This is a genomic window from Paenibacillus sp. CF384, from assembly GCF_900106745.1.
Classification (GTDB): Bacteria; Bacillota; Bacilli; order Paenibacillales; family Paenibacillaceae; genus Paenibacillus_Z.
The window spans coordinates 115,343-173,013 of record NZ_FNNV01000011.1; the positions used below are offsets into that span (position 1 = coordinate 115,343).

A 57,671-nucleotide genomic window follows, 5' to 3' on the forward strand; every position below is an offset into this window, starting at 1 on the left:
GAGTGGAACGTTAAGAAAGGGAGGAATGAATTTGAGCTCCACTTCTTCGCCCAAACGACGAAGCAGCGGCTCCCTTATTTGCTGACCTCCTCCTTTGAGATTGCACCGGATAGCTACGAAATGAACGATAAGCAGTATCAAGCCTTTACGCTGAAGCCGCAGTCCCAGAAGGTGACGGGGAATTTTCATCAGACAGGTGATCGCGACTGGTACGCGATTCATTTTGAGACGGGGGGCACGCTCAAGCTCTCGCTTTCTACCGACTCCGCACGAATTGATCCCGCACTTGCCTTCGGGCGGCAAGGGGCAACGCTGCAGGAAATCGACGAGAACAGTGAAGGCGAGACGGAAACCTCGGAGCTGATCAATGTTACACCGGGTATCTACTACATACGCGTTCATAACGGAATGTCGGCACAGGCCGGTCCGTCTGCTGCGGCGTATACACTGAATATAGAGCTTGTTTCCAAATATACCGATCCCAACGAGCCCAACAACAAATCGTATGAAGCAACAGGGGTTGCCAAAGGTTCTGATTACTGGGGTGTCATAGGAGCAGCGGATGCCGATTGGTATCAATTGCGCCTTGGAAGTGAAAGTGTGTTATCCGTGCAGGTTAACGGCATTCCGAGTGGAATCCGAATGAAGGCGGAGGTGTTCGATAAACGGCAGCAGCTGTTATTTACCTTGCAATCCGCAAAGAATGATACCCGCATGGTCAAAGAGCAGCGCGTACAGGCAGGCCTGTATTACGTCAAGGTGACGGCGAGCAGCAGCTTTGACAGACAGTACTATGGCTTTCGCATGGATGCTGAACCGGTCGTTGCAGGGTTTCGCGATATCACCGGTCACTGGGCAGCGGATACGATTGTAGCGCTGAGCAAGGACCGCATCGTGGAAGGGAGCGGCAACTATCGCTTTTACCCGAATCGGAGCATCACGAGAGCAGAAGCGATCTCTATGTTGGTAAGAGCATTGAATCCGACTGCAAGCACGGGACCGAGCTTTACGGATGTCACCTCGAAGCACTGGGCATACGGCTCTATTACAAAAGCTTCAGGAACCGGATGGGTCGGCGGTTATCCAGGCGGGGCCTTTGGTCCTGGTAAGCCAATAACCCGGGAAGAAATGGCGGTCATTTTGCTTCGGGCCCTCCAGCTGAATAGCTCACTTCCATATGCAGCGACTTTCGTGGATGTGAAGCTGACGCGGTGGTCCGCACCGGCCATTCAGACGATGAAGCAACAAGAGCTGCTCGGGGGATACCCGGACGGCAGCTTTAGGCCAGAGCAGACGGCAACGCGAGCGGAGTTCGCGGCACTGCTGCTTCGAGCCATGAACATGAAGAATTTGTAGCAGGGAGCCAATCGAATGGATCAATTAGCCGCTAATGCCGGCGTACATGCACTTATTTCCATTGTTGTTGAGCTATTTAGCATTGCAATGGCTTGGATTGTGTTGCAAGAGCTGAAGTTTGACACCATCTTGAAGCGTCCGCGCAGCTCGCAGGCACGTATTTTGCAAATTATGCTCGCCATCGTGCTTGGGCATGGTTTTGCCGGCTTCGTACTCGATTACTGGAACTGGTCGGGCTTGCTGAGGGGAATTGTCGAATAACAAGGTGGCAATATGTAAACAATGGGTAGTATATGACGGTACGAAACGAAAAATAGGCTGCGAATACTATAAAAAATGCCATTTTGGGTACGGGTTCGACAGGCAGAAAATAACGCTTGTCGTTTCTTGTAGACGGGTGGTAAGATGTAGGTTGGGTACGGAGTACCGTACCATTAATTGTGCATAAGACAAGAATCTACTGCACGCGGAGGGAAACCTAAAGATGAGCAAAATAATCGTCCGCGGCGGCCAGCGACTATCCGGAAACGTTCGTGTAAGCGGAGCAAAGAATGCCGTATTACCGATTCTCGCTGCCACGTTACTTGCAAAGGAAGGCGAGAGCGTCATTTATGACGTGCCTAATCTAGACGATGTAATTACGATTCAACAAGTACTTTCTGCCTTAGGCGGGAAACTGACATATGACAATGAAACGATGCGGATATCCGCAGCCAATTTGACTTCGTTCGAAGCTCCTTATGAGTGGGTGCGCAAGATGCGTGCATCCTTCCTTGTAATGGGACCGCTTCTGGCGCGTCTTGGCCGAGCAAGAATTTCCCTCCCGGGTGGATGTGCAATCGGCACACGTGCGATTGACCAGCATTTGAAGGGCTTCGAGGCGATGGGCGTCGAGATCGTCCTGGGCCAAGGCTTTATCGAAGCACGCAAGGAAGGCAAGCTTAAAGGCGCTAAGATCTATCTCGATGTAGCCAGCGTAGGCGCAACGGAGAACATCATGATGGCGGCTGTACTTGCAGAAGGCACCACATCCATCGAGAATGCGGCGAAGGAGCCGGAGATCGTGGATCTTGCCAATTACTTAAATGCCATGGGTGCGAAGGTTCGCGGAGCAGGCACAGGCATTATCCGTATTGAAGGTGTGGAGGAGCTGAAAGGCGCTCATCATACTGTCATTCCGGACCGCGTGGAAGCGGGTACTTTTATGATCGCAGCTGCCATGACAGGCGGCGATGTTCATATTGACGGCGCAATCGGCGAGCATTTGGCACCGGTAATCTCGAAGCTTGAAGAGATGGGCGTTGCCATTACGGAGACAGACAACGGTCTGCGCGTAGTAGGTCCGCAGAAATTGAAATCAGTAGACGTCAAGACGTTACCATACCCCGGATTCCCGACTGATATGCAGTCGCAGATGATGGCGATTCTGTTGATTGCCGAAGGCACCAGCATCGTGACGGAGACGATCTTCGAGAACCGTTTCATGCATGTCGAGGAATTCCAGAAGATGAGCGCTCAAATTAAGATCGACGGCCGCATGGCCATCGTAAGCGGCAACACAGCACTTACTGGTGCAAAAGTAACCGCTACCGATCTTCGCGCAGGTGCAGCACTGATCTGTGCAGCGCTATGTGCGGATGGTGAGAGCGAAATTACCGGCCTTCACCACGTCGATCGCGGCTATGTCGACATCACGGGTAAGCTTGCGGCGCTTGGCGCTAACATCCACCGTGTTGATCCGATACCGGCTGAGCCTGTGTATTCGAAAGTGCTCGAAGGCGTTGCTGCCGTACTGGAGGAACCGGTCGTTGTAGCTGCAATGTCTGCAGAGCCAGTGAAGCGTGAGAAAGAAACGCCTCGCCTGAAAGTTCAACCTACCTGGGCATAAGATTCATTCCTAACACATAATCGTAATAAGCTGCCTCTTGTGTTCACTTGTGAACGTAAGAGGCAGCTTTTGTTTTGTGCAGAATTGGCACGATAGCTCCCCTCCCCCGAGAAGGAAGCTGAACTCTCAGCAAACAAACTAACCAATTCCCCTGGGCAAAGGAAGCTGAGCGTGCAAAACTCGAACTCTCAACGCCAAAACCACACCAAAATGAAGCCGAGAATTCCCAAACTGAACTCTCAGCAGACAAACTAACCCAATCCCCCGGACAAAGGATGCTGAGCGTGCAAAAGTCGAACTCTCAACGACAAAACCACACCGAAATTCTGCTGAGAGTTCCAATAATGAACGCTCAGCAAACAAACTAACCAATTCCCCTGGGCAAAGGAAGCTGAGCATGCAAAACTCGAACTCTCAACGCCAAAACCACCCTGAAATGAAGCCGAGAGTTCCAAAAGTGAACGCTCGGCCAACAAACTAACCCAATCCCTCAGCAAAGAAAGATGTGAGTGGTGGTGGGCGACATTTGACCGCTGAGAAGCGGATTTCCCGACTGTCAGCATCTATTTTCAGTGATATTACAGTTGAGAGTCGGGTTTTCCTGCTCTCGAGGTGTGGCAGTGGTGTGTTAGGCGACTTTTGACCGCTGAGAAGCGGATTTCCCGACTCTCAGCATCTATTTTCAGTGATATTACAATTGAGAGTCGGGTTTTCCTACTCTCGAGGTGTGGCAGCAGTGGTGTTAGGCGAATTAAAGCGGAGAGTACGGCCCCACACCCCATGCCCCCACCGTCCTCCCACTCGCCTCCCACTCATCCCCCCTTCGTCCCCGCATCCTCCCAACCAACATCCCACCCATCCACCATCTCTCTCTCAACAACATTCTCTTCTCCCTTTTCGGTACTATCCTACTTTTCCGGTTCATAGACTGTACCAAATAGGAATTAAGAGAAATGAGAGTAGCAGAACAGGAAGGAGCAGCAGATGGAACGTGTGAGATGGCGGACAGGCAGTCCGAGGAGTCGATGGTGGAGAGGCTGGATGTTGTGGTTTACGTGGGGATTGCTGCTTGTCGTGCTGGTGAGAGGGGCTGTCTATCTCCTGGACGATAGGAATGCAGCTGCCAATAACGGCGAGATTGGTCAGGCAGAGGATCAGCAGCAGGTGCTGGGCAACGAAGCATCCGAGCAGAATGCCGCAGTAGAGGAAAGCGCAGCACCAAACGAGACGGACAAGCAGCCTATGAAGGAAGCGCAATCGGTCGGCAGCAGCGGAAGCAGCGGCACTAGAGGGATCAACATACTCACCGCCTATGACCGAATGTGGGTTAACGTGTATCTCACCAAGGAGAAACGGATTGAGAAAATGCCCATTGAGCTTTATGTGCGCGGGGTGCTCGCCGGCGAGATGCCGATTGATTTTGAATTGGAGGCTCTGAAGGCGCAGGCCATCGCAGCCCGAACCTATATCTATAAACGAATGAAAGCAAACGACCATAGCGGGCTAAGCGGTGAAGCGGAGAAGGCAGATGTGGACGATACCGTGATGAACCAGGTGTATGTGCCCCTGAGTTCGCTTCTGTCGCGCTGGAGCGGGACAAGTAAGGAAAAGAATCTCGAGAAGCTGAATGAGGCTGTAGCGCAAACTAAGGGGCAAATCGTGACCTATGAAGGGGAGCCGATCCAAGCGGCTTTCTTCTCAACAAGCAACGGTTACACCGAGAATGCTTCGGATTATTGGGATCTAGATCTTCCATACTTGCGCAGCGTCGCCAGTCCGTGGGACAAGTCGATTTCACCTAGTTATAAAGAAACGGTAACGATGTCGCTCAATGACTTTAGCAAGAAGCTTGGCATTAAGAAAAGCGCAGTCCGGCAAATGCGAATTCTCGATACGACAGCGGGCAAGCGCATTAAGACGGTTATGATCGGCAGGGAGATGCTAAGCGGCAGAGAGATTCGCGAAAAGTTGGGGCTAGCCTCCTCGCAGTTTAACTGGACCATCCTCGATGATGAAATCCAAATCACCACTTTCGGCTATGGCCATGGGGTGGGAATGAGTCAATGGGGTGCAAACGGTATGGCCCAAAGCGGGGGAACGGCAGCAGAGATTCTCGCACACTATTATTCGGGCACGCAGCTTTCCAAAGCGAAAGGGCTGGTAGACTAGCGCAGCCATCGCCCCTAGCTTCTCTAACAATCTCAAAAAATGTTAAACCCTCACGTATAAACTGCTAGGTTGTGGCAACAATGGCTAGTGAGGTGATCGAACAATGAGTGATAACAAATCAAAGTTCAATGAAGAAGCTCCCAAAAATGTAGTGGGAGGCACTGCCGTCAAACCATCTGCATGGAGAAAGCTGCTTGCGAAGAAGTGGGCAGCACCGTCAGCATTCCTAGCCGCGGCAGCAATTATCGTAACCTTAATGTGGCTCTATGGGGGAGCTGGGGAAACTAGTAACAAGCCAGCCAGCACCGACGTAGAAGTCTCTCAAGGTACGACGGATGGAATGACAGCGGATCAATTGCCGGCAGACGATGAAGCAGTTAACTCATCGGAGTCCGAATTGATGAAATGGCCTGTTGACCGCAGCCAGCTGGATGTTGTAGCGCCGTTCTATGACGCGAAAGCTACCGGTGAAGAGCGCCAAGCCGCTCTGATTCAATCGGGCAACACGTTCGTAACGAACATGGGCATTGACTTCGCGAAGAACGACACGGCATTTGATGTATCGGCAGCACTGAGCGGCCGCGTCATCGTATCCGAGAAACACCCGCTTAACGGCAACATTGTCGAGATCAAGCATGCGGACGGAATCGTTACCGTCTACCACAGCTTGAGCGACGTACAAGTTAAAGTGGGCGATGAAGTGAAGCAAGGCACGGTTATTGCAAAAGCCGGCAGAAGTGAGCTGGAGAAAGAACTTGGCGTTCACATGCACTTTGAAGTGCGCAAGGACGGCAAAGCGATTAACCCCAATACGTTTATCACATCTGATTCCGCAAGCGCAACTGAGAACTAGAAGCCAGCGGAGTGCTTTATGAAGGCAGGATACCCTGCCTTCTTTTTTTATGTTCTTTTGCCAGTAAAATGGGACTTTCGGAGTGGAAAAGCAGCCGGTTCTGAAAATAATTGCTGTTCTTTAGCTTGTCACGCTTGGACACAAAGAATATATACCCGTACCCCTCATATACTGTACCAAACTATCTCGAGTAGGGAGGCGGGAGCGTGCACGATTATATCAAAGAACGGACCATAAAAATCGGCCGTTGCATCGTCGAGACGAAGCATACGGTGCGGACGATTGCAAAAGAATTTGGCGTCTCCAAAAGCACGGTGCACAAGGATTTGACCGAGCGATTACCGGAAATAAATCCCGATTTGGCAGACCAGGTCAAGCACATTCTGGAATACCACAAATCGATCCGGCACCTGAGGGGAGGAGAAGCAACTAAAATCAAGTATAAGAAGAGCTCAGGGCGCAAGCGCGAGGTTCTTGCGGCGGCAAAATCGTAAGCGATTTTTTCTACAAAAATAGAGGAATTTCGTACATTTCAGCGAATACTAAACAGGATGATCAGTGCACCTGACTGCTTACTACTAAAGACGATTGTTTTGCGATCACATTCGTAAGTTTGAATTTGCGACATTCGTCATTCGACGTGGAGGAATTAGAGACATTATGTTTAGCAAGGATATTGGGATTGATTTAGGAACAGCTAACGTGTCCATTCATGTAAGAGGGAGGGGCGTTGTACTTGATGAGCCTTCTGTCGTCGCGATTGAGAGCGAGACGAAGCGCGTGCTTGCAGTAGGTGAAGAAGCGCATCGGATGGTAGGACGGACCCCCGGTAACATAATCGCCATCAGACCGCTTAGAGACGGTGTTATCGCTGATTTTGAAATTACGGAAATCATGTTGAAGGCATTTATCGATCGCGTGGGCGGCCGCTCTTGGCACAGCCGCCCCCGGATCTTAATTTGCGCACCGACCAACATTACTTCGGTAGAGCAGAAGGCGATCCGCGAGGCTGCAGAGCGCAGCGGCGCCAAGGATGTCTTTCTTGAAGAGGAGCCTAAAGCAGCTGCGATTGGCGCAGGCATGGATATCTACCAGCCGAGCGGCAACATGGTTGTTGATATTGGCGGCGGTACAACCGATGTGGCCGTGCTTTCGATGGGCGACGTTGTAACCGCCTCTTCCATTAAAGTCGCAGGGGACAAGTTTGACGAAGCGATCATGAAGTACATCAAGAACAAGTACAAGCTCTTGATCGGGGAACGGACAAGCGAAGACATTAAGATTAAGATCGGTTCCGTCTACGACAATGGATCCAGACAAGAGATCGACATTCGCGGGCGGGATATGGTTACAGGCTTGCCGCTGACCGTGACGATTTACTCGGAAGAAGTGCGCGAAGCGCTCTGGGAACCGGTATCGTCTATTGTATCGGCAGCTAAGTCTGTACTGGAACGGACTCCACCGGAATTATCGGCCGACATTATTGATCGCGGCGTTATCTTAACGGGCGGCGGCGCGCTGCTTGGCGGCCTTGATGCATTGCTAGCAGAAGAGCTTAAGGTACCGGTACTGATTGCAGAAGACCCGATGCACTGCGTTGTTAAAGGAACAGGCCTGCTGCTCGACCATTTGGACCGTACATCGCGCAGAGACAATAGAAGACGCTAAGCGATCACGGGGATGAATGGATGCGTGCAGGGATGTTCGGGTAGGACGCCTTTAGGGGGGCGTGCCAAGGGACAAGCTTTTGTACGGATGAAGATTAGTTCAAAAGTCATGCAATCGTTCTATTCATCGTAAGGATGGGTTAACCGATATATACAATATATATGCAGATTGGTTCGCGTTAACTTATCCCATACGTTGAGCGCTCAGGAGGTAGCTTCATGCTAAGAGGTTTGTACACAGCTGCATCAGGCATGATTTCGCAGCAGCACCGGCATGATACTGTAACGAATAATATTTCAAATATAAATACACCTGGTTATAAAGAGAAAAGTGCGGTTACGCACTCCTTTCCAGATATGCTGCTTCGTCTATCCGGGGTTCAAGATGGCGGAGGCCGTGCAGTAGGCAAGCTGAACACTGGGGTGTTCGCGGAAGAGAGCTTGCAGATCAACCTGCAGGGCGATTTGATGCAAACGAACCAATTCAGCGATTTCGCCATTGTATCGGATATTGAAGTGCCTGGCATGACGTTCGATGGATCGGGTAAGGCCATGTCGGCAGACGGCAACTATGTCTTCCAACCGCAGGCATTCTTCACGGTTCAGAATACGAATGGTGAGACGCGCTATACGCGTGATGGTCAGTTTAAGCTGGATGACGAAGGCTTTCTGACACTGCCCGATGGTTCCCGTATACTTGGTGCTAATGAGAAACCGTTTCAGCTGCCAGCCGGCATGACGTTTAATAATCTGACGTTGACGAGCGATAATCAACTGGTTGACGTAGCTACAGGCCAAAGCGCCGGTCAACTGCTCATCTCCGTGGTCGATAATCCGAATAACCTTGTTCGTGAAGGTGACGGCAAATTCAAGCTTGGCGATGAGAATGTAGGCGTTCGGACGATGGCTGCGAACGATCGGATCGAGTTGAAGCAAGGTTACGTGGAGCGCTCGAATGTGGATCCGGCGCAGTCGATGGTCGACTTGATGTCGGCGGCACGTGCTTATGAAGCGAATCAGAAGGTTATTCAATTTTATGATAAAAGCTTAGATAAAGCGGTAAATGAGATTGGCAGAGTATAACCGCTCACAAGCAATGCTTGACGATGCAGGCAGAGGAGGCTACTAAATTGAACGGTTCGATGATTAATGCGATGGTGTCCATGAACGGGCTGCAGCAGAAGCTGGACTTGCTCGCCGACAATATTGCCAATGTGAATACAGTCGGCTATAAACGCAAGACCGGCACATTTGAAGATTTGCTGACTACGCTTAAGAAGCAGCCGGAAGTGTTTGATCAACCGGGACGTCTGACTCCACTTGGTTTCAACCAAGGCTGGGGCTCGCGTCTGACGATGATTCAACCGGACTTCTCCCAAGGACCGATTCAGCAAACGGACCAGCCTCTTGATGTAGCAATCGAAGGCAATGCATTGTTCGAGGTAACGGTTAATGCCGAAGGCGATCTTGGTTATACACGCGGCGGCTCATTCCAGACAACGTTTACGCGAGATGGCGTCAATATCTTGACAACCAAAGAAGGATACCCGATATCGTCTGTTAACGGCGATCCGATTGAGATTCCGGCAGAGATGAAAGAAGTCAGAATCGATCCGAACGGAAGCATCGTCGGTACGCTGCCATCCGGTGAGATTGTGCAGATGGGGCAGCTGAAGCTGGTACAAGTGGACAAGCCTTCTCTCTTGTCGCAGGTAGCGGATAACTTATTCGCGATTGCGGATGGATTCCAGGTAAATGATGTCATGCATAACGTTACGGCGAGCGCCGAGTCTAAGATCGCAATAAAACAAGGTTTTCTGGAGCAATCTAATGTCGTCTTGTCCGACGAGATGACGGAATTGATTAGCGTGCAAAGAGCTTATCAGCTCAGCTCAAGGGCATTATCTTCCAGCGATACGATGCTGGGCCTTGCAAACAATTTGCGCGCCTAGGAAATGAGTGAATGCGTATGGATGCAAAGAAAGAAACAGCGGCGGGTTTAGATGGAGTTTCTCAATTGGAACGTTCCAGTCTGATGAATCCTGCGCCTGCGGGCGAGAGGCAGCGTCAGAACGGTGCGATGCAATCTGAGCGTGATATGGAAGCCGCTAAAGGCCAATCATCAACGCGCAAGAAACGCAATCCGGCACTTCGGGCTTTATTATGGACGCTTCGCAAGAGCATCGTTCCCATTCTGTGCATTGCAGCCGTACTCGGCGGCATGTACATGGGGTATTCGATCATTGGCAAGCGGCCCGGAGACGAAGTGTTCGATATTGCCACTTGGAAGCACATGTATGACCTAGTGTTCGCTGATTAATAAGGAAGCCTGCTCATTCGAGCAGGCTTTTTGATTTCCGTTTCTATTCCATGCCGCATAAATAAGCACCTCCTCGAATATCATCGGACTACCGTAGTAGTTGCGATGTGTTTCGAGGAGGTGCTGTTGGTTTGCTTCTTATTTGACGATGACACGGATACTGATGGATTTGCCGTCAAAGGTTGCTCTCACCATTGTGCTTCCTTTGCCGACAGCTGTAATGACGCCGGCTTCGACCGTGGCTACTTTATTGTTGCCAACTGTCCATGCCGCGCTCTTCGTTACATCCGTGATACGGCCAACATCGTATTCAGCCGTAACCTTAACCGTTTCTTTGCCTTCTGCAGCAAGTGTCAGGGATTTGGCTGACGAGGTCAGCTTCTTCACTTTAGCAACGACCGTAATGGCAACCTCGATTGATTTGCCTTGATAAGTGCCTGTCAACTTACCTGTGCCCTCCGTCAATGCTTTCACCGTGCTTCCTTTAATAGAAGCAAGTGTTTCTGGGTTCATGGTCCAATTCATCTTGGAGGCCAGGGAAACCGATTTGCCGCTCTTATAAATACCTGTTACTTTCAGGCTCTTGGTACGGGAGATGTTCAGCGAAAGACTGCTTGCATCCACGAACAGCTTCGTAATTTCCTCTTCAATCGTGACACGAATGATGGTTGATTTGCCAAGATACGAAGCAGTAAGAGTAACACTCGAAGCTTGCAAGCCTCTCATATTCGGAGGCTTCACGAGCAAGTTGGCGGAGGAGCTCTTCCACGTAACTAGGCTCGTCACATCTTCTTCTTCGCCGTTCTCATACATGAGCGTAATAACCGGCAGCTTCACTTCCTTGCCAATGACAACGGAAGCGTTGGATTGGTCAGGTGTCAGCATAAGCGGCTTCTCGTGCACAACAACAGTAATCGTGACTGTTTTGGATTGAATCGTACCTGTAAGAATGGCTGTACCAACCTTCTTCGCCGTCCACTTGCCATCTACTTTGTCCGCGATATCCTTGTCGCTGCTCGTCCAAGAAACAAGGTTAGTTACGTCAATCGTTTCTTCAGCTATCGATTCGGCTGAAACCTTAGGGAGAGCAATGCTATCGTTTACGAACGAGTCAACGGTTTCCGCAGCGGCTTTAAGGCTGCTGACAGTCGGATAAACCGTAACCGAAACCTGCTGGGACAGACCCAAGTAAGTCGCTTTAATAATGGTTGTTCCAACGCCTTTAGGTGTAACAACACCGTCTTTAACGGTTGCCACAAACAAGTTGGAGGAGGACCAAGCTGCTTTGCTTGTCACGACCTCAGGTGTTCCTGTCCCTTTCATCACCGTTACGCTGAACGATACCGGACTATCCTGCATACTCAGATGCTGATCTTCCTTAGGGTTCAAGCGCATGGCTTCATAAGCAGGACGGACGACGACAGTAATGCTGCTCGATACGCCTAGATGCGTAGCCGTGATCGTAGTCGATCCGCTTCCAACAGGTGTAACGATACCTTTGGATACAGTGGCAACGGCCGCATTGCTGGAAATCCATTGCGCCTTATCCGTAACGGTTGCGGAATCGTCATCTTCCGTTGTGACTACGGCCGTTAAGGATTGTGTGCTGTCGCCTACGTAGAATTCAAGCAGGTCGTCAGGTGAAAGGGTGAGCTTATCATAAGGAGAGGTTACGACTAGCTTTACCGTATCGCTTCTTCCTTTATATTTGGCTGTGATGGTTGTTTCGCCGGCATTAATCAGTTTAATCTCGCCGTCTTCTACTGTGGCAACATTGGGGTTTGAACTCGTCCACGTTGCGGAGTCGGTAACGTTCTCGTTCGCGCTGCCGCTCTTGATCGCTGTGAGCGTATAGGAGATCGTATCGCCTAGATGTACATCTTCAGTAGCGCCTACATTTGTACCGTCATCCATAATCGTTACGCTGTCGTAGCGATAATTAACGGTTATAGGCAGCGTGATTTTGTAGCCCTTGTATGATGCGCTAACCGTTGCAGTGCCCTTCGCTAAACCTGTAACAACACCAGCGGACACTTTCAGAATCGCTGTATTGGAAGAGCTCCAAGTGGCATCTGTAGTCACGCTCTTAGCAGAAGTTGCACCTTGTATAGTGGCATTCACTTCAAGTGAAATGGACTCATCATCGATATAAAGCACGGCGGGTGACGGAGCGTTGTCGAATGCGATTCCCGTTACGACTTCTTCGGCGTAAGCGAGTCCTGCAAAGGAAGAGAAGCTCAAGGCAATGGCAAGCATCACCGTAAGCCAGGTGCGTTGCCACAGGGGTGCTGCGTTAATGTTCATGCGCATGATTGTCTAAAACCTCCAAAGACTATAAATTTCCTATCCACTATAGTTAACGGCTTTAGAGGAAGGAAATTGAAGGTGTCAGATAGGTATTGCCAAATTTAGTTCGCAGGTCATGGGAATTTCCCGTTCCTAGAAACGGCAAGAATGGTGGGTTGCAGCTGGTCTTATGCATAGTTCGGACAGTTTTATTTTTTCCAGCGGAGAGGTATAATGGGTTAGAAACTTTGAAGCATCTTTTCCGCCATAAAGGTAAGGGGGCGTAAACGTTTGAATCTTCCTAATTTGCTCACGATGCTTCGTTTTGCTTTAATCCCCGTTTACGTTGCCGTATTTGCATCGGACTCTTCGAATCATATGAAATGGGCTTTTCTGATTGTCGTCATCGCAGGGCTTACGGATATTCTGGACGGGTATCTGGCGCGGAAATACGGCCAGGTGACTTCGGTGGGAGCGATGCTGGATCCGCTCGCGGATAAGATGATGATGATTACGGTCATCTTGTCGCTGCTCATCACCGAACATATTCCGTGGAGCGCGGGAGCGGCTATATTTATCCGGGATGCGGGGATGATTATCGGATCGGCGTTTTTTCATTTTCGTGGGAAGAAGACGGTTCCTGCAAATTGGATGGGGAAGCTGACCACCATCCTGTATTACTTGGCCATCTTGTTTATCTTCTTTGAAATGCCTTTTGCCAAAGCTTATTTATGGGGTGTCATTGCGTTTTCGTTTATCACTTCGTTTATTTACATTTTCCTGTTCGTCGGCTTGAATAAGGACGAAGAGGAGCAGGGCAGTGCGGTGCAGAGCACAGGAGAGCAGACAGATAAAAAAGCTCCGCCCGCGTAACGGTAAAAAGGAGATTGAATTCGCCTTGGCCGCGATGAACGGCATGCAGCGTTCAATCCCCCTTATCTTAACCCCACGACTGCAGTTTCGTGGTGGATGGCCTTATTTTGGCACAATACCTTGTAATTTATTACACCAACCTCGAAGGGAGCTTACATCATGTTAGATATCAGACAAATCCAAGAAATTATTCCGCATCGCCCGCCGTTTCTGCTCGTTGACCGCATCATTGAGCTGGAGGAAGGTAAACGTGCTGTCGGCATCAAGAATGTGACGATGAATGAACCGTTCTTCACGGGACATTTTCCTCAATATCCGGTTATGCCGGGTGTGCTTATAGTAGAAGCGTTGGCGCAAGTCGGCTGTGTGGCTATTCTTAAAGTAGAGGCAAACCGCGGTAAAATCGGCTTCTTCGCCGGCATCGACAACTGTCGTTTCCGTGGACAAGTGGTTCCGGGCGATACCCTTACATTAGAAGTGGAAATTACAAGAATGAAGGGCATGATCGGCAAAGGACAGGCTGTGGCCAAAGTAGGCGATAAAGTCGTAGCCGAAGGCGAGATTATGTTTGCACTGAAGGATCCTGAATAAACCCGGCAGTATCGGGTTAATAAAGACAGGAACTTGAGCTTGCTACATATATAAAAAACGGATGGAGAGAGGATGCTGGAGATGAACCATTCTGCTGTAGAACGATACGAGGCTTGGCTGAGCGATCCGATGATTGACGCTGCTACGAAACAGGAGCTTGCCGCGCTGAGAGGCAACGAGAAAGAAATCGAAGATCGTTTCTACCGTGAGCTTGAGTTCGGAACAGGCGGACTGCGCGGTGTTATGGGTGCAGGAACAAACCGATTGAACAGCTATACGGTCGGCAAAGCGACACAAGGGCTGGCGAACTGGGTACTTACGAAGAGCAGCACCCCTTCTGTCGTGATCGCTTACGATTCGCGCAACAACTCACCGGAGTTTGCGCTTGATGCTGCACTTGTCCTGGCTGCGAATGGCGTGAAGGCTCATGTATTCAAAGCCCTTCGTCCAACCCCTCAGCTGTCCTATGCCGTTCGTGCGCTTGGCGCAACAAGCGGAGTTGTCATTACTGCAAGTCACAATCCACCTGAATATAACGGCTACAAGGCTTACGGCTCCGATGGCTGCCAGCTTGTACCGCAAGATGCGGCTGAAGTTATTGGTGCGATCCAGCAGGTAACCGGCTTCGATCAAGTCCGCCGTATGAGCCGTGAGGATGCGGAAGCGAAAGGCTTGCTGCACTGGCTGGGCGATGCGGAAGACCGCGATTATATTACAACTGTCGCAGCAGAGAGCTTGAACAGCAAGCTGCTTGTGGACGGGCTTGGCGAGGCGCTGACGGTCGTTTATACACCGCTTCATGGTGCCGGCAACATGCCTGTACGCGAGGTGCTGAAGCAAGCAGGCCTTACGAATGTGCATATCGTTCCCGAGCAAGAGCAGCCTGACGGCTACTTCAGCACGGTGAAATCACCGAATCCGGAGGAGCGGGAGGCATTCAATCTCGCGATTAAGCTCGGTCAAGAGGTAGGCGCGGACATTATTATCGGAACGGATCCGGATTGCGATCGGATGGGTGCGGTTGTTCGTAATAATGAAGGTGAATTTGTTGTGCTGACGGGTAACCAGTCCGGCGCGATTATGGTCAATTATTTGCTCGGCACACTGAAGGAACGCGGCGAAATGCCTGCTAACGGCGTCGTTGTGAAGACGATTGTGACGAGTGAAATGGGTGCTGATATTGCTGCTTCCTACGGAGCGGAAGTCGTCAATACGTTGACCGGCTTCAAATATATCGGCGAGAAAATGACGCAATATGAGAAGAGCGGAGATCGTACCTTCCTATTCGGTTATGAGGAAAGCTACGGTTATTTGGCGGGCACTTATGCGCGTGATAAAGATGCGGTTATCGCTTCCATGCTAATTTGCGAAGCAGCTGCTTATTATAAGAGCAAAGGCAAAACGCTATACGATGTACTTGTTGAATTGTATGCGCAGTTCGGGAACTACTTAGAGCATCTGGAATCCCGCACGCTTAAAGGCGTTGACGGCGTTGCCCAAATCGGCGCGATCATGGAAGATTGGCGCAGCAATCCGCCGGCTGAGATCGGCGGCGTAGCTGTTGCTCAAATGCTTGATTATTTGCCGGGACTGGACGGCTTGCCTCCGGAGAACGTGCTTAAATTTTTACTTGCTGACGGCTCGTGGTTCTGCCTGCGTCCTTCAGGCACGGAGCCGAAGATTAAGGTGTATTTTGCTGTACGCGGCAGCTCGCAAGGCGAAGCAAAGGCAGCGATTCAGCGCCTGACGCAAGCCGTGATGGAGCGCGTGGACAACTAGATCGGAATAGGCTGGACCTTCCGTACGTGAGAATCCTACGGAAACACAGACAGATAATCGTAGCGATAATTCCTACGGAGAATGTTAAGGAGTGGAAGATGTGCAAACTGGTTGGCAGCAATGGAATCGCAAAGCAACGTTTGTCCTTTGTGTATTGACGATATTAGGCTTGATCGCGGCACTGCCTATCGGCGCTACGCGCTGGAAAATGGAGCAGACCTCCGATAAGGTTCAAATGGTGTTCGATTACCGCGATTTGGTTCAAATCGCAGCCTATCAATCCCATCCGAAGCAATTCGTGAAGGATGAGCTTGTGAAGATGCATTCGGCAGGCATTACGGCGATGGCGGTATTCGAGTCTTCGCTGCAGGAGCTGAGCTGGGCCGGCCGCTTGTCGCTCTATAATTCAACGAGCGCAAGCGAGCTTCAAGGCAAAACGGCGACAGCAGACGAGAATTATACGTATGTGCTGTTCTCGAGTGCTAAGGATGAAGAAGCTCTTCGTCCGGTATTGGAATCGACGTATAAGCAATGGGGCATTACAACTTCCTCGTGGAGCTATCAAGGCCACGGTGGCCTGATTCTGGAAACGCCGCTCGAGAATGCGATCTTGAAGCCGATGGTTCCGGATCCGATCGCACTCGGGGAGATTCATGATGCAGGCTTTACGATCGTGCCTCGTTTGTCCGACCGCGTGCCGTTTGATGCCGCTTCGGTAGATGCGATGCTTGGCGGTTTCGAGCAGCTGGGCGTTTCGCGCATTCTGTTTGAAGGCGATGCCGTCAAAGGCTTCACCGACAATGCCGAGCTGAAGAGCTTGAACCAATTCGCGGAGCTGCTGAATAAGCATAACATCGGCATTGCGACAATAGAGAACTCGAAGCCTCAGAAGGGCATGAGTACGCTCGGTTATTTGACTCATTATAATGTAGTAAGACTTTATTCGCTTTCCGATAATGACTCGGCTTCGATGAAGCCGGAGGAAATTGCGGATCGCTTCCAGCTTGCCGCGAAAGACCGCAGTATTCGCATGTTCTACTTAAACGGTGCGCCTTCGAGCAATCCGGTGAAGTCGATGATTACCGATCCGCTTCAAAATTTGTATGATGCCATGCAAGACAAGAACGGTGTACTGGCCAAAATGGACAAGCTGGGTTTTGCCGTTGGCAGCCCGCAGCCGTTCGAATACGAATCGCCGTCATGGCATAAACCGCTTAAAGGTGTAGTGGTGCTTGGCGCAATTGCCTTCATTACCCTGCTGATCAGCGCATTTATCCCAGGCGTAGCGATTCCGGTGTTTGTGCTTGGCGTTATCGGCAGCGCGGGTTTGTACGTGCTATCGAAGTCGATTCTTGAACAAGGGCTTGCGCTTGGCGCGGCTATCAGTGCGCCTACGCTGGCCATGATCTGGGCAATCCGCCGCGTTCGGACGCATACCGTCGGTAATCGCAGACCGATCGGCGGTGCGGCGGATGCTACCGCGACTCGTGTTGCAGGCGGAGGCGATCAGCAGGTACGCTGGTTCTTCCCGGGGATTAGCGCAGGACGCCGTTTATTGATGGCGATTACGATCTTCGCTGCAACCTCTGTTATCTCGATCAGCGGGATTCCTTTTATCGTGGGCCTCTTGAACAATATTACGTACAAGCTTGTACTGGAGCAGTTCCGGGGCGTAAGCCTGCTGCATCTGGCTCCTATCGCGCTCGTTGCGCTGTACTTGCTGCTCTATACGGGCGAATCTGTGATCGGCAATTTGCGCAAGCTGCTCAGCATGCAAATTACCGTTCTCTGGGTTGGCGTCGCCGGCGTGCTCGGTGTGATGGCCCTTTATTATCTGTCTCGTACCGGTAATGCAGGACAAGCTTCCTCGCTGGAGCTCACGTTCCGCAATGTGCTGGAGTCGACCTTTGGCGTTCGTCCGCGGACAAAAGAGTTTCTGCTCTCGCATCCGCTCTTCTTCTTCGGCATCTTCGTTGCGCTTCGATATCGCGCGGCGTGGGTATTGTTTATAGTAGGATCGATTGGTCAGTTGTCTATGGTGGACACATTTGCGCATATTCATACTCCGCTTCCGATTTCCATCATCCGTGATTTGCTTGGTCTTGTACTGGGCGCGTTGATTGGACTTGTGATCATCGGCGTGTGGCAGATTGGGGAAGGGGTATGGAAACGATGGGCACCGCGAATCGCACAACTGAAACAGGGCTACAAGTCCGGCGTGTAGTCATCTCCGGCTATTATGGGTTCCACAACAGCGGTGACGAAGCGGTGCTGAAATCGATTTTGTTCGCGCTGGACGAGGAAGGCGTGAAGCAGGGGCTTCGCATCGTGCCGATCGTGCTGTCCGGCGACCCCGCCGGGACGACCGCGATGTACGGCGTGGAAGCCGTCCATCGGATGCGTCTGGGCGAGATCGTTCGCGCCATTCGCGGCAGCGACGCGCTGATCAGCGGCGGCGGCAGCCTGCTGCAGGATGCAACTGGTGCCAAGACGATTCCTTATTATACGGGCATCCTCAAGCTGGCTCAGCTGCTTGGGAAGCCCACATTCGCTTACGCGCAAGGGATTGGCCCCGTGAATCGCCGCTGGATGGACCGGCTGATTCGCGGCGTCATGCGCCGCAGCGCGTATGTCTCTGTGCGCGACGCCGAATCCGCCGCTTTGCTTGGGCGGATGGGGGTGCCGCGTGAGCGGATCGACGTTGTACCCGATCCGGTCATGGCGCTGCCGCTGCCTGCGGCGCAGCTTGTTGCCGCCGGCTCAGGCGGTGTTGGCGCAGGCGCAGCGGAGGCAGTGGCGGCGGGTGGTTCGCCGCTGCCTGTGGTCGGCGTGTCCTTGCGCCACTGGCGCAAGGACGGGGCCGACCTGGCGCGCGCCGCCGCCGCGCTTGGCGCGCTGGCCCGCAGCCGGGCGGTGCGGCTGCGGTTCCTGCCGTTCCACACGCCATCCGACGCGGAAGCGTCGCGATGGGTGATGGAACAGCTCGGCGATCTCGGTGCGAGCATTGCCGAGATTGCCGAAGTCGGCGAAGACCCCCAGCTCATGCTGCTGGAGGTCAGCCGGTGTGACGCGCTGCTCGGCATGCGCCTGCATGCGCTTATCTATGCAGCGAATCAGTCCGTTCCGATGCTCGGACTATCGTATGATCCGAAGATTGATCAGTTCCTGAACCGGATCAATCTGACGCCGATCGGCACGACCGAAGCGCTTGATTCGCAAGCTTTCGTAGCGGCGATCGGCAAGCTGCTGGATGATCCGCAAGGGTGGCGTGCTGCTCATCAGGACGCAATAGCACAATTAAAAGAAGAAGCGCGCGTGCCGGCGAAACAAATTGCAACATTTTTACGTTAATCAATATATGGATGCTCCCTCTCCCCAGCAAACAAGAAAGCTACTAATATGTAGATATATGGCCGAAAAATGTAGCGAATGCGCTGTGCGAGAAAGAAAATGTCGTAATAACTCGACCAAGCAAGCGATTTAAAGGTGAATTCCGTGAAAATTGCTTGAAAATGAGAGTGGAGTTTCTTTTTCAAACAGCGTATAATTCAATGCGGCGATAGCTATGAAAGGGAGATGGAAATGAGTCAGGTCGTACTCTACACAATCGGATTTATCATTTCATTATGTCTTGCACTTGCACTTACCCCGTTTGTTATTAAATTTGCTAACAAAATCGGTGCAATTGACAAGCCAAATCATCGTAAAGTACACACACGAATAATGCCGCGGCTTGGCGGTCTGGGTATATATGCTGCTTTTGTCATTGCTTATTTTGCAGTGAAACCTTTCATTCCGGAAGGCTTGCTGCGCAGCTACGACTTGAACTTGATTAATGCGCTGCTTGCCGGCGGCACGATCATTGTCATTATCGGCGCACTGGACGATCGCTTCGAATTGTCCGCGAAAGTAAAGCTGCTGGGCCAGTTGATTGCGGCATGCGTTGTCGTATTCGGCTTCGGCGTTAAGATTGACCTAGTCAACATTCCGTTCGGCGAAGCAATGCAGCCGATTGCGGCATGGATCAGTATTCCGCTTACGATTATCTGGATCGTTGGCGTAACGAATGCCATTAATCTGATTGACGGACTGGATGGCCTGGCAGCAGGCGTGTCCGGTATAGCGATCAGCAGCATTCTCGTTATGGCTGCATTCATGGGTTCTGCACCGGTTATTTTGCTAAGTGCATTGCTGCTTGGCGGCGTTATCGGATTCTTGGTTTACAATTTCCACCCGGCCAAGATCTTCATGGGTGACACAGGCTCCCTATTCTTAGGGTTCGCGCTTGCAACATTATCGATGATGGGCTTCAAGCAGGTAACGATGGTTTCCTTCATCACGCCGCTTCTTATTATCGGTGTGCCATTATCGGATACATTCTTCGCAATCGTACGTCGCTGGGTTAACAAGAAACCAATCTTCGCGCCTGACAAAGGTCATTTGCATCACTGTCTTCGCGAGCTGGGCTTCAGCCACCGTCGTACCGTATTGATTATTTACGGAATCGCATCGATCTTCGGTATCTGTGCCGTGCTGCAATCGACGATTGTACAATCGGACGCGGCTAACTGGATTACCTTCGGCGTTATTCTCGTACTCGTGTTCATTCTTCAAATTGGCGCGGAGCTTATCGGTATCGTCGATAAAACTCGCCGCCCGCTGATTAACTTCTTGCAGCGTCTGGTAATGGGCACGCAGCAATCACGTTCGAAATAATTTACAACAAGTTAAATAAGAACTTCGTTCCCTGCGGGGAGCGGAGTTTTTTGTTTTGTATGGGGTTTTACACGTTAGAATTCTGCTTCTCGTCTAAACTTTTGGAGGCTCAGCGCCGATAAAAAGGATACATCAAACTATGTGTATGGGATTGAAGTGGAGGAGGCTCACCGTGATTAGAAAATTAGTGACGTTGTTTATTATGTTGGCCTTAGTGATTCAATTGGTGCCTGCGAATCGAATTGAAACTGCTCATGCTGCGACAGGCAATTTTACGTTCCCGAGCGAAAGCGATCAAATCGGTTCCCCAAGAGTAACAACCGAGGAGCGAATTACGCTTCAAGGAACACTAAATAATGTGGATCCGACATCGATATCTTACAGCGTGTTACAGATTATCGATCCAACTGACGAGACCAAAACAGGAAGCACTCGTGAGAACCTTACCAGTAATATCTCGGTGAATGGGTTCAGCTTGCAGGTGTTCAACATCCAACTGTTCCCGGGTCTTAATAAAATTACGTTTAAAGGCACTCAAGGCGGAGGAGAAGTTGCGAACTCCATCTACGTGGAATATCGTAATGGACCGATGTTGTATGATTTGACGGCGAGCCTTGACGGGAATAACTTCCCGATCGTGGAGAACGGAACAACCGTTGTCCAATCGACAACTTCCCGCGGTCGCAGCAGTGCGGATATCAGTATTACAGGTAAAGCACCTAACGCGCAGCAAGTGACAATCATTGTGAACGGAAGCAGTAAAACCTATTCGGTCAATAGCGCGAACAACGACTCGTTTGCGGCAGCGCCGATTACCCTTCAGAAGGGGAAGAATCAAGTTACCATCCGTATTAAGAATGGTACACAGGTTATCGAGACCTCCCGTGACCTTGCTTTTTATAACGGAAGTGTTACTTTCTATGATGTCAATGTGAATGAGTTTGCTTCCGCAGCACCTGCAACCATTTTACAATCCGGTGCATTGGAGTATAGTCCGAACTTCGTCATAGACACGGCTAATAATCTATCTCTAACCGGTAAAGTCATCGTGCCAAACAGCGTTTACGCTGAACCGGTGGGCACTCCTCCGGTGATGGTTGATAAACCTCACCCGGATCCAACGGTACCACTGGCTTCCTTGAAAGCGCAGATTAAGAAAGTAACGGATGCTACATTTACCAACCTAACAATTCCACTTGCGAATATTGTTCCGGTCGGGACGCCTTCGATTACAGATAAGTTTTTCGTGTTTCAATATACAATCAGTCTCGGTGCAGCAAGTGGATATTCATTGGATACACTATATAACGTGAAGCTAACTGCACGTAACGAAGAGAATGCACATCTTAATGTAACGCCTACTGAGCAGAGTACAGATGCGTTGTACTTCTCGTTACGCGATAAGAATAAGCCTTTCATTAGTCAAATCAACTATTTGACCGGCTACAAACCGACTAATTATCAAGGTATTGAAGGAACTCCGCTCGAAGGTAAAAACATTTACGGTTTGCCTGTAGGTATTGAGGTATTGGTCGGCAATCCAAGCGGAACTAATAATTTACTGGTAACGAAGATTTCGGATTTATATGGGCACAATTCGACTCCGGTACTTAAAGCCGTTCCGGCAGCAGGGGGGTCCCTTGCTTCTAATGAATATGCTATACGAGAAGAATCTCTAGTCACGAGAACAGTTAATGGGACCGCACAAACATTCAAACGGTTTGTTCTCGAATTTTACAGAATGCCATATGAGGGTACACAAACGATTACCGTACAAGTCGGCGGCGCATCAGGTGATTCGAAATCCTCTAAATTCACGTTGCTTTATGGTCCTTATGCAAATTTCAATACCATTTTCGACGGGATGACGGTGAAAGATGATTCCACGTTATCCACGGCAGATCGCGTTGCCCAAATCATTACATCCAAATTAGGCAATTTCCAAGGTTCCTTACAGAACATTAACAACACATCGGAAATTAGATATGATAATTCATCCGGATCACCGAGAACGGTATACTTTTACATTAACAATGTATCGTTCCCTCTGAAAGCAGTCGGTACGGATGTGACGCAATTTGCGCTCGATCCAACGGATGCGACTGTTTATACGAAAGCACTCAATGCTTTATTCAATGGAGAGAACGTCATAAAGTTCGTTTTCCAAAGCTCAAAGAGCTACTATGAGAAAGTCATTAAAGTAAATAAAGTGCCTACAAATTTGCCGGTCATTCCTGCTCAAACAACAGGCGTCTTCCCGTTTACATTCGAGGATGCGATCACAAATCCCAAGCCGATTTTGAATGACCCTAATTTCAAGAAGATCGGTTCTATCTATAATACAACTGAGCCGTTCATGAATGTGTTTGGTACATTCGATTTTATTGACTTGGGCGATTCGACAGCTACCATCAACAGCAAAATGACCTCATTGTTAACGCCGGATGGCACCGGACATGTTCCGGCCAGTGATTACATTCTAAAAATCACCGGTGCATCGCTTACTACTCCGATCACGTGGAAGCTTAGCGAACCTTTCCAAATTGTGAATGGAGATACACCTGTAGGTATGTATCCAACAGGCGGTAATATTAATGGAGACTTGGTTGTACGTTATGACACAAGTACACAATCATTTCAATTCTTATTGAGGAAGCAAGAGTTGAATGCAGATGGCAGCTCAAGTGTATTGCTGTTTAATGTATATAACAGCGGTGAAACAGGGCCGAAGGCGACGTATCGTTTAGAAGTAGATCCAACGGTACTGCCCTATAAAATTCTTCGTCCTTATCTGCCGGCAGAAGGAATTGTGAACAAAAACTTCGTCGAAGTCATTATCAATGCTAAAGGTGCAGATAAAGTAACCGTTAATAAACAGGCTGCTGATAAGTATGCATATGATGCCGATAACACTCCTGCGAACGGTATTGAGTACCCGAATGCCTTTAAAGCTACTCTTTCGGGGCTAAAACCCGGTGTCAATAAAATTAATTTCACAATCGAAAGTGCTTCTGACAGCGTAAGTAACTACTTTGAAATTACGTATACGCCAACGAACATTCCGGGAGCGGAATTTTTGGACGAGATGAAGAGCTCCAACAAAGTATTCGATGGAGCGGTTTCGTTAACATTCCCGAAGGGCACTTCACTGATTCGTCGCGACTTCAATGTGCCGGCTAATCTGAAGAGCCAAGTGTTTACCGGTCATAAATTGCTGTTTGCCATTGCAAACCCTGAGGATGGCGTAGTGGATCGTCGTGAGTATGATAATCCACCTGCGGATTTTGACCTTATCATGCAGAACTTCGGTACGCGGTTTAAAGTATCGTTCCCGACGCGATTTGTGAAAGCCAGCCCGGTTTATTGGATAGATGCAGGTCTAGCCGATGATACGACTACGCCGAACTATGACCCATTGAAGTATGGTGTGGATCCGTACCAATATCCAGGCGCCAAAGGACCTGCTGATACAAAGATTCCTACTTACGATGAGCGCCCGGATGACCGTGAGCTTGTAGCTTCCAAGCGCGGATCTCTGACACTTTCCTTTGATCCAAGTATCCGGAATACAGCGGGCACAATTGTTACGGTTTATCGATATGACGTGAAGAACAAGTTCTGGGTGAATCTCGGTGGAACAGTCGATACCAAGAAGAACACCATTACAGTTCCTTTCGATCAGTTCGGATATTATGTAGTAGCTAAGATGGGTTACTCCTTCTCCGATGTTACGAACCATCCTTACGCTCGTAACTATATAGAAGCAATTTATTCGAAAGGTGTCATGAACGCGGCGAACTTTGATGATTTCGGTGCAGACATGTACACAACTCGTGGTGAGTTTACAAGCATGATCGTCAAGGCGCTTAATATTCCGCTCAACTATGAGCTGAGCAAACCTCATTTTGACGATGTGCCTCCGATTATCAATCAAGACGCACTTTGGGATTATAGTACGATCGAGACTGCAGCTCGTGAAGGTATCATTCGCGGCACACAGCCTCGAGCATTTGAACCAACGGCGAACTTGTCGCGTGGGGATGCTGCTGTATTTCTTGCCAGAGCTCTTAACTTGAAACTAGATACGGATCCTGATAAAATCGATAAGGCGCTACAAAAGACCTTCAAGGATTACTCGGATATTGACTACTATGCTAAAGCTTCCGTGCTTGCGATTGCCAAGAAGGGATACATCAAGGGATCTCCGGTAGACCCAGCAGATCCGAAGAAAGGCTTCACGTTTGAGCCGAAATCCAGCCTGCTTCGTTCTGATGCGGCTATCATTATCGGTAAGATGCTAGCGGATCTTAAGAAACTTCCTAAACTAAACTAAGCTGGATATGGTTGTGCTGCCCGGGATATTTCCGGGCAGCTTTCATTTTGTTACATTTACTTCAAACGATTGCTAGAGTTATCTTTACATGGGAAATGTTATCTATCGACGAATATAGGACATTCGGCTTATAATAAACAACGTGGTAGACAAGTTGTTCTAGTTCATGTGGCATATCGACAAATTCGAAGAAATGGCGTTAGAGAAGAAGTTTTAAAGAAATTTGAAAAAACTTTTCCTGACATCGCAACTTTTTCGAAACCTGTGCGTTTAATTACATGAACCAGGCAACAGGAAAGCTGATCAGACGTAGCGGAGTACTTGGAACTAATTCTCAAATTGCTCTTTACGCTAGAAATAGGCCATTGTATAATGTTATAGTGGTGTTCAGACTCTACCAGATTTTTCTTGTCAACTTTTGTTTACAAGATTCTGCGACAGGTTCCTACAAGGAATACTTCTAGCAGACATTCTTTATACGAAATCTGCTCAACTCGTGAAAGGGGGTGAATCGGCCAATGAGACAAACGAGCAATCTATATTCTAAACAAAACTCTAAAGAAACTAAGCGTTATATAGGAGGAGACAAAAAGGTTATGAAAAAAAGTTTATCCCTACTCGTAGCAGCAGCTATGACTCTATCTACAGCATCGGTGGCTTTTGCTGCTGACGGCGCAACAACTACTGAATTGTCCACACAAGCGAAATTCGACGCACTTAAAGCAGCAGGTATCTTCAACGGTTTCCCAGACGGTTCTGCTGGTCTTGACAAAGAAATGACTCGTGCTGAGTTCGCTAAAGTACTTACGAAGCTAAGCGAGCTTGCAGAAAACTCTGCAGCTAACGTTTACTCCGACGTAGCAAAAACTCACTGGGCAGCTGGATTTATCGGCGCTGCATCTGAAGCTGGCCTTCTTAACGGTCTTGGCGGCGGCAAATTCGGTCCATCCGGTAAAGTAACAATCGAGCAAATCGCTAAAGTTGCTGACTTGGTAGCAGGCGTTGAGCCTTCTGACAAAGAAGTAACTGGTAAAGTATCTGCTTGGGCTAAAGGTTTCGTAGCAGCAGCTATCGAAGCTGGCTTGCTTCCTGAGCTTCCGTCCTACCAAGTGAACGCAACTCGCGGTCAACTAGTAGACGTAGCTTACGATCTTGCACAACCAGAAGACGCAACTCTTGCAGCAACTGCTAAAGTAGCAGGCGCTAAGAAAATCGACGTTGCTCTTAACAAAGTTTCTGACAAAGCAACTTTCGAAGTTAAGAACGCTTCCGGTACAGTAGTAAACGTTAAAGAAGTAACTTTCTCCACTGACAAGAAAACAGCTACTCTTGCATTCGCTTCTAACCTTGTTAAAGGCGAGTACACTATCAACGTTAAAAACGGTGAAGAAACTGCTTCCGCTAAAGTAACTGCAGAAGACGAAAAAGTGACTAAGATTGAATTCGCTTCTGACAAAGCAGTTATCGACCGTGCAGATGCTTCTGCAAAAACAGTTTACACAACAGTTAAAGTTCTTAACCAATACGGTGAAGATGTAACTTCTACTAAAGCAGGTTCTGTTACAGTAACTGCTGGTAAAGGTACAGCTGCATTGAACACTAACGGTAGCCTAGTTCTTACAGCTGGTGCAGTATTCGCAAAAGACGAGAAAGTAGCAGTTAGCGCACTTGACGCTTCCAGCAACACTTTCGCATCTGCAGTACTGACAGTGGTTGACAAAGCAGCTGTTGCTGAATTGACAATCGACAAACTGTACAACGCTGACGGCAAAACACTTTCCAAGAACGAGAATGACTCCCAAAACTGGGTGCTTATCGTAACTGGTAAAGACCAATACGGCAACTCGATTTCGAAACCAGAATACTTCGAAAACGATGTATTGGTTAGTGCAAGCAACCCATCGGTTTCCGGCGTATTGACTAAAGTTGTTGACGCCGTAACTGTAGCTGACTTCGGCACTACAACTATCGACGGTACAACTTATGTATCGCTTCCAGTACAACTTCCAGAAACAGCTGGCGTATCGACTGCACTTGCTGGTACTTCCAAGATCACTATGATCTCCAAAACTACTGGTAAAAACACATCGTTCGATGTAGCTGTTAAAGACACGGTTAAAGTTGATACTCTTACTGCTTCCGCTCCTGCACTTGCAGTAGCTGGTGAGACTGTTGACATTCCATTCACAGCTGTTGACCAATTCGGCGCAGCAGTTACAAACGCTGCTGATCTGATTGCTGGTGTAACTAGCAAATCCGTAACTGGTGGCGGTACAATTAACTTCGTTCAAGACTATGTTAAGAACACTGCGAAACTTCAAGTTTCCGGTCTTGCTGAAGGAACTGCAATCGTAACAATCATCACTGGTACTAACAAAGTAACTCAACTGACAATCAATGTTCAAGCGACAGCAAAACCAGTTGTAGTCTCTGCTATCAAAGACTTCAACAAAAACTTCGCTACGGGTGCTACAGCAACATTGACTAAAGACAATGTAGTTGCTAAAGACCAATATGGCCGTGACATCGCAACAACTGGTTACAAAGTATACGTGTCAACTTCCGATGCGGCTAAAGTGAAACTGACTGGAACTGCAGTTGGCGATACAGGTTTCTTCGATCTTACAGCTGCTAATGTTACTGTTGGCGCACTGGCTAAAGGTTCGTCCACAGTTACTTTGAAGTTGGTTACTGCTGCTGGTGCTGATGTAACAAACAGCGAGTACACTTACACTTCCAAAGTAGTTGAAAAAGCAGACGTTGCTTCCTACGAACTTGCTGATATCGGTACTGTTTACCACTCTGCAACAGAAAATGCTGCTTATGCTAAAGACATCACTGTAAACGGTGTGTTGGCTGATGGTACGAAAGTAGCTGTACCTGCAACTTGGTTCAATGTTGAAGATACAGATGCTAATGTTGAAGTTGACGGCAACAAAATCCGCGCATTTGGTCCGGTAGCTGGCTTCACAGATGGTGCTAAAGACGTAACTGTAACTGCAGTCGTTGAAGGCGCAACTGGTCCAGTTGTGTTGACTAAAGTTGCTAAAGTAACTACAGCTGCTCCATCCGTATCGACTCTTGAAGTTGTTGAATCCGGCGCCTTCATTAAAGAAGATACTAACGTTATCTCTGCAAGTGTAGCAAGCGTTAACGACGCAACTAAAGTTAACACTTTGGTTAATGCAGTTGTTAAAGCAGTTGACCAATACGGCGTTGAGCTGACTGGTGCATCTGAGCCTGCTTACAAAAACTACATCACTAACGTAACTGACGGCAAAGCTATCACAGCTGTAGCTGCAGGTAACACGTTCCAAGTGACTACTGTAGTTGGCGGCAAAACGATTTCCTTCAAAGTAATCGTTAAAGCTTAATAGAGACTCAACTCTCTGAGAAACAGGACCGAGCAATCGGTCCTGTTTTTTCTTATATTTAGAAACTTTTCGACGTAATATCCGTCTATAACAGTAGAATCTAAAAAAGGATGATGAATAGATGCGATTAATTCAACGTGCGGGCCTTTCCTTACTACTTGCTTCAACGGTTATATTACCGGTTTCGAATCTTGCACAGCCAAACCATGCTTTTGCAGCTGCAGCTGTCGTGAATAATATCAAAGCCTTTAGCTTGGGCGGGGGAAGTACTGCGCAAATAACGGATCTGCAATTCTTGTACGGCGATAATGAAAAGACTGCTTATTTCACTGTTTCTGTATATAACAATTCTAATAAAGAGTTGGATTTCTCCGACTTTTGGGTTGAGTTGTGGACGAAGAAAGGAACCAAATACTCGATTAAGATGAATGAACAGGATGCTAAGAAGACTAAGGTCGTAGCAAAGACGACGACAGATTATCATTTCACGGCAAAAGTAAATCCGAATTTGAACTTATCGGACTTCTCCTTCAAACTCATCAAATGGGATTTCAGCCAAGCTAACTATACACGGACAATCGGTCAAGTATCGGTTCCATCCACATTTAATCCCATCGTTCCAGCAGCTACAGGCAAAGTCGTGAAGATTGGCAACAAGAAGATGAGCAGCATTCTAGCTAAATCTCAATTCGCTGTCATTAGTGGACAACTTGAAGGTGCACTCGTTTACCGAGTCACGAACTACAGTTCCCAAACCATTGCATTGAATAATTTAAACTATTACATAAAGCGTTCAGGTGGAACTTTAAGCAAGCTAAGTGCAGATGCATCAGGTGATCAGCAGCTCGCGCCAGGTGCTTCCAAAGAGATTCAGCTTTACGGCACATTGCCGATTACGAAGATCGACCCCAACATGCAATTAATCGTTACCTCTTCAGATGAAGAAACAAAGACTGAAACTCCAATAGCAACATATACCGTTAAGCCGCTTTCGCTTGAACAGGTTTATGTAAAGCCTGGAAAATTAGGCAAGCTTTCTATTGAAGGCAACGCAGTTAATACAAAGATCAGAGATGCTTTTTACAATCAAGATGCGCAAACACAATCTTTATCTTTGTATTTAAACTTCAATAACGCAGGAAAATCATCAGTTAGCTTACCGACTTATAGCTATTATATTTTAACCAGCACGGGCGCCATGTATCCGGCGAAACAATCGCAAGGAGCAACTGCTCCGGAACTATCTCCGGGAATCGAGAAAGAACAGTATTTGCAATTCACATTGCCTGCCGGAGTAAAAACAGATTCACTGAAGCTAATCATTAAAAAAACAAGTGAAGAGAACAAAAAAGGATATGTGGTTGGTTTATTCCAAGTGCCGCCAAAATCAAGCGGTCAGAATATTAGCACAGCACCAATTAAATATGTTACAAAGCAAGGCATGTTTGAATTTTCACTGTTGCGTGGTGAGCGTTTACCATGGGGTGAGCAGGATATGATTAATGCGCTCATTTCTGTGAAGAACACTCAATTTGATGTTAAATCTTTGCCAAATTTGAAGGCATCTATTCAACTTGGCGACTATAAGGTCGATGATAAAGATATCCAGCTTATCAAAACGGAGCAGATCGTTGCTATCGGTGGGAACACTTATACAACCTATATAGTCAGTACGAAAGTGCCGTATACCTTTGCAGCAAGTGATGTTACCGTCTCATTATCGGAAGCGACCGGTGAGGGCGATGCTGGATCAACGCCAATCGGAACCTTCCAACTGAAGAATTCTCAATTGAAGCTGCCAACTATCAAATCCACAGCTGCGCTTAATGTTACGGGGATTGGAAGAAAAGCATCTCTTCAAATTAATCATGTAAATACCTATGTCAATGCAGACGATGACACGAAGTTGCTGTACGCCGAGTTTGATTATTCAAGCTTGGAACAACGTTTTGCTAATCTAGCTAATTTACAAGCTTACTTTAAGACGAAAGATGGCAACTATGTTCCGGCAAACTTCCAGAATATCAAGGATAAAATAACGCCGAATAAACAGAACCTGGTCATGGCTTACGCAACCTTCCCTGAAAACTATGATCTAACCGATGTACAACTCATCATTGGTCAAGGTATTACAGCCGGACAATTGACTGCACCCGATGGAGTGGCTGATGGATATGTTAATGCCGTTCAATATGAGATGCCTATCGAGAACTCGGCAGTTCTACCAAACTTCGAGAATATGGTCATTAATCCATACAAATTGTCGATGACGAAACTCTCTCCTTCGCTTCAGGATGCTTACAAGATTAATATTGATTTTGAATATGATCTTGCGAAAACCGTCGAATATGAGAAATTGGCAGGAACACATCAATTAGTTGTCGAACTAGTCGACAGAGACAACAAGTTTGAGCATGTGTTCGAATTGGAAAAAGGAAATGGCGCACTGAAAGTCGGCGAAGATATCAAGGAATCCGTTTCCTTCGAGGATGAGAAGCTATGGGGCATTATTTATCGAGAATTTACCGTAAATGTCTATGATCAGTTCCAAGGCCACAAGAAGCTGCTTGCGACTAAGGTGCTGAATCAGGCGATGACAAACGGGTAATGAAGTTATGAGGTGAGTGGTTACTTGAAGAAAAGTGCGAAATTAGCTGTATTCTGTTCCATCATTGGTGCTGGAATCATTGTATTTAGTTTGGTGACCAATCAAGTCCAAGGTGACAGCGATTCTGTTACCCCAGGCTCGGTCAACGACCCCGTCGTAACAAAAAGCTACATTGATAAACAAGTAGCTGCGCTTGTGAAGGCGGAGTTGGCTAATCAGAACGGCGGAATGGACGACAAGAAACTGCAGGAGATGTTCGATGCGTTTCGCGCCGAGATGGAGCAGAGCGGAGGTTCATCTAAAGTAGAAGTTGTTACTGTGCCGGTTGGCAAGCGACTTGTTGCTAAAGATGGTACGGAATTTATCGTTCGTGCAGGCAAAGCAATGGCCTACAGTGCAGACGCTAACGGGATTTCGGATCTGACAGACGGTGTAGATATTACGAACGGTAAACCCGTTCCTAATAATCACTTCATTCTGTTCCCGCGCGGTGGTCGCGGTGTGACGGCGCAGGTTGGTCAGAAGGCTGCTTTAACCGTACTTGTTCGTGGTGCTTATGAAATACAAGTGCAGCAATAGTTATTTTTACCCGATCTGACAACATGTTATCCGCGTCGAACGGTGCATTCCGGAACAAGCTATAAGCATCCCATCAGGAGGTGCTTATCATGTCGAGAAGTAATCGCAAAGTTGTTCCGGAATGTGCACAGGCGCTCAATCAGATGAAATACGAAATTGCAGCTGAGCTTGGTCTTATGTCCGGTGGCTATGCATCCGGATCTGCGGATACAGAATTCGGAACAGAGCTTGGAGGAACAGGCGGTTCCGGCGGCCATGTCAATTGGTCGCAGCTTGCGACAAGAGATGCAGGATCTGTAGGCGGGAATATGACAAGGCTGCTTGTCCAACGAGCAGAGCAGGTTCTCAAAGGGCTGTCATAGTTAGACGGCTATTGCCATTGACACAAAGCGACAGTTTCGGTATCATACTGTTTTAGAGAGTATTCATGAGACCTTTTCCGATTACAACATCGGAAAAGGTTCATTTTTTGAAATCGAAACGTTGGGCATTATATAGAACCCATTATCGGGTATTCATTTTCTTATAGAGTCCCAGCATTTTGTGCATGTTATTCATCATACTTAGAATTTTGAAAGCTGTAGGAGGTTGAGATTAGATGTCACTTAAAGGACGTCATTTGTTCACATCGGAATCCGTTACTGAAGGCCATCCCGATAAGATATGTGATCAAATTTCAGATGCGGTATTGGATGCTTTTCTTGAAGTTGACCCGTATGCGCGCGTAGCGTGCGAAGTTTCGGTAGCAACGGGCTTGGTGCTTGTTATCGGCGAAATCAGCAGTAAAGCGGATTATGTCGATATTCCTGCGATCGTTCGTCGTACAATCAAAGATATCGGCTACACGCGTGCGAAATACGGCTTCGATTACAGCACTTGTGCGGTTCTCACATCGCTTAATGAGCAATCGGCTGACATCGCGCAAGGCGTTAACGCTGCGCTTGAAACACGTGAAGGCGTAGAGAACGTTCATCAAGAAAACCCGGATATCGGTGCAGGCGACCAAGGCTTGATGTTCGGTTTTGCTTCCAACGAAACACCTGAACTTATGCCGCTTCCAATCGCGCTTGCTCACCGCATTTCGCGTCAATTGGCGGAAGTACGTAAGAACGGTACATTGGATTACCTCCGTCCGGATGGTAAAACGCAAGTAACGATCGAATACGTAGACGGCAAGCCGGTACGCGTAGATGCGATTGTTGTTTCGACCCAACATGCGGAAGAAGTGTCGTTGGAGCAAATCCAAGCAGACATCCGTAAGCATGTTATCGCTCCTGTCGTTCCTGTTGAATGGCTCGACGAAGAAACGAAATATTTCATCAACCCGACAGGCCGTTTCGTAATTGGCGGTCCTCAAGGTGATGCTGGTCTTACAGGTCGCAAAATCATCGTGGATACGTACGGCGGTTACGCTCGTCACGGCGGCGGTGCTTTCTCCGGTAAGGATCCTACAAAAGTTGACCGTTCCGCAGCTTATGCAGCGCGTTATGTAGCGAAGAACATCGTTGCAGCAGGCCTTGCAGATAAGTGTGAAATTCAGCTTGCTTACGCAATCGGCGTAGCAAACCCGGTTTCGATCAACGTTGACACGTATGGCACAGGTAAAGTCGATGAGGAAATTCTTGTTGAAGTCATCAAGAACAACTTCGATCTTCGTCCTGCAGGCATCATCAAGATGCTTGACCTTCGTCGTCCAATCTACGGTAAAACAGCAGCTTATGGCCACTTCGGTCGTACAGACATCGATGCACCGTGGGAACGCGTTGACAAAGCAGATTTGCTGAAAGCAGATGCTCTGCGCTAGTAGTTGCTCCATAATCGAACCGCTCCTCACAAGGAGCGGTTTTTTTTGTGCAACGCTTCACTTTATCTTCATTTCAGACGCCTTCGAGCCGAAAAATATAGTACATGTGTCTTAATTAGGGAGTGGGTAATAGTGGTCCGAAATCGCAGATGGGTTTCAATCTTAACAGTATTGATGGTGGTGCAATGCTTCATCATCGGCGGATTTGTAAATAAGCCCGCACACGTATCGGCCGCCGCCAGCGGTCCGGTTATTTCCAGCTTCTCTCCATCGGTCCAAAGTGCAAATGTACCGGTGAATACCAATTTGATCTTAGCTTTCGACGAGAACGTGAAGAAAGGAACGGGCTCCGCAACGATTCAAATTCGCAGGCAGCTCGATAATCAGTTGTTCGAGTCGTATACGGTTGCATCCGACAGCAAGGTTGCTGTAGGCAGCGGAACGAGCCGGAACATCGTTACGATTTCGCCAAGCACGAATTTCGCGCTTAATACAAGCTACTACGTCACGATCGACGCAGGGGCATTCGCGAATGATGCGAATGCGAACTTCGCAGGGCTAACCAGCGCAGTAGGCTGGGTTTTCACAACCGTATCGGCAATCGACACAACAGCGCCGACCCTGTCGACATCTTCTAGTTCACTAACACCGGCGAATGGGGCAACGGCTGGAGTAGGTACCTCATTGATGATGGCATTTAGTGAGCCTGTGTATGCAGCCAGCGGCAATATTACAGTTACCAATGTGAATCAGCCTGCTGATACGCAATCCATTAGCGTCAATTCGATCAATGTAACGGGGAGCGGCAGTGCCGGCAAATTAATTGTCGTTAGTTTGCCAAGTAGCTTGCAGGGGAATAGCACCTATGAGGTCGTTGTACCAAGCGGGGCTTTTCAAGATGCTGCTGGAAACAATTTCAACGGAATAACGACTTCAAGCTGGAGATTTACTACCAATGCCCCACCGATCGGGAATGCAGTTCTATCGCCGGCAGATAATGCTTTTGCCGTGAGCGTAGCTTCGAACTTTACGCTTACCTTCCCTGGAAGGGTTAGGGCGAATACGGGTACGATTAGTATCAACAAAATTTCGGATAACAGCACGGTGCAGGAGATTAATGTCGCTTCTTCAGCTGTATCTGTCGTTTCCAGCGGAGCCGGATCAACGGTCATCATTAATCCACCTGCTGACTTGGCGGCGAATACAGGCTTCTATATTCTTATTGATTCCGGTGCATTTGTGGATGCTTCAGATGCATCTAAGCAATATCAAGGCATGCAGGACGCGACCTCCTGGAATTTCTACACGGATCCGGGCAATGATACAACGCCTCCTAGCTTGCTTGCAGAACGGAAACCTCTTAACGCGCAATCATCAACATCTATCAATCTGGAGATGAACTTCAGTGAGCCGGTCTATCCGGGCACAGGAACCATCACCGTTCGTACCTATCCTTCCGGTGCCGTGTTCGCGTCGATCCCGGTTACTTCGTCCAAGGTTAGCGGTGGGGGCTCTACGAAAATCATCGTAACGGATACCAGTAAAACTTATGTGAACAATCAGAGCTACTATGTTGAAATTGGCGGGCAAGCGTTCTCGGACGCAAAAGGGAACTATTATTCAGGATTATCGGGTTCAAGTGCTTGGCGCTTCACGGTTACCCAAGATAGCGTGTCGCCTACAATCGTGACGCAAACGCCGGCTAATACGGCGATTGACGTTCCGGTGCTAGGCATGAAGCTGGAAGCTTTGTTCAGCGAACCGATTCTGCTTGGTGCTGATTCATCTGCGATCGTAATCAGACCCATTACATCTGGCTCAGGCGGTTCTGCGATCGCAACAACGTATGCGATCGATCCGAATAACAATCGGAATCTCTTAATCACGCTTAACGGCGCGATGCTGCCCAATACGGACTATTATGTGGAGATGGCGGCGGGTGCCGTAATGGACTTGGCGGGCAATCCTTTCGACGGTATCCTCAATCAATATCAGTGGACCTTCAAAACATCTTCAGGAGCTGCAGGCGCTCCAACCGTAACAAGGGCTGATCTGGTGGGAAGCACCAAGATCGCAATCACGTACAATGAGAATCTAAGCACCAGCTCAGATTCGATCCCGGTTCCGGCCAATTTCTATGTGACCGTGAATGGCGCAGGACGTACGGTCACGGCTGTTCAAATAAGCGGACAAGTCGTGACGCTTACGCTTCAGAGTGCTGCGTCTTATGGACAAGTGATACGAGTATCCTATTCGGCAGGCTCCAAGCCGATCAAAGATTTAACAGGAACCGCTGCAGCCAATTTCTCGAATTTGGCGGTTTCGAATGTGCCGGATTCCACAGCACCGCGACAAGTGAGTGGGACAATTGCAGGCAACTTGATCATATTGACCATGAGTGAAGAATTGGCAGCCTTAAATCAGAATGCATATTTGCAATTCACGGTTCTAATTGATGGCGCGTACCGTACGGTGACGCAAATCAGCGGCAGCGGAAATACGGTCTTCCTGAATTTCAGTGGGAATTCAGCTTCTATAGGACAGTCGGTAACCTTGTCCTATTCCGCAGGCTCTTATCCGCTGCGTGACTTATCGAACAATGCGCTTGGTTCATTTAGCGGATTCTATATCCAGAACGGACAGGATGCGAAAGCACCGCTGTTGCAATCGATAACCTCGTCAGGCTATACCATCACGTTAAACTATGACGAGGGACTTAACGGTGCACTAATTCCTTACACTTCGTCGTTCTATGTTACGGTGAATGGAACGTTACGAACAGTCTCCTATGTGACCGTGAATGGGACACAAGTCATCTTAAGTCTATCAACTTCAACAATTGCTAGTGATGTTATATTGGTCACATACCTTGGCGGGGTACCGGCGATTACGGACCTCGGAGGAATTCCGGCACAGGCGTTTAGCGCAATGCAGGCCAATGCAGGGGGGACCACAACGCTTGGTCTCAACGGGATCGTGGCCAAAGGCGGTGAAGTTACGATTACCTTCTCTAGTCCCTTGAATACATCCTATTTGCCCTCAACGTCGCAATTCAGCGTAAAGGTGAATAATGTGTCTCGTCCGGTTTCTTCAGCCGCCATTAAAGGCTCGGCTGTTGTGCTTTCTCTGTACACGCCGATAAGTGTCGGGGATACGGTCAAGGCAAGCTACAGCAGTGCCGGGACTTCCATTCGATCCACAACCGGTGCGATAGCAGCAGCGTTTACGGATTCGAATGTGGCGAATCAGACGACATGGGATGATTCGACGAGCGGTGATTTCAAGTCTGCGGTAGGCGGAGGCTTGGAAATCAAAGTGGCCAGTGCGACGACAGCTTCGGCTGTTTCACCGGCAGGCAATGCAGTCAACAAGTTTATATTATCCTCCGAGAAGGTGGCACAAGCGTACAACGCCGTTCGGAAAGCCGGAGGCACGCTGCCACGAGTGGTCTTCACGGTGCCGGATTCTGAGAAAGCGGCTGTAGTCGCGCTTCCGCTCGGGACATTGGAAGATACGAAGAAAGCAACGTCGAATGCATCCTTTGCGATTGTTTATAAGAATGTAACTTATGAGTTCCCGCTCAGCGCGCTCAACTACGTACAGTTAGGCCAAATGATGAATGCGGCAAGTGCAGTCGGGCAGTTGAATGTGTCCATCGACACAAATGCCGGATCACTGGGATCGACGCTTACCTCGCAGTTGAATGGATCTAATGCGCAAATTCTCATTAATCCCATCAGCTTCGAAATGTCGGTTTCAAGCAATGGTCAAACGAAGAATGTGGAAACATTAAATAACTATGTGACTAGGTCTATTACTAGCAGCGCAGTATTAGATGGCAAAGCCGTGTCGGTTGCATGGCTGGATCCGCAAACAAACAAGCTTTCCTATGTTCCGACTCGAGTGACTCGCGCCAATGGGCAGTCTGTCATTTCGTTCAAACGGAAAGGAAACAGTGTGTATGCAGTTGTACAAGGTGCTGCTGGGTATACGGATTTGACTAATCACTGGGCACGTGGAGACATTCTGCTTCTAGCGAAGAAGTATATTGTCGAGGGCAATACGCTTACGACCTTCGCTCCGAAGAAGGCCATCACGCGCGGAGAATTTGCTATGTTCATAGCCAAAGGGCTTGGCCTAGCCGGTGACCGTACAGCTGCCGGCAAATTCAAAGACGTGAATACGTCTACGGCGCTGGCTGCCTACATTGGGGCGGCGAGTGCGGCCGGAATCGTGAAAGGGATGGCAGATGGCTCATTCAAGCCCAACAATCCGATTACGCGCGAAGAGATGGCATCCATGATGGTGCGTGCAGCAAGCGCGGCAGGCGTCTCCATCGTACCGAAGCAAACGACGACGAACCTGCTTAAGAAGTACACCGACCGCGGCAAAATCGGGACATGGGCGCAAACCGACGTAGCTAAAGCAGTCGACTCCAACATCATTAGCGGTTTGACGACCAGTACCTTTGGTGCCAAAAATAAAGCGACAAGAGCAGAGGCTGCAGTCATGCTGAAAAGGCTGCTCAGCTACTTGGAATTTATCGATATCTAAGAGAAATTGGGCTATCCTGTCGAAACGACACGGATAGCTTTTTTTTGTCGGTCGAATGATGTTGATAGGAGTCTTCTATCACTCGTAACTTTTCTACTAGTTTTATAGTCTAACCATCATAGGACATTTATGTGATGGGAGAGTTGCAAGAGTAATGCGCAGACTAGAAGAGACGAAGAAGACCTCACAGGCCGGTAAACAACTGATCGCACTGACGCTGGGAGCAGCGCTGCTCGTACAGCCGATTTCCACAATAGCATGGCCATCAACGGCCGCAGCAGCAAGCGAGACAGAGGCCGTGCCACAAAGCACTACTACACAGACTTTGCAGAAGCAGCAACAGCTGGTTCGTATGTCAGAAGAAATGATTACCTCAGGCGCTAAGCGCGTCGACTATACATGGACAAGCAAGCCAGGGGAAGGTGCAGTACTGTCTCGTGTACATGTCATCGAGATCGATCTGACCAATCCCTACGTGAAACTAGATGTGATGAACGGCAAACCGGGCTCGGTATCGAGCGTGAGCTCCGTCGGCAATATGGTGAATAAGACCGGAGCGGTTGCCGGTATTAACGGTGATTATTTCAACACGGCTAATGGCAAAGGGAACCCAATCGGAGCGCAAGTGAACGGAGGATTGCTGACTGTCAGTCCATCGAAGCTGACAGGCATGTATGCTTTTGCCGTGACCGCAGATCGGAAACCTATTATTGATTCCTATGGATTTGAAGGAAGCGTAACCGCAGGCGATGGTTCGACTTTCACGCTATCCGGCATTAATAAGGCGGCCTACCGCACAGAGCCGGACAATGCATTCAGTCATGCGAATGCGATGTACATCTATACAAGTGCATGGACGCAATCACGTCCGGATGTGACGGACAGCTCAACAACACCGACAGAGGTGCTTGTTCAGAATGGGATCGTCACGCAATTCGTCGATAATGGCATGATTCCGGGCAACACAATTCCTGCTGACGGCTATATTCTTCGGACACATGGCAAAGCAGCTCAATATGCGCGGGAGCATCTTCAAGTCGGACAACCGGTAAACGCGTCCTATAATCTGATCGCTCAGTCTACGGGACAGAAGATTGACCCGAACTCCTTGCAAATGCTCATTGGCGGTCATACCATTCTGGTCGATAATGGCGCGGCAGCGACTTATACTAGAAATCCAAGCAGTATCAGTCCAAACACGGACCGTGCACGCACGGCGATCGGTTATTCCAAAGACGGTACGAAGGTTATGCTCATTACGGTCGAAGACAGCGGAAGCAGTCAAGGCGTGACATTGCCTGAGCTGCAGCAGCTCATGGTGCAGCTATCGGTATGGCGCGGCGTTAACCTCGACGGCGGCGGTTCCACCACAATGATCGCGCGTCCCCTCGGCGATACAAGCACGCAGCTGGCATTCCCGACGGAGTATGGCGATACGCAGCGTCAGGTGGCCAATGGCCTTGGCGTATTCTCGTTGGCTCCGAAAGGCCAGTTGAAAGGCATTAAAGCGAGCGGAAGCAGCGTACTGTTCCTCGGGCAGCAAGCGTCCTACTCCATGAAAGCCTATGACAACTACTATAATCCGGTAGAACCAGGCTCCCTGACGCCGGTATGGAAGACCAGCGATGCACTGGGAACCTTCAACGGCAATACGTTTACAGCGACTAAAGTAGGCAAGACGTCCATTATCGTCAAGTCCGGCGAGATTAGCGATAAGCTGGACCTTGAAGTCGTCGGCGGCGAATCGATCGCGTCTATGACTGTGGATGCAAGCTCACTAGTGCTGGAGAGCGGTAAATCGCTGACTGTACCAGTACATGTGACCTTGAACGATGGTCGTCAGTTGACGGTGCCAGCATCCTCGCTGAAATGGGAGCTGCGCGGCTTTACCGGCGCATGGAGCGGGAATACGCTAACGATCGGAACAGTAAATCCGTCCGCATCGGTAGGCTATTTGATCGCCCGTTATGACGGGTTCTCCGCCATGACGGCGCTGGTCGCAGGAACCGACAAAAAATTCGACGATTTTGAAGGGAAGACCTACCCAATTTCGTTCCAAGGTACGAATGGTGTAGTGGGGACCTCTACGGTGGTCGCGGGACTCACCGGCGACAATGCAACGAATGTCCTGCAATTGCAGTATGATTTTACCGGGGGCAGCGGAACTAAGGCGGCCTATGCCGTGCTTAATGGCACCGGACGCACAGTAGAAGGCAAACCTTCGGCGATGACGGTAGATGTCATGGGCGATGGAAGCTTGAACTGGGTGCGAGCTGAATTCGTGGATAGCAAAGGCGCAGCCCACTTGGTGACGCTTGCCAAGCAGGTAGACTGGATCGGCTGGAAGCAGATTAAAGTAAATTTGCCTGCTGACCAAATGGCATATCCGATCACACTCAAACGTCTCTACGTAGCTTCGCTTGAGGATGGTCAGGATGAGCGTGCGCTCACTGGTGCGCTTGCTTGGGATAACCTGGCGTTCCAATATCCGGCGGTGATTCCGGAACCCCAACATGTGAAGATCGAGTTAAAGGTTGGTTCTAAATCAGCCAAGGTCGACAGTAAGCCTTATAAGATGGACGTAGCACCTCTTCTACTAGACGGTACGACATATTTGCCGCTTCGTTTCGTAACTGAGGCGATGGGCGCACAAATCGGTTGGGAAGCCGCACTTAAACGTGTTTCCGTACTTCGCGGCGATAAGCTGCTTGAAATGTGGGTAGGAAGAAGCGATTTCCTGCTAACGGGTGTCCGGAAACAGTCCGAAGTGGCTCCGATTACGAGGAGTGGTCGTACCTTAGTCCCGATAAGACTTGTGTCTGAGCAATTGGGCCTACGCGTAAATTGGGACGGTAAATTGGGTACGATTACCGTTGAATGAGATGGTCGCCTACTAACAGTTATGTGATATGATAGTTTTAGTATAACATGCAGAAAGTGGGCCGAGACATCTTGGATTATCGCATAAACGACATCGATCGCGTGATCAAGAACGCAGTCACCGTGATGGAGGACAGCAAATATCAGATTTTTGAAATTTGCGAGTCAGCGCGCAAGGAAATGTTCTCACTCGGTCAGGAACTGAACCAGGTACTTGCTGAAGCTGCGGCTATTATCGATAAGGTAGATAAGCTAGAGCTGGATTACCGCAGAGCGCGTATCCGTTTGACGGAAGTAAGCCGCGACTTTGTCCGCTATAAGGAAGAGGATATCAAGTCGGCCTATGAGAAAGCGACACAGCTTCAGCTAGAACTCATGGTGTTCCGTGAGAAAGAGACGTATTTGAAAGCCCGCAGGGATGATTTGCAGAAACGAGTACGTAATGTTGAGAAATCAATTGAACGTGCGGAGTCGATTGCCTCGCAGATCAATGTTGTGCTGGAATATCTCTCGGGGGATTTGAACCAAGTGACTCGCATTCTGGAGTCGGCGAAGAACAGGCAGCAAATAGGCCTTAAGATCATACTGGCCCAAGAAGAAGAGCGAAAGCGGATCGCCAGAGAGATTCATGACGGACCGGCGCAATCTTTGGCGAATATAGTGCTTAGGACGGAAATTGCAGAAAGAATGCTTGTGAAGCAGGAATTTCAAATCGTTCAGGAAGAATTAATAGATTTAAAGAGTCAGGTGCGTTCCGGTATCGAGGAAATTCGCAAAATCATTTTCAATCTAAGACCTATGGCCTTGGATGATTTGGGACTTGTACCTACACTGCGTAAATATATTCAGGATTATGAAGAGAAAAGCAAAATTCGGACAATGTTCGAAACGATCGGTAAAGAAATCCGGCTGCCATCCGCAATGGAAGCCGGGATTTACCGGATGGTTCAAGAAGCATTCAGCAATGCCTTCAAGCATGCCAATCCTACCTTTGTCATCCTAGAGATAACTTACCAAACACAAATGGTTAAAATTGTCGTCAAAGATAACGGAGTTGGCTTCCATGTCGATCAAATCGAATCTCGTGCTAAGAACAGCGTCCATTTCGGACTGATCGGGATGCGTGAACGTGTGGAGCTGCTAGATGGAAGGATGGAGATCGAATCCACGATCGACCACGGCACGAAAGTAACGATTCATATCCCTGTTAACGGGGAACAGAAGGAAGGAGTAAAATGACGATGGATGCAAGAAATGTAAGCGTTAAACGCAAAATTAAAGTTCTGATCGCTGACGATCATCAGTTGTTCCGTGAAGGTCTTAAACGGATTCTCAATATGGAAGATGATTTGGAAGTAATCGGAGAATGCAATGACGGCATTCAAGTATTGGAATTCTGCAACCAGAATAAACCGGAAGTCGTCCTAATGGATATTAATATGCCGATCGAGAACGGGGTCGTTGCGACAGAGCGTCTGCGTGATATTTTCCCCGAGGTTAAAGTTATTATTCTATCGATTCATGATGATGAAAGCTATGTATTTGAAACACTGCGCAAAGGTGCATGCGGTTATCTGCTGAAGGATATGGAAGCGGAAGCACTTGCGAACGCGATTCGTTCCGTCGTTAACGGATATGCCTACATACATCCGAAGGTAACGGGTAAGCTGATTAATCAGCTTCGCCGCATGACTTACCTCGATGAAATCGGTGCAACTTCCGGTGCGGCTGCAACACATGAAGCCGGCGTGAAGTTCATCCCAAGCGAGAACAACCCGCTGACGCGTCGTGAGGCTGAAGTGCTTCGTCTGATGGCAGAGGGCAAGAGCAACAAGATGATCGGCGAGTTCCTGTTTATTAGCGAGAAAACGGTCAAAAACCATGTCAGCAGCATTTTGCAGAAGATGGAAGTGGATGACCGGACTCAAGCCGTTATCAGCGCAATTAAATACGGCTGGGTTACACTGTAACGCATACATAAGAACGAAGAAGCTTCTGCCTGGTGCAGGAGCTTTTTTTTGTTTCAGAAGGTGCAGGGGTAGGCGAGGTTGAAGTCGTCTAATAAAGAGAGAGGGGAGGGAGAGAGATTCGAGACGAAGCGTTGATTGTTCAAATTCAAAACGGGGATCGCGAGGCATACGCGGAGCTGGTTGCCAAGTATCGAGATGAGCTGTACAGGCTAATCTGGAGCGTAGTGCGTGATCGGCGCGATGCGGAGGATACGCTGCAGGAGACCTTCGTACGGATCTATCTCTCCCTCCCGGATTATCGAGGTGACGGGTTCAAGGCTTGGGCATCACGAACAGCCGTTAATCTCGCGATAGATTGCCGTAGACGCAACACCCGCAAAGAGGCGCTGCTGCAGCGCGCCGGCCAAGAGGCCATATCGCAAGGGGAAGTTGCGGCTGGGAGCAGGCCGAAGGGGAATGCTTCATCTGCTCAGCATGGAGCGGGTGTAATGGTGGAGGCTGCGGCGGGGCATGCACCGCCTGCGGAAATCGAAGCGATGAAGCGCGATCGGAGGCGTCGTGTTCGCGCAATGGTAAGCACGCTCCCGGAAGGGTATCGGCGAGTGGTGCGATCGTACTTCTTGGAAGACAGACCGTACAAAGAGATCGCGGAGAACGAGCAGCTGCAAGTGAAAAGCGTGGAGTCTAAGCTGTACAGAGCTAGACAATGGATGCGCAAGCATTGGAAGGAGGAGGATTTGGAATGATGCATCATGATGAGGCTTACTGGCGGAGGTACGCAGAGGATACGCTTACTGTAGAGGAACGGCTGGAAGCCGAGGACCATCTGGCGGATTGCAGCAGCTGCCTGGAATTATATATGGAGCTGCTAGTTGGAGTAGAAGAGATCGAGTCGCTGGATAGCGAGGCAGCGGAAGCTGTTACGGGGCGCATTATGGCGGCAATTGCCGCGGTGGAGCAAGTCCAAACCCCTCCTCCTCCGAAGGTGGACATCGTGCGCCGGAGTCCGGTCAAACGAAGCAGCCGCAAACAAACGATGATTCATTATTTGATCGCGGTATGCGTTATGCTGGTCCTCATGTCTACGGGCGTGTTTCAACGCATAGCGGAGCAGCCGCAGCAGTGGGAAGAGCATCAAATCAACAAGAAGGAATCGGTATCCGTCTCCATCATGGAGCGGACCGCGGCGGTTATCGAGGCAATGGTCGAGAAGCCGAATAAATAATACGAAGCAGAAGGCGAGATGATGGTATGGTTAAAAGTCCAGTGGCGACGCTGTTTTTGGGCTTTCTGCCGGGAATAGGGCATATGAAGGTGGGGCGTTTCGGGCGAGGATTCCTCTATTTGTTGGGGGTCATTTGCTGTTTCCTGTTCGCGTTCATTGCAGGGGCTGGCGCAAATGAGGAAGGTTTTATGGTGCTGTTTTTGTTTCTGGCATTCTTGATCTGGGCGATTAGCATACTGGATCTGATTATATATTTGATTCGGCACAGCGGAGCAAGGGAGATTCATCTTCCGGCTCCGGTACCGGGGCACTTGGCGTATGGTCCGCAGCCGATGTCGATGGAGACGATGACAAGCGGAACGCCATATACCACGTCAGGTGGAGGGCCATACACGGCGACAAGCGGAATGACATACACGGCGTCAGGCGCTTCGCATCAAGAGCTGAATGGTCAATCGAGCGAGCGGTTCTACACGATTCTGTTGTCGTTTATTCCGGGACTGGGGCATCTACAGCTGGGGCTGATGCAGCGCGGACTGAATCTGATGATTGGTTTCTTCGGATTACTGGCAATGATTATCTTTGTGGCGGTACTTGCGGATCAGCCGGGCTTCTTAACCTTCCTACTGGTGCTTCCGATTGTTTGGCTATTCGGCATGTTTGATGCCATACGTCATGTCGGTTTGAAGCAAGCCGGAGAGACGCTGCAGGATCGTTCCATTCTTGATGATTGGGAGGATCATCGTCAGGGAGGCAAACGCAGCCGGTGGTTGTCGACGGTCCTGTCGATTTTGCCGGGGGCGGGGCATATGTATCTCGGTTTGCAAAAGCGCGGGCTGCAGCTTATGGCCGGCTTCCTGCTCTCCATCTATCTGCTTGATGTGCTTCAACTGTCCTTATTCCTCTTCATGGTGCCGTTATTGTGGTGTTTCTCTTTCTTCGATGCGCTGCAGCAGCAGTCGCGCCTGAACAATGGAGATGGACAGCTGGAGGATGTACCGATTGTGGATTGGCTTATTCATCGGCAAAAATGGCTCGGAATTGCCTTAGTTGCACTCGGTCTCTACTATTCGGCCGACCGACTGCTGCTTGAATATGTACAGCGCGTATGGGGGGACTGGCAGCTAACGTCGAACATTCGCTACTACTTCAAAACCGGGTTGACGGCGCTGCTGCTAATTGGAGCCGGCGTGAAGCTGCTATCGGGCAGCAAACAGAAGGCGGTGAAACCGGAATGAGGCAATGGCGGGTCGGTACGTGGTCGATGGGGACGGCACTCATCGCGATGGGTGTACTGTTGGTGGCTGTTCAATTCGGTGGAATGAGCTGGCTGGATCAGGGAATGATCTGGTGGCCAATGCTATTGGTGCTGGTTGGCCTTGAAATTATGATTTACTTATGGCGCAGTAAGACCGAACAGCCCGTGCTTCGTTATGATTTGTTCAGCATCATTGTGGTTGCCGTTCTCGGTGCCAGCTGTCTGCTGTTCACGACGGTTCATGCTACAGGCTTGTTGGATGAGATTCGCGGCTCAATCGGTGCCAAAGAAGTTCGCGTGCAAGCGGAACAGGTGTCGGTGAAGATCGAGCCTGCCGTGAAGCGGATCGTCGTGCAGGATGAGCAGTATTGGAACGGCTCGCTCATGATTGATGCCGATACTAGCGGATCGAATCAGGTGCAGGCTTTTGGCGCATGCCGGTATGAAGTGGGAAGCGGGGACAAGGCTCCTGCCTCTGTGGAATTGCTGGAGACTCACTCGGTTGGCGAAACCTTGTATGTCACGCTTAAGCAGCCGGAAGCGCGGAGGTCCTTGATGGCTTCAACGCCGTCATGTCAGTTGACGGTGGTGCTGCCAAGCGATAAGAAAGTCCAGCTCGAGCATACACTGCAGCGGTTTATGAGCGGGGATCGGAAGCTGCCGGTGGGCTGGGGGATGGAGTAGGGAGTGAGAGGGTAGGTGGATGGATCAAAATAAAGGGGCAGGCGCAGGGACGCATGCCCCTTTTTTGCGACTTGTCCGTGAATGTCCGTCACCCATGGGCGGTTTACGGCATATGATGTCACAAAAAAGGAGGTGGCTGCCTTGATTCCAGTCTTGTTATGGATCTTCGGTTGTTACGCCTTGGCTGCGGCTGCCGTACATGCCGTATCCGCACTTACCTGGAGACGGGAACGTCATATCAAGCATTACGTTCTGATCGCCGGTAATGAACAACTGCAGATGGAATGGTATATGCGCTCGCTTCGGCGTTTTTCTCATTTTACTGGCACAGAAGTGAAAGTGACTGTCGTGGACCGCGGCTCAGAGGATGAAACGATGAGTATTGCTCGGTGTTTTGCAAAGCACGGTATGAATGTCCATTTTCACTCCTCTGCCTCGCCAGATGAGCACGGCCGCTTGCCGGAGACGCTGAGCCGACCTGCGTCGGTTAAAGCCCATGAAGTGACGAGCATGAAAGATGGGAAACAATTGAGTGGGAAGAGCGAGAAGCAATTGACCGGGCATAGTGATAAACATTTAAATGTGAAGCATGAGAGAATTGCCAGAGCAAAGAGCGAGCAGAATCCGAGTGTAAAAAGCGAGAAGAATAGCAGTGCGAAGAGCGAGCAGAATAGCAGTGCGAAGAGCGAGCAGAATCCGAGTGCAAAAAGCGAGAAGAATAGCAGTGCGAAAAATGAAGAGAGTTTTGCGAAATGGCATCGCTTTCGCACGAAGCTGCGGATTTCAGGACGTCGGCGTACGGATAGCCGAGTTAAGAAGCAAAGCAAGCTAGAGCCGACAAACTTGCTTTGGATGCTGCAAGCCGAAGGCGTTGTCTCCGTGAAGGACCATGCGGTACTAATTGACTTGAGAGATCCAGCGGATCTGTCGAAGCTCCCGTTCTAAGTGTAAGAGTGCATAATACGGCGAAGATGATTAGTCAAAGCGGCTGCGCCGGGAAAAAGTGAATTGCGATGATAGCAAAACACAATGTATAATCTATTCAACTGAATATAAACGAGTGAAGCACACCCGTATGATCTGCCTTGAGGCGGATTGGGGTGTGCTTTTTTGTCGTGCTGCGGGGCGGCGAAAAGGATCAGATGACTAAAGGGAGGCTGGCATTCATGAAAGTGATGTTGTATGCGGTTGGGGGCGAGGGTAGGACGAAGGCGATGTGGTCGATTGCGCCTGAGGTGGATATGGCTTATTGGCTTGTGCCCGGGTATCGGGAGGAGGCGGAGCGGGTATTGGGTCGTGGGGCGAGAATGGAAAGAAGGGAGAAGAACGAGAATGTGAGCAAGGACGAGGGCAAGGGCAAGAGCGATTATACAGTTGTTGTTTGGTCGGAAGAATTGCCGCTTGGTTTGGCGGCAAGGGTAGTGGAACGTTGGCCGGGCGAAGCGGGACAGAACGTGATGCGCAAGGTGCTGACGCGCCTTGTTCATGAAGCATGGGCCTATGATGCTCGGATGGGCCTGCCAGCCAGAGGGAGCGTGGGTGCCCATGCTGTGGTTCGCGCCTCCGAGTTATGCGAGGAGGCGGATCAGGGGCTGGCGGCGCGGGCTCGTCGCGCCGCTGCGCTCTTGCAGGGACGAGCGCTGCTCAGCAGCGAAGCGCTCGCCCTGCTCGGGGCCGCGGGCGCGGCCGGGCTGGCCGGCGCAGCGGCGATGCCTTGGAGCGCGGCAGCTCCCGCGCTCCAGTTGGCCGCGTTGCTCGGCCTGCTGCGCCTAGGCGGCGCAGTCGCCCCGCAGCCGCAGCCACGGCTGCTGCGGTGGCGGGAGGCGCTGGGCGCCAGGCCGCGCCAGCGGCTCCGCTGCCAGCGGTGCGGCAGCGGCACGGCGCGCATGCGCCGAACCGCATGCGCCGCGTGCGGCCGCGCATGCGCGTACTGCGAGGCATGCCTCACGATGGGCCGCAGCCGCGAATGCGGCCTGCTCATCCACGGCATGCCGAGCAGCACGGCAGCGAGCATGCTCACGACTGGCGCCTCACTCGCGCCTAGCGCAAACGCGATTGCCATTGCGGCCAGCGCCTCATCCGCGTCAAGCGCTCCAGCGCCAAGCGCCATCGCTACCCCATCCGCGTCTAGCGCTCCAGCGTCAAGCACTATCGCTGCCCCACCCGCATCCAGCGCACTCGTGCCCACCGCCTCACCCGCGACTAGCCCCACCACCGCCCCCGCGGCTAGTGCACCAGCGCCAAGCGTCGCCATCGCCCCAACCTGGGGCCTCAGCCCCGCCCAATCGGCGGCTGCCAAGGCCGCCCTCAGCTTCATGGCGGCCAGCCCTTCCCGCCAATCCGCCCCGCGCAGATTCCTGCTGTGGGCAGTCACTGGAGCGGGCAAAACAGAGATGATCTTTCCCCTCATCGAGGCATGCCTTCAGCGCCAAGGACGAGCACTCATAGCGACACCGCGAAGAGACGTCGTGCTGGAGCTGGACCCGCGTATCCGCAAAGCATTTCCGGCGGCAACGGTAGTGACCCTATACGGTGGCAGTGAGCAGCGGTGGGAGCAAGGTGAGATCACACTGGCTACAACGCATCAATTGTTTCGTTTCCACCAAGGGTTTGATCTTGTTGTCATCGATGAGATCGATGCTTTTCCTTATCACAATGATGCTATGCTGCACTACGCCGCGGACAATGTATGCAAGCCTAATGGCGTAAATATCCTTTTATCCGCTACGCCTCCGGCAGAGCTCAGAAGGGCAGCGAAGCTTGGCCGACTTGAGTATGTGCGCGTGCCGGTTCGATTCCACCGTCATCCGCTTCCGGTGCCGATGCAATGCCAAATCCCGTCCGTGCGCAAAATCCTAGACAAACGCACTCTGCCACGCCATCTCCTTAAGACACTCGGGCAGTCCATCAAGCGAGGTGCGCAGATCTTCGTCTTTGCCCAGCAAATTCGGGATGTAGAACCTCTGGTCGAGCGGCTCCGGCGTGCTTTTACCGCGATTGTCGTGGAGGGTACTTCCTCCAAGGATCCGAATCGTGCGGACAAAGTAACCCGGTTCCGGAATCGAAGCATCCGCCTGCTCGTCACTACGACGATTCTGGAGAGGGGAGTTACCGTTCCTAAGAGCGATGTGTACATCCTCGATGCGGACGGGAAGCTCTTCGATGATGCGTCTCTCATTCAGATGGCGGGCAGGGCCGGCCGATCCAAGGACGATCCCGCCGGTAAGGTGTACTTCTTCGGCTCGTCCCGAACGCGCGCACAGCAATCCGCCATTCGACAGATCAAGAGCATGAATCGAATCGCCCACCGAAGCGGTTATCTTTTATAACCAGCCAGCGGCCCTACGTAGTCCATCCCAGAAAGGCGTGATAACCCATACACCTAACTGCTCTTTCATCCGTCTGGCGTAAGCTTCAACAGCTTGTCAGCGATACATCCCAAACAACCACAATCATGCTCTCGCCTAAATCCCCGGCTTGCATCATTTGCGGGAAGCTAGACCGGTCGCGGAGACACGCCGAATTCCCAGAGCTGTGCCGGCAATGTTTTGGACAAATTCCTTGGATTAAGCGAATTTACTGTGCGGTTTGCGGCAGGCCGGAGCGGTGCCCGGATTGCAGCCGCCGTCAAGATGCAGCGTTTGTCTGCAATCGCTCAGCGGTTCATTACGATTCTGTCATTCGGCAGCTGCTAGCCCTCTACAAATACCGGGGTCATGAAGGGCTGGCTCCCCTATTGGCGAAAATGTTGCTTCCTGCTTATCGCGGCATGCTTGCACAAAATGCCACTGGCAGCCAAACCGCATTCCGCTTCGATGCCGTTATTCCGGTTCCTGTCAGCGACGAAAGGCTGCAGGAGCGAGGATTCAATCAAGCTGAACGGCTTGCCTCCTACCTTGCAGATCGTGAACAATTAGCACTTCATGATATCTTACGCCGAACCCGGCACAGCGATAAGCAAAGTCTTAAAACAAGAGGAGCCCGTCTTCGGGACACAGAGCGTCTATTTACAGCTGATATCCCTGCTGCTACAGCTATGCTTGCCGCCTTAAAATCCGAAATATTGCCTTGTCAACAACTTAAACTTCTACTTGTTGATGATATTTACACGACTGGGAGCACAGCCAACTCTTGTGCGCAGGCTCTAAACGAGGTAATGAGGCTGCTGGCACCTAATAGACGGGTTGATATTTACATCCTCACCCTGGCAAGATCATAGCGTTTACATTTTCAGATTGCCTAGAAAAAAATGATGTAATTTGTCCGCTTTTGAGTTAATATGGAGTCACAAATGGCCTCATTTTGAAGGGAGCAGTGAAAGATGGATCTCGGAAATTGTCCTCGCTGCGGGAAATTATACGCCAAAAACTTCCGCGACGTTTGTCCGAATTGCATAAAGGAAATCGACAATGAATATACATTGTGCTCCGAGTATCTGCGCAAGAATAAAGGTGCTACTATTAATGAGCTGACAGATGCAACTAAAGTATCCATTAAACAAATCACCAAATTTATCCGTGAGGGCAGAATTTCGCTCGTTGGCGCGCCAAATTTGATGTACCCGTGCGAAATGTGCGGATCACTGATCCGGGACAATACCAAGTGCGAGGGCTGCAGAGCGAAACTGTTGACGGAAGTCAACAAGGCTAAGCAGGCTGCCGCTGCTGCAAAGGCGGCTAAAGAAGAAGAGAAAGCACCTACTTCCGCAGCTTCTGCTTACCGGAATCTTGAACGCGGTCGAGACTGATTATTGAGTGGAATTGTAATATCTATAAATTATTACATCAATGTGCCGATATACTCTTATACAGAGTTATCGGCTTTTTTAATTGTTGGAGGGATTATGATGAAGATAAATCAGACGCACCGGGTAAACGCCGTGAATCCGTACCAGAAGCAGAATGATCAGCAGACAGGTGCACTAGGGCGCAAACGGAAAACTGACGAAGTTCAAATATCGGCCGAAGCGCAAGAGATGCTATCGTACAGTCGTGTTAACAATAGCGATCGCGCCAAGTTGATTGATGATCTCAAACAGTCCGTAAACTCCGGAAGCTATCATGTAGAGTCGGGCAAGATCGCAGAGAAGCTTCTTCCTTTTCTTAAAAATTAACGACAAGACAGGTGAACACGAATGATCGTGGAGACGATTATTGCAACACTGGAGCAGCAGGCAGAAGTGTACAAGCAATTGTTGGTGCTGGCCAAAGAGAAAACACCGTATCTTGTTCATAATCAAGTGGAGCAGCTGAATGCTGCAATGCAGAAGGAACGGAAGCTGCTTAAGACGGCAGAAGAGCTTGAGCAGCAGCGCATGCGTTTGTCCGGACAATATTTTACTGGTGTTGGTATGCTTCGTTATAAAGGCGGCAAAATCAGTGAGATGATTCGGACGGTTACATCGCCTCACGATAAGAAGCGCTTGATAGACCTCCATACTATACTCTCCGAGTCACTGGACGAGTTGAAGAAGGTAAGTGAGTTTAATCAACAGCTCATCGAGCAGTCACTTAAGTTTATTAACTACTCCATTGACCTAATGGTGGAGGACCCCAATAGCGATATTACCTATCAGCATCCCCTTAGCCCTGGCTACGGCAATGCTAGAGCAGGGTTGTTCAATACAAGAGGATAGAGGAGGTAACCCAATACAATGACATCTACCTTTCATTCAATAGAGACCGCCAAACGCAGCTTGTTTGCGCAGCAGACAACGATTAATACAATCGGACATAATATTTCGAATGCCAATACGGAGGGCTATTCCCGCCAGCGTGTGACGATGACTGCGACCAGGCCCATGGAAGCATACGGTATGAGCCGTTCTACAGCTGCAGGGCAATTGGGTACAGGCGTTGAAGCAACTGCAATTAATCGAATCCGCACCGCATTTCTGGATGACCAATTCCGCAATCAGAACAAATATGCGGGTACCTGGTCTGTCCAAGCAGATACATTGAGCAAGCTGGAGTCCATCGTGAACGAACCGTCAGATTCCGGTATTCGTTCGGTTATGGACAAGTTCTATCAAGCTTGGTCGGATCTAAGCAAAGACCCCGAGAATGTAACCGGCCGCAAGATCGTCCGTGAGACGGCGCTTGCCCTTACCGATTCCTTTAACCAAACAAGCAAACAGCTCACCGATCTAAGAGCTGATTTGTCCAGCAGCATTGAAGTGAAGGCAACGCAGGCCAATACTTATTTGGACACGATTGCTTCTCTAAATACGGAAATTCGCCGTATTGAATCGCTCGGCGACGAGGCGAATGATCTCGAGGACCAACGCGATCTGCTCGTGGACAAGCTTTCTTCTATCGTCAACGTTACCGTCACCAAAGCACCGGAAGGCTACAATATTACAATGGGCGATATAAGCCTCGTAAACGGAGCAACAACAACACCGCTAACAAGTGCGAGCTTGGAAGCAGCTTACTCCGGAGGGCAGTTAACGAACGGAGAAGTATTCGGAATGATTACATCTCGCGATGTCTATGTTTCCGATTATATTCGCCAGTTGGACACACTCGCTAATACCCTTGCCAATGGCGAATTTGAAGTGACGGTTCCGGCAGGCTCAGTATTACCGGGGACGACAACCCCTCTGGCAACGGCGACCAAAATGACCGTACAAGGGATCAACGGTCTTCATAAATTGGGATATACACTGGAGAATCCGGCTAAGGGTGCAACTGACTTCTTTACTTCCAGTGATGGCACGTCGGAAATCACGGCTGCAAACTTCAGACTTAATCCCGTTATTGCGGACGATACGAACAAAATCGCAACCTCCATGAGAACGATTTCTGCAGGTGGCGTGGATACGGTCGTTAGAGGAAACAACAGCTTGGCATTGCTCATGTCTGAGCTTGGCGAGGTTAAATTCAGTTTCGATCAATCTGCTACTGGAAACGGAATTTCCGAAGCGACAATCAACAACTTTTATAGCTCGATGGTTGGAGCGCTTGGTGTTCAATCGGAAGAAGCGCAGCGACAATATCAGAATTCCATCGCACAGCTTGACCAAGTAGACAGCAGCCGCCAAGCTGTCAGCGGTGTATCTCTTGACGAAGAAATGGCGGACCTCGTGAAATTTCAGCATGCCTACAGTGCTGCTGCAAGATTCATGACAACGTTTGATCAGCTGCTTGAGAAACTCATCAACGGGACCGGCGTAGTCGGACGTTAAGAATAGGAGCTAAACCAAATGTCCTTACGTGTAACCCCTGGAATGATGCATATGCAGCTATCGCGTAACTTGAATCGAAATTTAACTCAAATGAATGATTTGCAGGCACAACTAACGACCGGGCGCAAAATCAATAAACCATCTGATGATCCCGTAGGCATGACATACTCTCTTCGCTATCGTGCGGAACTTTCTGCTAATAGCCAGTATCAGAAGAATGCAGACTCCGCTCAATCCTGGTTAAGCTTCAATGATACCGTACTTGGGCAGGCCGGTGACGTCATGAAACGGATTAAAGAACTTACTGTGCAAGGGGCCAACGGTACAATGCCTCAAGATGCACTTGATAACATCAACAATGAGCTGTCACAGTTAAAGAACCAATTGATTGATATTACCAACAGTAAGCTCAATGGAAAATATGTCTTTAACGGGCAAAATTTTGACAAGATGCCATACGATCAAAATGCGGCGGGTTTTGATGCCAAGCAAGTGGTGACGGATACGGGGGATGTTTCCTATGCTGTTGGAGTGGGTGTGACCATCCCTGTTAACATTTCCGGTAATGAAATTTTCGGTAATGGTAATCCGACGCCGGAAGTAGATAATGTATTTACAGTTATCGACAATATTATCAGTAACTTCGCTGCAGGCAACCACACGGGGGCTTCAGCGCAGATTGCCAATCTTGAAAGCAGGACAAGCAAAATTCTTAACGCTCGTTCAGAGGTAGGGGCCAAAGTTAATCGGGTTGAGCTCATGCAGAACCGTCTGAGCGATCTTGAAATTAACTTGACTGATATGCAATCCAAGACAGAGGACGCCGACTTTGATAAATTACTGGTCGATTCCAAAATTAACGAGAATATTTATCAAGCATCTCTATCTGTTGGAGCTAAAGTCATCACACCAACCCTTGTTGATTTTCTCCGATAGCAGGTGAGGTAAATGAAACTTCCTTATATCCGAGCTGAGTCACAAAAAGGGTTAATTGGCATAGAGTCTCGCCCAGGCAACTTTGACATTCAGTCAAAGCCTGCGGATATCCAGGTAGAGACCACGCCTACACAAATAAGCGCACCGACACCGACTCCCGTGCTTCACTTAAATCAAGATCGCATGTGGGCTGCATTTAATGGCGGGAAGTTGCCTGAATTTGTGAATCGGATCTACTCTCAAATGCCTGAAATTGCGCTGCAGGGAATTGCTCATATTGTAGAGAAGGGCAATCGCATGGGGGATCTGCGAATCAAAGAAAATCCGATTCCTGAGATTGCATTAGAAGAAATGCTTGCGGGAGCGCCGGATATTGAGGTTTTTGGACCAGCATCTTATCATAGCGTAGATATCGAATTTGAGATCAACCGTCCGGATGTGAAGATTGAAGTTGGCAAGGTGGATATTCAGGTTCAGACACATAAGCCTGAGATTAACTTCCAACGCGGTGGAGTCAAAGTTTATATGAAGCAGTATCCATCGGTTTCATTTGATGTTGGTGAACTTGATGTGCGCGTATAGTCTGATACAATGTATGCTATAGGAGACCGGGAGCGGTTTATTCTATAGCATTTTCTTTTAGGTAGTGCTTAACCATGTATGGGGGAGTGAACGTAACAATGGAATTACAGACAAGCAGGTTTGGCAAGCTAACTATTACCGATAATGAAATATACATATTTGCGCAAGGACTTCCCGGGTTTGAAGAACACAAATCGTTTATAGTGATTGCCCCGGAGGATGATCATCCATTTGCCTTTCTTCAATCGACCGAAGATGAGAAGCTGAGCTTTATTATTACGGATCCCTTTCTCTTCTTCCCCGACTATGATTTTGAAATCCCTGAATCCGCTCTAGTAGAATTAGAAATAGCAGAAGTTGATCAAGTCGTTGTCCGATCCATTCTTAGTGTGAGAGATGGGTTGGAGACTGCAACTATTAACCTAGTCGCTCCGGTTATTATTAATTTGGATAATCATAAAGGTAAGCAAGTGGTCCTGGGTGGATCTACCTATACGACTAGACACGAACTGATTGATGCGAAAAATCGATAAGGGAGGATAGATCTATGCTTGTACTTTCGCGTAAGAAGGGCGAAGCCGTTGTCATACAGGACAATATTGAAATTACAGTATTAGAAATAAACGGTGATACGATCAAACTTGGCTTCAAAGCACCGCGTGAAGTAGAGATTCTACGTAAAGAACTATACGCCCAAGTGGAACAAAGTAATCTAGAATCGGCAACGCAAGTGTCCAATTTGCAGATTTTGAAGGATCAATTGAAAAAAATGAAAAAAAACACGAAAAGCTATTAACATCACATATAGTTCCGCCGATATATAAATTAGAGCCGGATAAAGGCGATCGACTTTATCACGGTATACCACACGGATGTGGGACAAAACAACCATTTCAGGGAGGAAATTTATTATGCGTATTAATCACAACTTACCAGCAGTAAACACTCACCGTAACATGGGCCTTAACAACGCTGCAGCTAGCAAAGACATGGAGAAACTATCTTCCGGTCTTCGTATCAACCGTGCTGCTGACGATGCTGCAGGCTTGGCTGTATCCGAAAAAATGCGCGGACAAATCCGTGGCCTTGAGCAAGCTCAACGTAACGTTCAAGACGGTATTTCTTACGTACAAACAGCTGAGGGCGCAATGAACGAAGTTAGCTCGATGCTTAGCCGTATGAAAGAATTGAACGTTCAAAAGTTGAACGGTACTTACTCGACTACAGATAAATCCAACATTGACCTTGAGTTGACTGAGCTTGGTGCTCAAATCGATTCCATCTTCACAACTACTAAATTCAACGGTATCAGCATTACAACTGGCGCAACGATCCAAGCTGACGACGCTTCGGCACAAATCGCAATCGCTGGTGTAACTACAACTGGTATCACAGGCCTTAGCAGCACGACTTCCCTTGCATCCGTTGAAGCAGCTATCACAGCTACTTCTACACAACGTGCAACACTTGGTGCTAAACAAAACCGTCTTGAGTACACTTCGAACAACCTCGGAACAACTGTTGAGAACTTGACAGCATCCGAATCCCGTATTCGTGATACGGATATGGCGAAGGAAATGGTTAACCTTACGAAGAACAACATCTTGCTGCAAGCTTCGCAAGCTATGCTTGCACAAGCGAACTCCCAACCACAAGGCGTTCTTTCGTTGCTTCGTTAATCTTAGCACTAACCAAAGCAGAGATCTTAGTTCAACTAAGATCTCTGCTTTTTTTTGTTGAGTAGACTCTAATAATATTGCGACAATTCGTCGATATAAGAAGTAGAAAATTAAGAACGGAGTGAGTGTAAATGAGCATTCAATCGGTTGGTGGTAATAATCCTGTGAAAGTTCAAATACCAGCTATTAGCAAGATTGGTTCACATGGCGATAAGGCTCATATGCAAGACTCGGCCATTAAATCCATCCAAACTGGCAGGGAGCTTCATCGAGCTGAAATGGAAGGCGTTAAGATGTCTGTTGGCGAAGTGCAGTTAATTAAAGCAATTGACCGGGCAATAAAAGCGTTAGAGGGGCCGTCTACAACATTTGAAATGAAAATGCATGAAGCTACAAAAACAATTACCGTCAAAGTAATAAATAAAGACACAGGCGAAATCATTCGTGAAATACCTCCGGAGAAAACGTTGGATTTGGTCGCTAAGATGATGGAGTTTGCAGGCATACTAATTGACGAGAGAGTCTAACGGGAGGGGAACAACATGAGAATATCCGGATTGGCTTCTGGATTGGACGTTGATCAAATTGTTAAGGATATGGTCAAGGCCAAGAAAGGCCCGGTTAATCGATTAAATCAGCAGAAGCAAACATTAGAATGGCAACGGGAACAGTATCGTGACATTACGACAAAGTTAGTTGATTTCCGTAACAATAAGTTATTTACTTATGGTCTTCAAAGCGGGGTAGCTGCTAAGGGAGTCAACGTTAGCGGCAATACAACTGCTGTCAGTGCCAAAGCAAACCCGAACGCTATAACGGGTTCGTTGTCAGTCGAGGTAACAAGTCTGGCAACTGCAGCGAAAGTTACAAGCACAGCAAATATTGCGCTAGGCAGCGATGGAATCGCGGGGGTTGATACGAGCAAAACGCTTAGCCAACTCAAGCTAGATGGTGAAATCACTTATAATGACCCAGATGGTGATGGGAAGATATCCTTTGATATTAAGAATGGTAATAGCCCTGCTGTGACCATAACAGTAAATGTAAATGACAAACTATCTGATGCCGTAGCTGCTATTAACGGATCTGCTGCTAATGTGAGTGCCTTCATCGATAGCGCAACAGGTAGATTGTCACTTTCATCGAAATCAACAGGCGCGGGAAGTCTTGTGTTAACGGATACATCATCGTTCTTATCAAGCTTCAGTTTACCGCTTACCTCTCCTGTCGCAGATAAAGGAACGGATGCAGTTGTTAAAATTAATGGTATATCCACGACACGAAGCAGTAATGTGTTTACAGAAAATGGTGTTGAGATTACACTGAACGCTCCGACCGGAGGCATTGCCTCTACCATTAGCGTGGTGACCAATACGGATAAAGTTGTCGACACAATTAAGTCATTTATTAAAGATTTTAATGATGTGTTAGATTCTGTGACCAGTAAAATAAATGAAGAGCGGTTCAGAAAATATCTCCCTCTTACATCCGACGACAAGGCTGCAATGAAAGAGGCTGAGA

General features: G+C 49.2%; 46 protein-coding genes (2 of these 46 running past the window's edge). 45 read left to right on the forward strand and 1 reads right to left on the reverse strand.

Going from position 1 to position 57,671, the window contains the following annotated elements:
* The 10 genes from BLW29_RS18470 to BLW29_RS18515 all read left to right on the forward strand — a co-directional run.
* On the forward strand, nt 1–1,356 hold the 3' end of the coding sequence (locus tag BLW29_RS18470; protein ID WP_090982281.1) for a S8 family peptidase. Its footprint begins 1,689 nt before the window's first position; the window shows 1,356 of its 3,045 coding nt (coding positions 1,690–3,045); its start codon lies beyond the left edge, outside the window; its stop codon occupies nt 1,354–1,356.
* A 15-nt stretch (nt 1,357–1,371) separates the two neighbouring features.
* Entirely contained in the window at nt 1,372–1,617 is a 246-nt protein-coding gene (locus tag BLW29_RS18475; RefSeq protein ID WP_090982283.1) for a DUF1146 domain-containing protein, read from the forward strand.
* Nucleotides 1,618–1,840: 223 nt separating this feature from the next.
* On the forward strand, nt 1,841–3,244 hold the full coding sequence (gene murA, locus BLW29_RS18480; protein ID WP_090982285.1) for a UDP-N-acetylglucosamine 1-carboxyvinyltransferase: 1,404 nt from the start codon (nt 1,841–1,843) through the stop codon (nt 3,242–3,244).
* A 984-nt stretch (nt 3,245–4,228) separates the two neighbouring features.
* Nucleotides 4,229–5,413 carry a stage II sporulation protein D gene (gene spoIID, locus BLW29_RS18485; protein ID WP_256208713.1) on the forward strand — a complete coding sequence of 395 codons (1,185 nt, stop codon included), beginning with the start codon at nt 4,229–4,231 and terminating at the stop codon, nt 5,411–5,413.
* A gap of 103 nt (nt 5,414–5,516) precedes the next feature.
* Nucleotides 5,517–6,266: a M23 family metallopeptidase gene (locus BLW29_RS18490; protein WP_090982291.1), complete on the forward strand. Its 750-nt coding sequence runs from the start codon at nt 5,517–5,519 to the stop codon at nt 6,264–6,266.
* 206 nt (nt 6,267–6,472) lie between these two features.
* Complete coding sequence (spoIIID, locus tag BLW29_RS18495) at nt 6,473–6,760, forward strand: sporulation transcriptional regulator SpoIIID (protein WP_090575384.1); 288 nt, start codon at nt 6,473–6,475, stop codon at nt 6,758–6,760.
* Nucleotides 6,761–6,926: 166 nt separating this feature from the next.
* Nucleotides 6,927–7,934, forward strand: coding sequence for a rod shape-determining protein MreB (gene mreB, locus BLW29_RS18500; protein WP_090982294.1), 1,008 nt, complete (start codon nt 6,927–6,929; stop codon nt 7,932–7,934).
* Nucleotides 7,935–8,152: 218 nt separating this feature from the next.
* Nucleotides 8,153–9,016 (forward strand): flagellar hook-basal body protein, encoded by an 864-nt coding sequence (locus BLW29_RS18505; protein ID WP_090982295.1) that lies wholly within the window; start codon nt 8,153–8,155, stop codon nt 9,014–9,016.
* 47 nt (nt 9,017–9,063) lie between these two features.
* Complete coding sequence (locus BLW29_RS18510; protein ID WP_090982297.1) at nt 9,064–9,885, forward strand: flagellar hook-basal body protein; 822 nt, start codon at nt 9,064–9,066, stop codon at nt 9,883–9,885.
* Nucleotides 9,886–9,896: 11 nt separating this feature from the next.
* A complete protein-coding gene (locus BLW29_RS18515) occupies nt 9,897–10,253 on the forward strand; it encodes a DNA-directed RNA polymerase subunit beta (RefSeq protein WP_090982299.1) in 357 nt (118 codons plus the stop codon).
* Nucleotides 10,254–10,391: 138 nt separating this feature from the next.
* On the opposite strand, the gene BLW29_RS18520 is transcribed toward BLW29_RS18515, so the two are convergent.
* The gene (locus tag BLW29_RS18520) at nt 10,392–12,563 is read right to left on the reverse strand and encodes a hypothetical protein (protein WP_090982301.1); all 2,172 of its coding nucleotides are present in this window, start codon (nt 12,561–12,563) and stop codon (nt 10,392–10,394) included.
* Between the two features lie 267 nt (nt 12,564–12,830).
* On the opposite strand from BLW29_RS18520, the gene BLW29_RS18525 reads away from it, so the two are divergent.
* The 35 genes from BLW29_RS18525 to fliD all read left to right on the forward strand — a co-directional run.
* Nucleotides 12,831–13,412, forward strand: a complete 582-nt coding sequence (locus tag BLW29_RS18525) for a CDP-alcohol phosphatidyltransferase family protein (RefSeq protein WP_090982303.1) — start codon at nt 12,831–12,833, stop codon at nt 13,410–13,412.
* A gap of 159 nt (nt 13,413–13,571) precedes the next feature.
* Nucleotides 13,572–14,003 (forward strand): 3-hydroxyacyl-ACP dehydratase FabZ, encoded by a 432-nt coding sequence (gene fabZ, locus BLW29_RS18530; RefSeq protein ID WP_090982305.1) that lies wholly within the window; start codon nt 13,572–13,574, stop codon nt 14,001–14,003.
* Between the two features lie 72 nt (nt 14,004–14,075).
* On the forward strand, nt 14,076–15,782 hold the full coding sequence (locus BLW29_RS18535; RefSeq protein ID WP_090982307.1) for a phospho-sugar mutase: 1,707 nt from the start codon (nt 14,076–14,078) through the stop codon (nt 15,780–15,782).
* A 100-nt stretch (nt 15,783–15,882) separates the two neighbouring features.
* Nucleotides 15,883–18,006, forward strand: coding sequence for a DUF5693 family protein (locus tag BLW29_RS18540; RefSeq protein WP_090982454.1), 2,124 nt, complete (start codon nt 15,883–15,885; stop codon nt 18,004–18,006).
* Entirely contained in the window at nt 17,946–19,133 is a 1,188-nt protein-coding gene (csaB, locus tag BLW29_RS18545; protein WP_256208714.1) for a polysaccharide pyruvyl transferase CsaB, read from the forward strand. The genes BLW29_RS18540 and csaB overlap by 61 nt, the downstream gene beginning before the upstream one ends.
* A gap of 231 nt (nt 19,134–19,364) precedes the next feature.
* Nucleotides 19,365–20,498, forward strand: coding sequence for a glycosyltransferase family 4 protein (locus BLW29_RS18550; protein WP_090982310.1), 1,134 nt, complete (start codon nt 19,365–19,367; stop codon nt 20,496–20,498).
* Between the two features lie 172 nt (nt 20,499–20,670).
* The gene (locus tag BLW29_RS18555) at nt 20,671–24,831 is read left to right on the forward strand and encodes an S-layer homology domain-containing protein (protein ID WP_177186700.1); all 4,161 of its coding nucleotides are present in this window, start codon (nt 20,671–20,673) and stop codon (nt 24,829–24,831) included.
* Nucleotides 24,832–25,349: 518 nt separating this feature from the next.
* Nucleotides 25,350–28,205, forward strand: a complete 2,856-nt coding sequence (locus BLW29_RS18560; protein WP_090982314.1) for an S-layer homology domain-containing protein — start codon at nt 25,350–25,352, stop codon at nt 28,203–28,205.
* Between the two features lie 121 nt (nt 28,206–28,326).
* Nucleotides 28,327–30,813, forward strand: a complete 2,487-nt coding sequence (locus tag BLW29_RS18565) for a hypothetical protein (protein ID WP_090982316.1) — start codon at nt 28,327–28,329, stop codon at nt 30,811–30,813.
* 24 nt (nt 30,814–30,837) lie between these two features.
* Nucleotides 30,838–31,392 carry a hypothetical protein gene (locus tag BLW29_RS18570; protein ID WP_090982317.1) on the forward strand — a complete coding sequence of 185 codons (555 nt, stop codon included), beginning with the start codon at nt 30,838–30,840 and terminating at the stop codon, nt 31,390–31,392.
* An 89-nt stretch (nt 31,393–31,481) separates the two neighbouring features.
* On the forward strand, nt 31,482–31,754 hold the full coding sequence (locus tag BLW29_RS18575; protein ID WP_090982319.1) for an alpha/beta-type small acid-soluble spore protein: 273 nt from the start codon (nt 31,482–31,484) through the stop codon (nt 31,752–31,754).
* Between the two features lie 236 nt (nt 31,755–31,990).
* Nucleotides 31,991–33,196 (forward strand): methionine adenosyltransferase, encoded by a 1,206-nt coding sequence (metK, locus tag BLW29_RS18580; protein ID WP_090982320.1) that lies wholly within the window; start codon nt 31,991–31,993, stop codon nt 33,194–33,196.
* A gap of 132 nt (nt 33,197–33,328) precedes the next feature.
* Nucleotides 33,329–37,750: an Ig-like domain-containing protein gene (locus BLW29_RS18585; protein WP_090982322.1), complete on the forward strand. Its 4,422-nt coding sequence runs from the start codon at nt 33,329–33,331 to the stop codon at nt 37,748–37,750.
* Between the two features lie 154 nt (nt 37,751–37,904).
* Nucleotides 37,905–40,631: a stalk domain-containing protein gene (locus BLW29_RS18590; protein ID WP_090982324.1), complete on the forward strand. Its 2,727-nt coding sequence runs from the start codon at nt 37,905–37,907 to the stop codon at nt 40,629–40,631.
* 71 nt (nt 40,632–40,702) lie between these two features.
* Nucleotides 40,703–41,869, forward strand: coding sequence for a sensor histidine kinase (locus BLW29_RS18595; RefSeq protein WP_090982325.1), 1,167 nt, complete (start codon nt 40,703–40,705; stop codon nt 41,867–41,869).
* A 2-nt stretch (nt 41,870–41,871) separates the two neighbouring features.
* Nucleotides 41,872–42,600, forward strand: coding sequence for a response regulator (locus tag BLW29_RS18600; protein WP_090982456.1), 729 nt, complete (start codon nt 41,872–41,874; stop codon nt 42,598–42,600).
* A 131-nt stretch (nt 42,601–42,731) separates the two neighbouring features.
* Nucleotides 42,732–43,346, forward strand: a complete 615-nt coding sequence (locus BLW29_RS18605) for an RNA polymerase sigma factor (RefSeq protein WP_177186701.1) — start codon at nt 42,732–42,734, stop codon at nt 43,344–43,346.
* Nucleotides 43,343–43,825 (forward strand): anti-sigma factor family protein, encoded by a 483-nt coding sequence (locus tag BLW29_RS18610; RefSeq protein WP_090982329.1) that lies wholly within the window; start codon nt 43,343–43,345, stop codon nt 43,823–43,825. The genes BLW29_RS18605 and BLW29_RS18610 overlap by 4 nt, the downstream gene beginning before the upstream one ends.
* A 26-nt stretch (nt 43,826–43,851) precedes the next feature.
* Entirely contained in the window at nt 43,852–45,063 is a 1,212-nt protein-coding gene (locus BLW29_RS18615) for a hypothetical protein (protein ID WP_090982331.1), read from the forward strand.
* A complete protein-coding gene (locus BLW29_RS18620; protein WP_090982333.1) occupies nt 45,060–45,767 on the forward strand; it encodes a LiaI-LiaF-like domain-containing protein in 708 nt (235 codons plus the stop codon). The genes BLW29_RS18615 and BLW29_RS18620 overlap by 4 nt, the downstream gene beginning before the upstream one ends.
* A gap of 141 nt (nt 45,768–45,908) precedes the next feature.
* Nucleotides 45,909–46,712: a hypothetical protein gene (locus tag BLW29_RS18625; RefSeq protein WP_090982335.1), complete on the forward strand. Its 804-nt coding sequence runs from the start codon at nt 45,909–45,911 to the stop codon at nt 46,710–46,712.
* A 941-nt stretch (nt 46,713–47,653) separates the two neighbouring features.
* Nucleotides 47,654–49,096 carry a helicase-related protein gene (locus tag BLW29_RS18630; protein ID WP_256208715.1) on the forward strand — a complete coding sequence of 481 codons (1,443 nt, stop codon included), beginning with the start codon at nt 47,654–47,656 and terminating at the stop codon, nt 49,094–49,096.
* 219 nt (nt 49,097–49,315) lie between these two features.
* Complete coding sequence (locus BLW29_RS31470) at nt 49,316–49,462, forward strand: hypothetical protein (RefSeq protein WP_177186702.1); 147 nt, start codon at nt 49,316–49,318, stop codon at nt 49,460–49,462.
* A 41-nt stretch (nt 49,463–49,503) separates the two neighbouring features.
* The gene (locus tag BLW29_RS18635; protein ID WP_090982338.1) at nt 49,504–49,986 is read left to right on the forward strand and encodes a ComF family protein; all 483 of its coding nucleotides are present in this window, start codon (nt 49,504–49,506) and stop codon (nt 49,984–49,986) included.
* A 102-nt stretch (nt 49,987–50,088) separates the two neighbouring features.
* Nucleotides 50,089–50,514, forward strand: a complete 426-nt coding sequence (locus BLW29_RS18640; RefSeq protein WP_090982340.1) for a TIGR03826 family flagellar region protein — start codon at nt 50,089–50,091, stop codon at nt 50,512–50,514.
* A gap of 99 nt (nt 50,515–50,613) precedes the next feature.
* A complete protein-coding gene (flgM, locus tag BLW29_RS18645; protein WP_090982342.1) occupies nt 50,614–50,880 on the forward strand; it encodes a flagellar biosynthesis anti-sigma factor FlgM in 267 nt (88 codons plus the stop codon).
* A gap of 21 nt (nt 50,881–50,901) precedes the next feature.
* Entirely contained in the window at nt 50,902–51,402 is a 501-nt protein-coding gene (locus BLW29_RS18650; protein ID WP_090982344.1) for a flagellar protein FlgN, read from the forward strand.
* An 18-nt stretch (nt 51,403–51,420) separates the two neighbouring features.
* On the forward strand, nt 51,421–52,953 hold the full coding sequence (gene flgK / locus BLW29_RS18655) for a flagellar hook-associated protein FlgK (RefSeq protein ID WP_090982346.1): 1,533 nt from the start codon (nt 51,421–51,423) through the stop codon (nt 52,951–52,953).
* 18 nt (nt 52,954–52,971) lie between these two features.
* Nucleotides 52,972–53,889, forward strand: a complete 918-nt coding sequence (gene flgL, locus BLW29_RS18660) for a flagellar hook-associated protein FlgL (protein WP_090982348.1) — start codon at nt 52,972–52,974, stop codon at nt 53,887–53,889.
* Between the two features lie 12 nt (nt 53,890–53,901).
* Entirely contained in the window at nt 53,902–54,471 is a 570-nt protein-coding gene (locus BLW29_RS18665; protein ID WP_090982350.1) for a DUF6470 family protein, read from the forward strand.
* Between the two features lie 98 nt (nt 54,472–54,569).
* Nucleotides 54,570–55,004, forward strand: a complete 435-nt coding sequence (gene fliW / locus BLW29_RS18670) for a flagellar assembly protein FliW (RefSeq protein ID WP_177186703.1) — start codon at nt 54,570–54,572, stop codon at nt 55,002–55,004.
* Nucleotides 55,005–55,018: 14 nt separating this feature from the next.
* Nucleotides 55,019–55,267 (forward strand): carbon storage regulator CsrA, encoded by a 249-nt coding sequence (csrA, locus tag BLW29_RS18675; protein WP_090982353.1) that lies wholly within the window; start codon nt 55,019–55,021, stop codon nt 55,265–55,267.
* Between the two features lie 115 nt (nt 55,268–55,382).
* Nucleotides 55,383–56,150: a flagellin N-terminal helical domain-containing protein gene (locus tag BLW29_RS18680; protein ID WP_090982355.1), complete on the forward strand. Its 768-nt coding sequence runs from the start codon at nt 55,383–55,385 to the stop codon at nt 56,148–56,150.
* 131 nt (nt 56,151–56,281) lie between these two features.
* Nucleotides 56,282–56,677, forward strand: coding sequence for a flagellar protein FlaG (locus tag BLW29_RS18685; RefSeq protein ID WP_177186704.1), 396 nt, complete (start codon nt 56,282–56,284; stop codon nt 56,675–56,677).
* Between the two features lie 15 nt (nt 56,678–56,692).
* Nucleotides 56,693–57,671: the 5' portion of a flagellar filament capping protein FliD gene (gene fliD, locus BLW29_RS18690; RefSeq protein ID WP_090982357.1), read on the forward strand. 578 nt of this gene lie beyond the right edge of the window; only the first 979 of its 1,557 coding nucleotides appear in the window; it begins with the start codon at nt 56,693–56,695; the stop codon falls past the right edge of the window.

What these genes read in the sequence shown, in the direction of transcription:
- csaB (WP_256208714.1), top strand. Translation starts at nt 17,946, where the DNA reads ATGGAAACGATGGGCACCGCGAATCGCACAACTGAAACAGGGCTACAA.
- BLW29_RS18590 (WP_090982324.1), top strand. Translation starts at nt 37,905, where the DNA reads ATGCGCAGACTAGAAGAGACGAAGAAGACCTCACAGGCCGGTAAACAA.
- BLW29_RS18575 (WP_090982319.1), top strand. Translation starts at nt 31,482, where the DNA reads ATGTCGAGAAGTAATCGCAAAGTTGTTCCGGAATGTGCACAGGCGCTC.
- murA (WP_090982285.1), top strand. Translation starts at nt 1,841, where the DNA reads ATGAGCAAAATAATCGTCCGCGGCGGCCAGCGACTATCCGGAAACGTT.
- BLW29_RS18630 (WP_256208715.1), top strand. Translation starts at nt 47,654, where the DNA reads ATGCGCCGAACCGCATGCGCCGCGTGCGGCCGCGCATGCGCGTACTGC.
- spoIID (WP_256208713.1), top strand. Translation starts at nt 4,229, where the DNA reads ATGGAACGTGTGAGATGGCGGACAGGCAGTCCGAGGAGTCGATGGTGG.
- BLW29_RS18650 (WP_090982344.1), top strand. Translation starts at nt 50,902, where the DNA reads ATGATCGTGGAGACGATTATTGCAACACTGGAGCAGCAGGCAGAAGTG.
- mreB (WP_090982294.1), top strand. Translation starts at nt 6,927, where the DNA reads ATGTTTAGCAAGGATATTGGGATTGATTTAGGAACAGCTAACGTGTCC.
- BLW29_RS18515 (WP_090982299.1), top strand. Translation starts at nt 9,897, where the DNA reads ATGCGTATGGATGCAAAGAAAGAAACAGCGGCGGGTTTAGATGGAGTT.
- BLW29_RS18620 (WP_090982333.1), top strand. Translation starts at nt 45,060, where the DNA reads ATGAGGCAATGGCGGGTCGGTACGTGGTCGATGGGGACGGCACTCATC.
- BLW29_RS18565 (WP_090982316.1), top strand. Translation starts at nt 28,327, where the DNA reads ATGCGATTAATTCAACGTGCGGGCCTTTCCTTACTACTTGCTTCAACG.
- BLW29_RS18490 (WP_090982291.1), top strand. Translation starts at nt 5,517, where the DNA reads ATGAGTGATAACAAATCAAAGTTCAATGAAGAAGCTCCCAAAAATGTA.
- flgM (WP_090982342.1), top strand. Translation starts at nt 50,614, where the DNA reads ATGAAGATAAATCAGACGCACCGGGTAAACGCCGTGAATCCGTACCAG.
- BLW29_RS18680 (WP_090982355.1), top strand. Translation starts at nt 55,383, where the DNA reads ATGCGTATTAATCACAACTTACCAGCAGTAAACACTCACCGTAACATG.
- BLW29_RS18685 (WP_177186704.1), top strand. Translation starts at nt 56,282, where the DNA reads ATGAGCATTCAATCGGTTGGTGGTAATAATCCTGTGAAAGTTCAAATA.
- BLW29_RS18615 (WP_090982331.1), top strand. Translation starts at nt 43,852, where the DNA reads ATGGTTAAAAGTCCAGTGGCGACGCTGTTTTTGGGCTTTCTGCCGGGA.
- BLW29_RS18535 (WP_090982307.1), top strand. Translation starts at nt 14,076, where the DNA reads ATGCTGGAGATGAACCATTCTGCTGTAGAACGATACGAGGCTTGGCTG.
- BLW29_RS18475 (WP_090982283.1), top strand. Translation starts at nt 1,372, where the DNA reads ATGGATCAATTAGCCGCTAATGCCGGCGTACATGCACTTATTTCCATT.
- BLW29_RS18505 (WP_090982295.1), top strand. Translation starts at nt 8,153, where the DNA reads ATGCTAAGAGGTTTGTACACAGCTGCATCAGGCATGATTTCGCAGCAG.
- flgL (WP_090982348.1), top strand. Translation starts at nt 52,972, where the DNA reads ATGTCCTTACGTGTAACCCCTGGAATGATGCATATGCAGCTATCGCGT.
- BLW29_RS18550 (WP_090982310.1), top strand. Translation starts at nt 19,365, where the DNA reads ATGAGTCAGGTCGTACTCTACACAATCGGATTTATCATTTCATTATGT.
- metK (WP_090982320.1), top strand. Translation starts at nt 31,991, where the DNA reads ATGTCACTTAAAGGACGTCATTTGTTCACATCGGAATCCGTTACTGAA.
- BLW29_RS18665 (WP_090982350.1), top strand. Translation starts at nt 53,902, where the DNA reads ATGAAACTTCCTTATATCCGAGCTGAGTCACAAAAAGGGTTAATTGGC.
- BLW29_RS18560 (WP_090982314.1), top strand. Translation starts at nt 25,350, where the DNA reads ATGAGACAAACGAGCAATCTATATTCTAAACAAAACTCTAAAGAAACT.
- fabZ (WP_090982305.1), top strand. Translation starts at nt 13,572, where the DNA reads ATGTTAGATATCAGACAAATCCAAGAAATTATTCCGCATCGCCCGCCG.
- csrA (WP_090982353.1), top strand. Translation starts at nt 55,019, where the DNA reads ATGCTTGTACTTTCGCGTAAGAAGGGCGAAGCCGTTGTCATACAGGAC.
- BLW29_RS18640 (WP_090982340.1), top strand. Translation starts at nt 50,089, where the DNA reads ATGGATCTCGGAAATTGTCCTCGCTGCGGGAAATTATACGCCAAAAAC.
- BLW29_RS18610 (WP_090982329.1), top strand. Translation starts at nt 43,343, where the DNA reads ATGATGCATCATGATGAGGCTTACTGGCGGAGGTACGCAGAGGATACG.
- flgK (WP_090982346.1), top strand. Translation starts at nt 51,421, where the DNA reads ATGACATCTACCTTTCATTCAATAGAGACCGCCAAACGCAGCTTGTTT.
- BLW29_RS18520 (WP_090982301.1), bottom strand. Translation starts at nt 12,563, where the DNA reads ATGCGCATGAACATTAACGCAGCACCCCTGTGGCAACGCACCTGGCTT.
- BLW29_RS18600 (WP_090982456.1), top strand. Translation starts at nt 41,872, where the DNA reads ATGGATGCAAGAAATGTAAGCGTTAAACGCAAAATTAAAGTTCTGATC.
- fliW (WP_177186703.1), top strand. Translation starts at nt 54,570, where the DNA reads ATGGAATTACAGACAAGCAGGTTTGGCAAGCTAACTATTACCGATAAT.